Genomic DNA, 53,038 nt, shown 5'->3' on the forward strand with positions numbered 1-53,038 from the left:
GGAGCTCGGCCGCCATCAGCCGATCACCCTTGACTAAACCGAAGGCCCTCGCGGCCGAGCTGGCGCGCAGGACGCGGTCGTGTGCGTCCAGCACCACGGCCGAGGAGGGAAGTACGGCCAGCACCGAGGCCACGCCCTGTGGCAGGGCACCGGAGTCCGCGTCGTCAGAGGAGTCGCGGCCGCTCCTGCCCGCAACCTCGATCTGGTTGCGGTAGAACAGCACGGCGACGGCCCCGACGACGAAGCCGGCCAAAGCCGCGAAGCTCATGGCCATCTCACCCATGCGCATCCTTTCCTGCAGTCCTCCATTTCCGATGGTAGGTGCGCTTTTCCGGGTTACAGACCCCTCACCAGGGGATGAACGCCGCCTTTCCCGGAAAGTTCATCTCGCGGTCGGGGTTCGTTCATCGCGGCCCACGTACGGTAACGGCATGCGTGACGCTTACCACGAAGATCTTGATTCGCTCACCGACAAGCTGGTGGAGATGACCAGGCTTGTCCGTTCGGCCATCTCGCGCGCCACCACCGCGCTCCTGGACGCCGACCTGCCGCTCGCGGAAAGCGTCATCTCGCAGGACGAGGAGATCGACCGGATCTTCGCCGACGTCGAGGAGTCCATCTACGACCTGATGGCCCGCCAGCAGCCGGTCGCCGTCGACCTGCGTATGATCATCACCGCGCTGCGCATGGGCACCGACCTCGAGCGCATGGGCGACCTGGCCGAGCACGTCGCCAAGGTCGCCAGGCTGCGTCACCCCGATTCGGCGATCCCGCCGGAGATCCGCTCCACGATCCTGCAGATGGGCCAGATCGCCGAGAACCTCATCACGAAGGCCGGCTCCTGCGTGGCCTCGCGCGACGTGGAGGCGGCCAAGGAACTGGAGCACGACGACGACGCCATGGACCGCCTGCACCGCAGGCTGTTCAAGGAGATCCTGCACAAGGACTGGAAGTACGGCGTGGAACCGGCGATCGACATCACGCTGATCGGCCGCTACTACGAGCGTTACGCCGACCACGCGGTGCGGGTGGCCCGCGACGTGATCTACCTGGTGACGGGATCGCGCACCGCGTGAGCTGACCTCCCGACGGGCGGACGGCCATGCCGCGGCCCGCGCGGGCGCCGGTGACGAGGCCGGCCCCGCGCAGGGCCCCGACGTGCTCGGGGCCGGGCCGTCCCCCGCGGTGTGCTCACGCCCCAGGTGTCTCAGTCCCAGGTGTCGCCGTCGTGCGGGAGGGCGGCGTAGTCGGCCGGATCGTGGGAGAGGAAGACCCGCACGCCTGCCCGCGCGAGCGCCCGCACGCGCTGGTAGGTCAGCAGCTTCTGCTCGACGTTCCAGTCGCTGAGCTGTGGCACGTCCTGGTCGAGTGCCTCCTTCAGGTGCGCCGCGTCGCCCATGAAGCCGACCCTGCCCTGGTTGGCCAGGTCGAGGATCATCGCCTGGTGGCCGGGGGTGTGGCCGGCCATGCGCAACAGCCGTACCGTGCCGTCGAGGAAGATGTCGACGTCGCCGCGCAGCTCGAGGTAGTCGTAGCCGCGGCAGTGCAGGTAGTCGTTGACCGCGTACCCCCTGGCGGTCCAGCGGTCGGGCCACCAGGCGTGGCGCAGTTCGTCGTGCTGGACCACGTGCACGGCGTGCGGGAAGTAGCTCATCCCGCCGGCGTGGTCGAGGTGCAGGTGGGAGTAGAGGACGTGGGTCACGTCCGCCGGGCGGTGGCCGAGGCGCCGCAGTTGCGCGTCGACGGCGTCGTCGCGGGTGAAGCCCTCGGCGCCGTACTTCGCCCGCAGGCCGGGCCCCCAGTACGTCTCGGCGGCCTCGGGATCGGCCACGTGGTGGTTGATGCCGGTGTCGAACAGGATCAGCCCGTGCGTGGAGTGCTCGACGACGACCACGGTCGACGGCACGGTGATGGTGCCGCTCGCGCCGTACATGAGGCCTTCCTTCGGCATCGTGAAGGGGCCGGCGTTCACGGTCGTCAGGCGCAGTTTCGGTGCCATGAGGTGCCTCCCCGGGCAGCGCGGTTTCCGGCGGGTCGCCCGCCGGTCGGGCCCGCGCTGCCGGGCCGGCCCGCTCAGCGACCCTGGTTGGCCACGGCCTCGATCGCCGCCTTCGCCGCCTCGGGGTCGAGGTACTCGCCGCCGGGAACCAGCGGCCGGTAGTCGGCGTCGAGCTCGTAACGCAGCGGGATGCCCGTCGGGATGTTCAGGCCGGCGATCTTCTCGTCGGAGATGCCGTCGAGGTGCTTGACCAGCGCGCGCAGCGAGTTGCCGTGGGCGAAGACGATCACCGTGCGCCCCGCCGCGAGGTCGGGCACGATCGAGTCGTACCAGTACGGCAGCATGCGGTCGACGACGTCCTTCAGGCACTCCGTCGCCGGCATCAGCTCGGGGGGCAGCGCCGCGTAGCGGGGGTCGCCCTGCTGGGAGTACTCGTCGTCGGCGGCGATGGGCGGCGGCGGCACGTCGTAGGAGCGGCGCCAGAGCATGAACTGCTCGTCGCCGAACTCCTCGCGCGTCTGCGCCTTGTTCTTGCCCTGCAGCGCGCCGTAGTGGCGCTCGTTGAGCCGCCACGAGCGGATGACGGGCAGCCATGCCAGGTCGGCGGCCTCGAGTGCGAGGTTGGCGGTGCGGATCGCACGGTTGAGCACGCTGGTGTGCACCACGTCGGGCCTGATACCCGCCTCGACCAGCAGTTCGCCGCCCCTGCGGGCCTCCTCCTCACCCTTGGGTGACAGCGGGGCGTCCACCCAGCCGGTGAACAGTCCCTTGACGTTCCATTCGCTCTCACCGTGTCGCACAAGCACCAAAGTCGCCATGCGGACAAGCCTATCGAGCGGGCTTGCGTGCCACACCACACAGGAAATAGGGGCCCACGTCCTTGAAGGGAACGAGGTCGGGGTGGTCGGGGCGCCATTCGGGCAGGTTGACCACGCCTGGCTCGACCAGGTCGAGCCCGTCGAACAGCGCGGCGACCTCCGTCGAGTGCCGTGCGGTGAACTGGGCGGAGGCGCCCTGGTAGACCCGTTCGACCTCCGGGGCCGCTTCCGGCCGCAGATCGTGGCAGACGTGCGAGATCGCCAGGTAGCCGCCGGGCACGAGGGCGTCGGTCAGGGTGGCGACGATGGGGGCGGGGTCGTCCTTGACGAAATGGACGATCGCCAGCAGCAGCACCGCGACCGGCCGGGAGAAGTCCAGGTGGGTGGCGGCGTCGGCGAGGACGGCGGCGGGCGCCCGCAGGTCGCCCCGCACGATCCTGACCTGCGGGGTGTCCTCCAGGAGGGCGCGGGCGTGCACGAGCACCTGGGGATCGTTGTCGACGTAGACGACCCTGGCGCCGGGGCCGGCGATCTCGTGGACGTTGCTCTGCGTCGGCAGGCCGGTGCCGATGTCGAGGAACTGGGTGATCCCCTGCTCCCGCAGGAATCGGACGGCGCGGCCGAGAAAGGCGCGGTTCTCCCGGGCTCCGACGGGAATGTGCGGCACGATCTCCAGCACCTTCTCCGCGGCCGCGCGGTCGGCGGCGAAATTGTCCTTGCCGCCGAGAAAATAGTCGTACATTCGCGCGACATTCGGAATATTCGGATCAAAGCTCACAGGCTCGGCCACAAATCTTGATCGTACGATATTCAAGCATCATGATCACCCCTGGCGCGTGCCTCGCCCCACGCTTCTCCACGACGAACCTTGTGGGCCTGCTGGTCGCTCGGCCGGTGTTCGCGCTGGGCGCGACGGGCCGCGGTGCCGTTCGTGGTCTCGGGCGTGGCGGGACCGCGCGTGGCCGCCTTCGGCCTGGCGATCAGGACGCGGGTGGTGCCGAACTCGCGGGCGACCGCTCAGGATCGGCGAAACGAGCGAACGCCCGCAGGTTGGCCAGCGACTCGCCGCGCTTGGCCCGCCACTCCCACTCACGCCTGATCGAGGAGGCGAAGCCGAGCTCCAGCGCCCGGTCGAACCACTCGTCGGCGTAGGTGAGCACGCAGCCGAGCACCGTGTCGATCTCCTCGTCGCCGACTGCGGACAGCGGGATCCTGCCGACGAGGTAGACGTCGCCGACGGGGTCGACGGCGAAGTGCACGCCGTACATGGCGCCGTTCCTGCCGAGCAGCCACTTGTAGAACTCGGCGTGGTTCTCGTCGGGCCGGCGGCAGAAGAACGCCTCCACGTGGAGGGCGTGGTCGCCGACGATCAGCCAGGTCATCGTGGCCAGCTTGTGCTGTCCGGGCAGCTTCACCAGGAAGGCGCCCTCGCGCGGCTCCTCGAAGGAGACCTCGGCGGCCCTGAGCGCGGCTTCGACCACATCCCTCATACGGCAAGCCTAGACATCGCGTGCAGATGCGACACCGCGCCGCCGTAGACGTCCATGAGCCGCGCGGCCGTGGCCGACCAGCCGAAGGCGTTGGCGTGGTCCCTGGCTCCCCGCGACAACTCGTCGCGCCAGCGCGGCTCGGTGACGAACCTGCGCAGGACACCGGCCCAGTCGCCGGGGTCGTGGCCGTCGACGAGCACCCCCGACACCCCGTCGCGGACGGCGGTGCGCAGCCCGCCCACCGACGCGGCCGCCACGGGCGTGCCGCACGCCTGCGACTCCAGCGCGACCAGCCCGAACGACTCGCTGTAGGAGGGCACGACCGTCACGTCGGCCGCGCGGTACCAGTCGGCCAGCTCCTGCTGGGGCGCGGGCGGGACCAGCCGGACGACGTCGGAGATGCCCAGCTCGGCGGCCATCTCGGTGAGAAGCGACGGGCGCGCCAGGCCGTTGCCTGAAGGTCCGCCGACGGCGGCGACGACGAGCCTGCCGCGCAGCGACGGGTCCTCGATCAGCATCCTGGCCGCGGCGCGCAGCAGCACGTCGGGGGCCTTGAGCGGCTGGATCCGGCCGACGAACAGCAGCACGCGGGCATCCTGCGGCAGGCCGAGGCGGTGGCGCGCGGCGCCCTGGGAGGCGGGCTGGAAGACGGTCAGGTTGACGCCGGGGTTGACGACGGCGACGTGGTCGGACAGCGCGCCGTACAGGTCGATGAGCTCGCCCGCCTCGGCCTCGGTGTTGGCGACCAGGCGGTCGGCGACCTGCACGACCTGCTCCTCGCCCAGCACCCTGGCCTGCGGCTCGGGCTTGTCGTCCTCGGCCAGGAGCAGGTTCTTCACCTTGGCCATGGTGTGCATGGTGTGCACGAGGGGCACGCCCCACCGCTCCTTGGCCAGCCAGCCGACCTGGCCCGACAGCCAGTAGTGGGAGTGGATGAGGTCGTAGTGGCCGGGATCGTACATCGCCTCGGTGCGCAGCACGCCGGAGAGGAACGCGCACAGCTGGCCGGGCAGCTCGGCCCGGTCGAGCTCCTCGTAGGGACCCGCGGTGATGTGCCTGACGAGGACGCCTGGAGCCAGCTCGGCCACCGGCGGCAGATCACGCGCCGTCTGCCTGGTGAAGATCTCCACCTCGACGCCGAGCTGAGCGAGTCGCTTGGCCGTCTCGACGATGTAGACGTTCATCCCGCCGGCGTCGCCGGTGCCCGGCTGGTCCAGGGGGGACGTGTGCATGCTCACCGTCGCGACTCTGTTGACGCGTCGCCTCAACAGATATCACCTCCAGAGCGCATACAACGGGCGGAAACCTTCCGACATTCCCGCCGCGCGTCCGGCTTTCGCCGTGCTGGCAGGATGAGCCCATGACGAAGACGGCAGTGGTGACCGGTGCGAGCAGCGGCATCGGGGAGGCGACCGCGCGGCGGCTGGCCGCCGAGGGGTACGAGGTCGTGGCCGGCGCCCGGCGCCGGGACCGGCTCGACAAGCTGGCCGCGGAGGTCGGCGGCATCACGCCCGTGACGCTCGACGTCACCTCCCAGGAGTCGGTCGACGCGCTCGCGGCGACGCTGGAGCGGTGCGACGTGCTGGTCAACAACGCGGGCGGCGCGCTCGGCATGGAGACGGTGGCCGAGGGCCTGGTCGAGGACTGGCAGCGGATGTACGACACGAACGTGCTCGGGTCGCTGCGCGTGACGAAGGCGCTGCTGCCGAAGCTGATCGACTCCGGCGACGGCGTGCTGGTGATGCTGACCTCGACCGCGGGCCTGGTCTCCTACGAGGGCGGCGGCGGGTACGCCGCGGCCAAGCACGCCCAGACCGCCATGGTGGAGACGCTGCGGCTGGAGCTCGTCGCTCAGCCGGTCAGGGTGGTGGAGATCGCGCCGGGCATGGTGCGCAGCGCGGGCTTCGCAGTGACCCGCTTCCGCGGCGACGCCGAGGCGGCCGCGAAGGTCTACGAAGGCGTCGCCAACCCGCTGACCGCCGACGACGTGGCCGACGCCATCGCCTGGAGCGTCACCAGGCCCCCGCACTTCAACGTCGACAGGATGGTGATCCGCCCCCGCGCCCAGGCCGCCCAGCACAAGGTCCACCGGGTCCTCGACCGGTGAGAGGCGTGTCCCGAGGACCGGGAGGCGCGCGCGTGGTGGCGGTTCGGTGAGACCGGTCGGCAACGTCACCAGGGGGACGACGGGCGTCAACCGGCTCCGTCGCGCCGACAGGTGGCTGGCCGCCGTCCACGGCCGCCTGCTGCGCGGCGCCGACCGCCCCCTGGTCGTCGACCTGGGGTACGGCGCGTCGCACACCACGACGCTCGAGCTGTTCACCCGCCTGCGGCGGGTCTCCCCCACGGTGGAGGTCATCGGCCTCGAGATAGAGCCCGCCCGCGTGGCGCTGGCCAAGCCCTACGAGCGCGAAGGGCTGTCCTTCGCGCTGGGCGGCTTCGAGCTCCCTGTCCCCCGCCCGCCCACGGTGATCAGGGCCTTCAACGTGCTCAGGCAGTACGGCGAGGCGGAGGCCTGGCGCTACTGGGACGTCCTGACGTCGCGGCTGGCACCGGGCGGGATCCTCGTGGAGGGGACGTGCTCGGAGGTCGGGCACCGGGCGGTGTGGGTGTGCCTGTCGGCGGAGGGGCCGCGGACGCTGACCCTGTCGGCCCGGTTCAACGCCTTCGCCACCCCCTCGGACCTGGCCGACCGGCTGCCGAAGACCCTCATCCACCGCAACGTTCCCGGCCAGCCCGTTCACGCGTTCCTCCGCGACTTCGACAGGGCCTGGGCGATCGCCGCGCCGTACGGGGCGAACGGGCTGCGCCAGCGGTGGCTGAAGGCGGTCGAGCTCCTCGCGGACGGCTGGCCGGTCTGTCGCACGCCGCCGCTGGGCGGAACGGCGCGGTGGCGACTGGGTGAACTGTCGATCCCGTGGTCGGCGGTGAATCCGGTCGGCCGATAACCTTCCCCTCATGCCGCGTTTCGTGATTTCTCCGGAAATTTCGCCCGAGTTGTTCGACGACCTTCTCGAGTGCTGGGTCGACGTCACCAACGCGGGCGGCGCGGTCGGCTGGGTGCCGCCGGTGACGGCCGACGACATCAGGCCCACCGCCACCACGACGTTCGCCGCGTGCGCGGAGGGCGGCCCCGACACGCTGGTGGCCGGCTTCGACGACGACGGGCGGGTGGCCTGCTGGGCGGTCCTGGTCTCCACGGGCCACTCGCTGATGACGCACTGGCGCACCGTGATGCGGGTGATGGTGCATCCCAAGCACCAGGGCAAGGGCTACGGCGGCGAGCTCATGCGCGCCGTGGCCGAGGCGGGCACGCGGCTGGGCCTGGAGTCGCTCCGGCTGACCGCCAGGGGCGGGCTCGGCCTCGAGCACTTCTACGCCAGGCACGGCTACCGCGAGGTCGGCCGGGTGCCGCGCGCGATCAGGGTGGCCGACGGCGACGAGCGCGACGAGATCTACATGGTGACGTTCCTGCCGGAGAACGCGTGACGTCCCTCTCATCCTCGGGCCGGATCCCAGCTCGACAGCGTGTAGTACTACGCTGGTGAGTGTGAAGGGTCTTGGCGAGCTCGAACGCAGCATCATGGACATCCTCTGGGCGCAGAACGCCCCGCTGACCGCCCGCGAGGTGGGCAGGCTCATAGAGGATCGCGACCTGGCCCCCACCACCGTCATGACCGTGCTCGACCGGCTCACCCGCAAGGGGTTCCTCGAGCGGACGCGCGACGGCCGGGCATGGAGATACGAACCAGCCGAAACCCGTGACAGCTACGTCGCCGAGCTTATGCTGGAGGCGTTGGACATGACGGGCGACCGCTCGGCCGCCCTCACCAGGTTCGCCCAGGCCGTCTCGGGGTCCGAGGCGGAGATCCTGCGCAAGGCCCTCACGGAGCTGGAGGAAGAGTGATCACGGCGGCGGCGTTGGCAGCGCTCGCCGCGGCGTGCGCGATCGGCGCCTGGCGCTTCACCGCCGCCCGCTGGACCTCCCGCGCTCCCCGCCTCGCCATCGCCCTGTGGCAGTCGCTCGGCGTCGCCTGGGGTCTGGCCAGCACCGGGGCGCTGCTCGCCTTCGCCGTCATGCCGTACGACAGGGGTGTGATCCAGGGGCTGCTCGCCTTCGCCGCCGGTGAGCGGCCCGGCGTGCCGTGGGACCCGTTCCACGCGCTCGCCATGGTCGCGGGGCTGACCATGCTGGCCGTCCTGGTCGCCGTGCTGCTCGCAGCCGGCGTGCAGACGCTGCGCGCCAGGCGCCGCCACCGCATGCTGCTCGCGCTGATCGCCCGCGAGGAGCCGCGCATCCCTGGGGTGCGCATCCTCGACCATCCCGGCGCCGCCGCCTACTGCGTGCCGGGCCTGCGCTCGCACGTCGTGGTCAGCTCGGGCACGCTCGAGCTGCTGTCGGAGGACGAGCTGACCGCGGTGCTCGCCCACGAGTCGGCCCACGTCCGCGAGCGCCACGACCTGGTGCTGCTGCCGTTCGGGGCGCTGCGCAGGGCGCTGCCGTTCTCGAAGGTCGTGCGCGACGCGCAGGCCCAGGTGGAGCTGCTGGTCGAGATGGCCGCCGACGACCGGGCCCGCCGCTACTGCTCGCCGCGCCGCCTGGCCACCGCCCTGCTCCGTTTCGGTACGGCAGGCGCCATCCCGGCGCCCCACGGCATGCTCGGCGCCGCCCACTCCCAGGTGATGGCCAGGGTCGACCGGCTGATCAAGCCGGCTCCCGACCTGCCGCGCTCCGGGCGTTTCGGGCTGATCGCCCTGAGTGTGACGTTGGCCACCTCCGCCCCCTTCCTGTGGGCGTTGCCCTTCTGACCTCACTGTTCCCTGCTTGCAGGTGTTAGCCGATCCGTTTGCAATTGCAAGCACATCGGGGCAGACTGACGGTATGGCACTACCCAACGTCGGCTCGATCGGTGAGTACATCCGCGAGCAACGGCAGCAGGCGAAGATCTCGCTGCGCCAGCTCGCGGCGGCGGCAGGGGTCTCCAACCCCTACCTCAGCCAGATCGAGCGGGGCCTGCGCAAGCCGAGCGCCGAGATCCTGAACCAGATCGCCAAGGGGCTGCACATCTCGTCGCAGGCGCTCTACGTGCAGGCAGGGCTGATCGAGGACCGCGAGCCCCCGAGCGACGTGATCACCGCGATCAGGGCCGACAACCTCATCACCGAGCGGCAACGCCAGGTGCTGATCGACATCTACGAGTCGTTCCGCAAGGAGAACCGCGCCGGGGACGAGCAGACCTCCCAGAATGCTCGCCCCCAGCACGATTCCGCGACGGACGACGAGCAGCCGCTGCCAGAGGAATTCCTCGCCGCGCTCGCTCCATACGCGGCGGATTCATCCAGCTCCTCGAACAACGGCACCGTCACCCAGGAAACCAAGGAAGGTTAACCCATGACGCTCGCCACCGAGGTCAAGAAGCTCACCGACTCCAAGCCGTTCTACGCGGTCGCGGGTGCCGGCGACTACGCCGTCGAGAAGCTCCGCGAGCTGCCCGAGCGGCTGCAGAAGCTGGAGTCGCGCCGCTCCGACTTCACCAAGGACCTGCCGGAGCGGGCGCGCGAGGCCCGGCTCAAGGCCGAGGATTTCGCCCGCGAGTTCCCCGAGAAGGCCCGCGACTACGCCGACCAGCTGAGCGCCAGGGCCACCGAGGTCTACGAGGAGTTCGCCACGCGCGGCCGCAAGGTCGTCAGCAAGGTGAGCGGTGAGGCCGCGCTGGAGCTCGAGGAGGTCTCCGAGGCCGCCGAGCCGCCGGTCGCCACGCCGGTCAAGAAGACCACCCGCGCCCCCAAGGCCGCCCCGAAGGCCTGACCCCGCGTGTTCAGGACCCCCGCCCGTCCCCGGGCGGGGGTCCTCGCGTTCCCTGGGCCGGTCAGCATTCCCCGGACGTCCGGGCGCCTTGGGCGGCTTGCCGTACTGGAAACAGGTTTCAGGGTGAATGGACTAGGGTGGTTGGCGACATCGCGGCATTGGGCGGAGTGGACATGATCACCTTTGGCCTTGACCTCATCTTCGCGATTCTCGCGATCATCGCGTTCGGCATGTCGGTGTGGGCGCTCGTCCACGCGCTCCGCACCCCGACCAACGCCTTCATCGCGGCGGGCAAGCTCCAGAAGAAGTGGTGGCTGCTGATCCTCGGCCTCGGCACGCTGTTCTCCTTCGCCACGGCCTGGGGCTACTTCGGCGCCAGCGGGCTGGCCAGGCTCAACATCTTCGCGATCGCCTCGGTGATCGCCGCCGGCGTCTACCTCGCCGACGTCAAGCCCGCCGTCCAGGGCATGGGCAAGGGCGGCAGCAACGGCCCCTACGGTCCCTGGTAGAGCGGCGGGCGCCCGGCTCCCGGTCCACCGCTTCCACGAAGGTCGCATGTCCAGAGAACTGATCGGTGCCGAGATGCAGGCCTTCCAGTCCGCCGTCGACGACTTCGACGCGGCCGCCGCCCGCGCCCTGGGCGTCAACAGGACCGACATCCGCTGCCTGGAGATCCTGCTGCGGCACGGCGAGATCACCCCCGGCATCCTCGGTCCCGAGCTCGGGCTGACCACCGGCAGCGTCACCGCCATGCTCGACCGGCTGGAGAAGCTCGGCTACCTGACCCGCTCCCCCGATCCCGGCGACCGCCGCAGGGTGGTCGTCCGGCCCACCGAGAAGGTCGCGGCCATGGCCGAGGAGCTCTACGGCCCCTTCGCCGTCGAGGGCGAGACGATCCTGTCCCGGTACACCGACGAGCAGCTGGAGACGATCGCCCGCTTCCTGCGGGAGTCGCGCGAGCTCTACAAGCGGCACGTCACGAGGGCACGGGAGTGGCCCGCAGGGCGTTGACCAGCCACTGCGCCAGCCTGTCGTGCCCTTCGAGCGTGGGGTGCACGCCGTCGGGCAGCAGCACGTCGGCCCGGTCGCCGGAGATCCAGCGCTGCCGGAGCGGGTCTAGGAAGGTCACCTGTTCGCGGCCCGCCACGTCGGCGAGGGCGTCGCGGACCAGGTAGGCCTTGCGCGGGGCGCGGTCGATCCAGATGGGGCCGATCATGACGATCCTGGTGCGGGGCCAGACGGCCTTGACGGACCCCACGAGCCTGGCGGCGGCCCGCCGTACCGAGGAGGCGGCCCATCGGTGGTCGTTGTGGCCGCCCGAGATGATCAGCACGTCGGGGGCGGGCCGCCAGGCCAGCTCCGCCGTGAACGACTGCGCGAAGCTGCGGCCCACCCGGCCAGGATTGACGAAGCCGGTGCCGCCGGCGCCCGCGACCACCGGCTGCCAGCCCAGCCGCCGCGCCGCCTCGGTGGCGTAGGTCTCCCATGGGTGCACGGGCCCGGATCCGACGGTGAAGCTGTCGCCGACGACCATCATCACGGGTGTCGTCTCCTGCACGACGGGCACGCGCGCGGGTGGCTGCGAAGCCGCAGCACCATTGCACCCCGCAATAGCGGGACATATCCCGATTACCGTGGCGGCCGATGCGAGCAGACGACGACGCAGCAGGCCGCGCATGACCACCTCAGGGGTTCTAGGCTGCCGACATGACCTTCGATCTCCACGGGCGCACGCAACGGCTCGAACTCTCCGACCAGAACCTGCGCTCGTTCGAGGCGGTCGTCCTGGACTCGTCGCCAGAGGGGATCGTCTTGAGCAAGTCGGCATTCTATCCGGGCGGCGGCGGCCAGCCGGCCGATCAGGGAGTTCTTCTCTGGCGGGGGGTGGAAACCCGGATCGCCGGGGTACGCAAAGGCGACGATCTCTACCTGATCCCGGCAGAGGGCGATCCCGTCCCACCCGTCGGCACGGTCGTCGCCGGGGCCGTGGCGGACGAGCGGCGCTCGGCGCTCATGCGCACCCACTCCGGGCTCCACGTGCTGTGCGGGGTGGTCTTCCGCGACTACGGCGCGCTGGTCACCGGCGGCAACATGGAGGAGTTCTCCGCCCGGATGGACTTCAACCTGCCCGAGGTGCCACCGGGCTTCAAGGAGGCGGTCGAGGCCGCCTGCAACACCGAGATCGGCGCCGACCGGCGCATCGACGTGCGGGTGCTGCCGCGCGCGCAGGCGTTCGCGATCCCCGACATCATCCGCACGGCCACCAACCTGGTGCCCGAGCACGTGCAGGACGTCCGCATCGTCGACATCGTCGGCCTCGACACCCAGGCCGACGGCGGCACCCACGTCGCCTCCACCAAGCAGATCGGCCGGATCAAGGTGGCGAAGATCGAGAGCAAGGGCAGGGGCTTCCGCCGCCTGCGGATCACGATCTCCGACTGAGCCGGTCGGCCAGCTCGCCGAACCCGTTGCGCCTGGCCGCCCCCGCCGCGTCCAGCGGCTCCCAGTCGGGCAACCAGGCCGGGTCGGCGCCGCGGTGGAGGAGATACTCGGCGATGTCGCGCTGCCCTCCGTGGGCGGCGAACCAGAAGGCCAGGTCGAGATCGTACGGCTCGACCATCCGGTCGAGCAGCCCGAGCGCCGCCGCCTCGTGCGCCGCCACGGACGCGCCGCGTTCGACCAGGCGCCGCGCGGCCTTCCACTGCCCGAAGGCCACCGCGTCGGTGATCGGCGTGCCGTCCGCGATGACCGCGCCCGTGGCCTCGATGTCGGCGCCCGCGTCGAGCAGCGCGTCGAGGGCCTCGACGTCGTCGTTGCTGGCCGCCCAGTGCAGCGGCGTCTCGGTGTGCGGGCCGGCGAAGCGCGCGCCGACGTCGGCCCCGTGCGCGACGAGCAGCTCGATCGTGCGCCGGACGCCGGGGCGGTTGCCGGGCCAGTCGGTGGCCACGTGCAGCAGCGAACGCCTGGTCCCGTCGCGCCCTTCCAGCCACTCGCGGGCGAGCCCTTCATGGGCGGTCAGCAGGCGTTCCAGCTCGGCGGCCTCACCGGCGTGGATCGCCGCGACGACGGCGACGGCGATCGGGTCGTCAACGTCCATGCCGGCCATTCTCGATCATGACGGGTGTCCCGTCGAGCCCCGGCCCGGGCCGTCAGAGGGAGCGGAACTGGCGGGTCGAGGAGATCGCGCCCGACGTCGTGGTGGTGAAGGTCCGCATCGAGCCCGCGAACTTCGACAGGTCCCACTCCGCCGGCCCGTGGTACCAGTAGAGGTTGTCGGCCTCCTGCCCGTCGCCCGTGACCGAGGCGACCACCCGCGACCAGTGCTCGACCCCGTCGAAGATCACCGCGTACGGCAGGTAGCGGGAGAACAGCTCGACCCGGTGCTGCTCGGGCACGGCGCCGAGGTCGCCCGCCAGCAGGTACTGCCGGAACCCCAGCGTGTGGGCCAGCGCGGCCGACCCCTTGGCGGTCTTGGCCGGCATCGACTGCCCGCCCACCGCCAGGGCCGCCCCCGCGATGACGACCGCCAGCCCCAGCAGGCCGTAGGTGGTGAACCAGGCCAGCGCCACGGTCGCGGCCACGCCCAGGAAGCAGAGCACGAGGCCGATCGTGGTCCAGCGGGTGCGGACGGCGTCGGGACGGCGCGCGAACCAGCCCTGCTGTACGACGTCGGTGTAGAGGGCGTCGCGCACCTCACCGAGGTGGGCGTGGAAGGAGCCGGACAGCTGCGACAGCAGCACCACGTCACGCCCGTCGAAGATCGCGTCGTACAGCGCCTTCTCGTACGGCATGAGCGAGCCGACGGGCGCGTTCGGCAGCCTGACCAGCAGCCAGTCGGGCGCGTCGTAGGTCTGGCGGGGCTGCTCGTCGATGCGCAGGTAGCCGCGGACCGCGAGGTCGACGATGGTGGCCGTCACGTCGATCACGTCGGCCTGCTCGTCGATCAGCGTGCCGATCTGGCCGGGCCGTACGCCGTCGGGCGGGGTGAAGTGGCCGTCCTGGACGGCGGCGACCGCGCCCCCTTCGTGGCCGACGACGCGGGCGTCGCGGCCGCGCGTCCACCACAGCAGGCCCACCCCGCCCAGCAGCAGCACCAGCAGCCCGGCCAGGGCGCCCCCGGTGACCAGGTCGAGCGTGAACGCCGAGGCCAGCGTCCAGCGCCGCGCCAGGATCGGCTCGCCGCCGCTGGAGCCCTGGGGGAAGCCGACGACGACGGTCAGCGCCTGGCCGGCGTTGAGCCGCTGCTGCTCGAAGTCGGCGCGCGCCCCGGTGTGGTCCATGGAGGCGGACGTGCAGCCGATCGCCGAGGTCAGGTCGCCGGCGAAGCACGACAGGTTCTGGATCGAGGCCGGGCCGGTGACCTTGACCGTGGCCTTCTCCACCGGGACGTTCCAGCCGCCGACGGCGAACCAGCGCAGCTCCTCGTCGCCGCCGGCCTGGGTGACAGCGCCGGTCACGTCGTAGGAGACGGTGCCGTCGCCCTTCATGGTCAGCACGTCGCCCGCGAGCGTGCCGCCCTTGACGTTGGAGATCCGGTAGAGCCGGTCGAAGGAGTCGTCGTAGCGGGTGCGGCTCAGGAAGGTCCGCTTGACCTCGCCGCCCGCGCCGCTGATCTTCTCGCTCACGTGGAGCACGCCGCCCTTGCCGAGCTCGATCGTCACCTCGTCGGTGATCGCCCCCGACGGCGCCGTCATGGAGAGCGCGCCGAGCAGGAAAGCGGCCAAGGCGACCTTGATACCCGTCATGGCGGCCGATCGTAGCGGTTGGCACAGACGCTCTGAATGGGTACGCCCTGACCAGGGGGAATGCGATGGTTCGGGGTGTGAGGGCGATTCACGGCGCCGCGCGGCAGGCCTGTACGCGCGGGCCCGGACGGGGTTTCATCGTCGGTACGGCACGACCGCCCACGCCGGAGGTGTCCCGATGACACTCCCGCCCTACCAGCCGATGCTCGCCAAGGCCGGATCGCTGCCGGTCGCCGGCGACTGGGGCTACGAGATGAAGTGGGACGGGGTCAGGGCGGTGGCCTACGTCGAGGACAGGGCGGTCAGGCTGGTCTCGCGCAACGGCAAGGACGTCACCGTGGCCTACCCAGAACTGCGCATGCTGGGCGGCGCGGTGGGCGGCCACGACCTGGTCCTCGACGGGGAGATCGTCGCCTTCGACGCCGCGGGCCGCCCTTCGTTCGCCGCCTTGCAGCCGCGGATGCACCAGCGCCACCCGGCGAAGATCGCGGAGCTGGTCAGGTCGGTGCCCGTGACGTTCATGCTGTTCGACCTGCTGCACATCAACGCGGTCAGCGTGGTCGGCCTGCCGTACACGCAGCGCCGGGAGGTGCTGGAGGAGACGGTCACGCCGGGTGCGCGCTGGCAGGTGCCCGTGTGGTTCCACGGCGCCGGCCAGGACGCGGTGGCGGCCAGCAAGTCACTCGGACTCGAAGGCGTGGTGGCCAAGCGGCTCGGCTCGCCCTACCGGCCGGGGCAGCGCTCGGCCGACTGGACCAAGGTGAAGAACTTCGCCACGCTCGAGGTCGTCATCTGCGGCTGGAAGCCGGGTGAGGGCCGCCGGGCGGGGACCATCGGATCCCTGCTGCTCGGCGTGCACGACGCCGAGGGGCGGCTGGTCTTCGCCGGGCACGTGGGCACCGGCTTCACCGACCGCATGCTGGCCGATCTGGAGGCGCGGCTGCGGCCGCTGGAGCGGCCCGACCCGCCCGTGGCCGGGGTGCCGCCCGAGCACGCCCGGGGCGCGCACTGGGTGGAGGCGGCGCTGGTCGGGGAGGTCCGCTACGCGGAGTGGACGCCGGACGGGCGGGTGCGGCACCCCTCGTGGCGCGGCCTGCGCGAGGACAAGCGGCCGGAGGAGGTGCGGGTCCCCCAGGCCTCGTAGGAGGAGTTCGCGGGAGGCCGCGCGGGGTGGTTCACAGCCGGATCAGGCCGCGCTCGACCGCCGCCGTGACGGCCGCCGTGCGGGTGTCGACGCCGAGCTTGCCGTACACGTGGACCAGGTGGGTCTTGACGGTCGCCTCGGTGATGAACAGCGCCTTGGCGATCTCCTTGTTGCCCGCCCCCTTGGCCAGCAGCCCGAGGATCTCGATCTCCCTGGCGGTGAGGGCGGGCCCGGGGTCGCGCATGCGGCGCATCATCCGCGTCGCCACCTTCGGCGACAGGACGGTCTCCCCCCTGGCCGCCGCCTTGATGGCCTGGAACAGCTCGTCGGGCGGGCAGGCCTTGAGCACGTAGCCGGTCGCCCCGGCGTCGATGGCCCTGACGATGTCCGCCTCGGTCTCGTAGGTGGTCAGCACGAGTACCTGCGGGGCGTTGGGTAGCGCGCGGACCAGCCGCGTGGTCTCCACGCCGTCGGCTCCTTCGCCGAGCTGCAGGTCCATCAGCACGACGTCGGGCTGCCTGAGGGCGATCCCCCTGACCGCCTCCTGCGACGTGCCGGCCTCGCCGACGATCTCCATGTCGGGCTCGCCGCCGACCAGGGCCGCGATTCCCGCCCGCACCACGGGGTGGTCGTCCACCAGGAAGAGCTTCACAGCGGAATCCTCGCAGCCACGGCCGTGCCCTCGCCCGGCACGCTCTCGACGACCAGGGTGCCGCCCACCTCGGCCAGCCGGTCGCGCATGGCGCGCAGGCCGTACCCGCGCCCCGGCCCGGAGACGGCCTGGTCGAAGCCCACACCGTCGTCGAACACGTCGAGCGTCACCTCGCCCTCCAGGTAGGACAGCGTGACGACCACCCTGCTCGCGTGGGCGTGCTCGCGCGCGTTGGCCAGCGCTCCCTGCGCCACTCTGAGCAGGACGGCCTGCGTCTTGGGGTCGAGAGGATACTCGGCCCCCTCCTGGCGGAAGTCGTCGCTGATCGCCTTGAGCGCGTCGGGCAGCGACCGCGAGGCCAGTTCGGCGGGACCGAGGTCTCTGACGAGGCGCCGCGCCTCCTCCAGGTTGTCGCCCGCCAGGGCCATGGCCTGGCGCAGGTACCCGCGGGCACGGTCGGGGTCGGCCGTCCACGCCCGGTCGGCGGCCTGCAGCAGCATGCGCTGGCTGGTCAGGCCCTGGGCGATCGTGTCGTGGATCTCGCGGCTGAGCCGTTCCCTCTCCTCCAGGACGCCCGCGCGCCGCAGTTCCCAGAAGATGACCACGGTCATCGCGGCCACCGCGACGGGCGCGAGCACCTGGCTCGGATCGAACCGGTCGGCCAGGTAGATCTGGGAGACGATCACCGCGGCCGTCAGCACGGTGGCGGCCACGATCGCCAGCGGCGGCGACAGCAGCCGCAGGCACATGAAGAACAGCGGGATCGCGCACCACGAGAACGACGGCGCCATCTCGACCAGCACCAGCCAGAGCAGGAGCACGGCGGCGAGCCAGACCAGCCGGCCGCGCTGGCCGAGCGGCCGCCAGAACACCACGCCCGCGGCGTAGACGGCGCCGAGGACGGCGGCCAGGCTCACGTTCGTGATGCTCTCGCCGTTGAGCCCGTGCCTGACCAGCAGCCTGGAGGCCGAGGCGGCCAGCAGAAGGAAGAACCCGACGTGCATGGCCCTGTTCAGCCAGACGCGTTCCACCGCTCCTCCTGTCGTCACATCAGCCTTTCGGTTGACGTACGGCTCCGCCGTTTTCTTCCCCCGGTGCCGACCGTTCGCGGGATGAGCCGCCCTTTTCCGGGAGGCATGGTGGTGGTATGGACCCAGTCGTGTGGTTGAGCCGGCGAGCGGTGCTGGCCGCGGCGGCTGCCCTCGGGCTCGCGGCGTGCGGCGCGGAATCCCGACCACAATCCTCGCGTCCTTGCATGAAAGGATCAAATGTGCTCAACGGACAACTGCTCACCGCCGCCGCCACGGGTGACGCCGCCGCCGTCAGAGAGGCCGTCACCGAGGGGGCCGACCTGGAGGCGCGCGACAGCCAGCGGCGCACCGCCCTGCTGCTGGCAAGCGCCGCCGACCACGTGGAGGTCGCCGAGATCCTGGTCGCCGCGGGCGCCGACCCGAACGCCCTCGACGCTCAGCACGACACCCCGTGGCTGGTCACCGGCGTGACGGGCAGCGTGGCCATGATGCGGGCGCTGCTGCCCGCCAAGCCCGACCTGACGGTCAGGAACCGCTACGGCGGCGTCTCGCTCATCCCCGCGTGCGAGCGGGGGCACGTCGACTACGTGCGCGAGGTGCTCAAGACGGGCATCGACGTCAACCACGTCAACGACCTCGGGTGGACCGGACTGCTGGAGGCGGTCATCCTGGGCGACGGCGGGCCGCCGTACCAGGAGATCGTCAGGCTGCTGCTGGCCGCGGGCGCCGACCCCGAGCTGGCCGACCGCGACGGCGTGACCGCGTTGCGGCACGCCGAGAAGAAGGGGCAGCACGAGGTGGCGGAGCTCCTCCGGCAGGCCTGACCTCGGCAGCGGCGGCCGCTCAGGCGCGCAGCCGTACCTCTCCGACGGGACGCCCGCCGCCCAGCAGCGGCGGGACCGCCAGCGCGTCGAGCTCGGGCGCCTCGAGACCGAGGGCGCGCAGCGCGGCCACGGTGACCGGCACCCGCGCCCGCGACGTCCCGTCCTCGACCTTGACGGTGCCCGCGCGGCCGTCGGCGAAGGCGAAGGCGTCGAAACCCTCGGCGCCCGCCTTCACCATCAGCCCCGGTACGGCCCGCATCAGCGCCACCTCCGGCCGGGTGGTGCCCGAGGTCCACTCGGGATGGGCGATCACGGCCTCGTAGACGCGCCGCTCCGGCGAGCCGGGACCGCCCAGCGGGAAGGCCCTGAACGCCCTGGCCACGCCCACCATCGAGACGAAGAACAGCGGCGCGCCGCAGCCGTCCACGCCGGTCGCGGCGACGCGCTCGCCCGTCAGCTCCTCGACCGTCTCCCTGACGGCCCGCTGCAGCGGATGCGCGGGGTCCAGGTAGGTCTCCACCGGCCAGCCGTTGACGGCGCAGGTGGCGAGCATGGCGGCGTGCTTGCCCGAGCAGTTCATGTAGACGCGCGCCTTGCCGGTCACGCTCCTGTCCTCGGGGTGGTCCTCGGGGCAGAGAAGGGCGCTCTCGTCGAGCCCCGCGCCGGCGAGGATCTTCCTGACCCCGTCGACGTGGAACGGCTCGCCCGCATGGGAGGCACAGGCCAGCGCGAGCAGCTCGCCGTCCAGGTCGAGGCCGCGGCGCAGCATGCCGAGCGCCTGGAGCGGCTTCATCGAGGAGCGCGGCGAGGCCAGCGCGTCGACGGTGCCATGGACACGGACCGGGGTCCCGTCGGCGGCCACCGCCAGCATCCGGACCTGGTGCGTGGACTCCACGAACCCAGACCGGACAACCTCCACAACAAGCGACATTTCCCCTCCCTTTCGCGACGAGTGTAGCCGCGGCCCCGCCGGGCGCGCGGAGGGCCGCGCTCCTGGACGCCACGGCGGTGGGCCACAATGGGGTGTCATGCGAGCAGTCGTCCAGCGGGTCAGCCACGCCTCCGTCGTCGTCGAGGGCCGGACGGTCGGCGCGATCGACGAGCCCGGCCTGATGGTCCTGGTCGGCGCGACCCACACCGACACCCCCGCCGAAGCGCGCAAGCTGGCCGCCAAGCTGTGGGGCCTGCGCATCCTCGACGGTGAGAAGTCCTGCTCGGACGTCGGCGCCCCGCTGCTGGTCATCAGCCAGTTCACCCTGTACGGCGACACGCGCAAGGGCCGCCGCCCCACCTGGCAGGCCGCCGCGCCGGGACCGGTCGCCGAGCCGCTGGTCCAGGCGGTCGTCGACGAGCTGAGGGCGCTCGGCGCGCACGTGGAGACCGGCAGCTTCGGCGCCGACATGAAGGTCTCCCTCCTCAACGACGGCCCGATCACGCTGGTCATCGACCTGTGAGCAGGTAGGGCCAGCCTCACCTTTTTCCCGGATGGCTCGCCCATGTCCGGAAGGCGCCCCTCCCCCTACCGTTGATCGCATGACCATCTGGCAACGGATCCGCTCCTTATGGGGAGCGGCGACCTGGCTGCGCACCCTGCACGTGGCGATGGGCCTGCTGGCCGGGGCCCTCACGGCAGGCGTGATCATCGCCCTGGTCTTCGCGTCGGTGCTGCTGGTCTGGACCGTGGTCGTGCCGGTGATCGCCGTCGGCGTGCTGTTCTGGGCGCTGCCGTACCTCACCGCCCTGCAGCGGTCCCGCTTCTCCGCCTACCTGGACGTCACGATCGCGCCGGTGCCGCGGGCGTGGCCGCCCCGCAACCCGCTCACGTGGCTGGTCGGCCTGGCCAAGGCGCTCAGCACGTGGCGGCAGATCGCCTACCACCTGCTCTGCCCGCTGCTCAACGGCCTGGGCGCGACCGCCCTGCTCATCGCCTGGGGCGGCACCATCACCCTGGCCATCCTGTCGGCCCGCACCTTCGCCCTGGCGGCCTACTGGTGGCTCGGCGTGCTGTTCGCGGTGATCGCCGTCGGCCTGTTCGTCGCCGGACCCCTCGTGGCCAGGGCGTTCGCCTGGGTCGACATCATCGCGGGCAAGGCGCTGCTCGGCCCGAGCATCAGCGACGAGCTGGCACAGCGGGTGGAGACCCTGCGGGAGAGCCGCGCCGAGGTGATCGACGCGGCCGACGCCGAGCGCCGCCGCATCGAGCGCGACCTGCACGACGGCACCCAGCAGCGCCTCGTCTGGCTCGCCATGAACCTCGGCATGGCCCGCGCCACCCTCACCGACCTGCCGGAACCGGCCCGCCAGGTGATCGCCCAGGCCCACGAGGAGGCCAAGCAGGCGCTCAAGGAGCTGCGCGACCTCGTCCGCGGCCTGCACCCCGCCGTCCTCACCGACGAGGGCCTCGACGCGGCCCTGTCCGGCCTGGCCGCCCGCGCACCCCTCCCCGTACGGCTCAGCGTCGACGTCGCGGACCGGGCCTCGCCCACGATCGAGGCGGTGGCGTTCTTCGTCGTGTCGGAGGCGCTCACCAACATCGCCAAGCACGCCGAGGCGGCCAACGCCGCGATCACGGTCGTCCGCAGAGGTGATCGGTTGCGGGTGACCGTCCAGGACGACGGGAAGGGCGGGGCCGCGCCCGAGCGCGGCACCGGCCTGCGCGGCCTGGCGCAGCGGGTCGGCTCGGTGGACGGCCGGCTGCGCATCGACAGCCCGGCGGGCGGGCCGACGACGATCGAAGTGGAGCTTCCATGCGAGTAGTGCTGGCCGAGGACTCGGTGCTGCTGAGGGAGGGCCTGACCTGGGTGCTCGGCTCGGCGGGCATGCAGGTCGTGGCCGCGGTGGCCGACGCCGAGGAGTTGCTGCGCGCGGTCGAGCAGCACGCACCCGACCTGGTGATCACCGACGTGCGGATGCCGCCCTCGCACAGGGACGAGGGGCTGCGCGCGGCCCTCGTGCTGCGCCGCCAGCGGCCGGGGCAGCCGATCGTCGTGCTGTCGCAGTACGTCGAGGAGCGCTACGCCAGCCAGCTGCTGTCGACCGAGACGACCGGGGTCGGCTACCTGCTCAAGGACCGGGTCGCCGACGTCACCGAGTTCGTCGCCGCGCTGCGCAGGGTCGAGGCGGGCGGCACCGCGCTCGACCCCGAGGTGGTCGCCCAGCTTCTGCTGCGCGGCCGCAGCGACCCGCTCGACCAGCTCACCCGCAGGGAGCGCGAGGTGCTCGCGCTCATCGCGGAGGGCCGCTCCAACACCGGCATCGCCGAGGCGCTGGTCGTCTCGGAGGGCGCGGTCGGCAAGCACATCAACAACATCTTCGCCAAGCTCGGCCTGTCCGGCGCCGACGACAAGGACCACCGGCGGGTCCTGGCCGTCCTGCGCTTCCTCAAGGTCTGAAGGGGGCTCGCCCATGCGGAAGCCGTGGTCATCGAAGTCGGACGAAGGCTCGTCAACGCGCACGGTGTGGCTGGTCGTCGGCGGTCTGTTCGCCTTCGGCTCGATCGTCGGCGTCGGGACGGCGTTCGGCCTCAACATCCCCGCGCCCGACGCGTCGGCCGAGACCTCCCTGATCTCCACCCGCACCAGGGAGGTCACCGAGAACGTCTACGAGCTCACCACGCCGGAGGTGGTCCTCGACGCGTCGGGCGAGGTCGACGTCAAGGTCGTCCAGGGCAAGCACGGGGAGCTGGCGATCAGGCGGGAGTCCACGTGGAGCGTGGGCTCCCGCCACCAGGAGGAGTCGTGGAACGGCCGGTGGTTACGGGCCGTCTTCGTCTGCGAGACGCCGGGGTGCGGCGCCGTCTACACGCTCGCGGTCCCCGAGGGCACCACGGTGATGCTGAACGGCACGCCCCGCTCGCTCACCTGCCCGGCCGGGAAGTGCGTCCAGCTGTGACACCGTGCGCGCGTGCGGCCCGCCCGTGCCGGACCGGGAGGGCCGGGCACGGCGCGCCGTACCGGACAGGGCGGGCGGTCAGCGGATGCGGCGGCGGAGCGCCGGGTCGATCGACACGTTGCGGCCCGCGTCCGGCGGCACGACGACCTCCTGGCCGGCCGCGACGCCGCCGGCCAGCAGCGGCGCGTCGACCGGCACCGTCCGCTTGACCAGGGCCAGCGCGATCGGCCCCAGCTCGTGGTGGCGGGCCGAGGACCCGACGAAGCCCACGTCCTGCCCGTCGAGCACCACCGGCGCGCCGTGCGGCGGCAGGGTGTCGACGCTGCCGTCGAGGTGCAGGAACACCAGGCGGCGCGGCGGGTGCCCCAGGTTGTGGACGCGGGCGACCGTCTCCTGCCCGCGGTAGCAGCCCTTGGTCAGGTGGACGGCCGCGCCGATCCAGCCCACCTCGTGCGGGATCGTCTTGTGGTCGGTGTCGAGCCCGAGCCGCGGCCGGTGCCGCTCGATGCGCAGCGCCTCGTAGGCCCACAGCCCGGCCAGCGGCCTGCCCAGATGGTCGCCGAGCTCGGCGCGCGGAACGAGGACGTCCTCGTCGGCGGTCGACAGGACGGCCAGCTCGTCGGCGAGCGACACCTCGACCCTGAGCATGAACCGCATGCGGTCGAGATAGTCGATCAACGCGGCCGACGCGCCGGGCTCCACGTGGGCGAGCACGGCCGCGCCGTCGTCGACGAGCGTCAGGTGCTGCTCCACCCTTCCCTGCAGGTCGAGGAGCAGCGTCTGGGTCCACACGCCCGGCTGCAGGGTGTCGAGCTTCTGCGAGGTGAGGTCGTTGAGCCATTTCAGCCGGTCGGCACCGGCGATCCGCACGATCTCACGGTTGCTGCGGTCGACGACCGCCTCGCCCTTCAGCAGCGCGCGCTGCTCGGCGAACAGGTCACCGTAGTGGGCGGCCACGTCGGCGTCGGGGGCCTCGGCCGCGACGGCGCCGGGGAGATCCAGCAGAGGGCTACGCATGCCGTCAGGCTACCCGGCAGGTGCGGCACCGGCCGAAGACGGTCAGGTGCCGGATGTCGGTCTCGAACCCCATCTCGTGGTCGAGCCCCTTGACCAGGCCGTCGGTCAGCTCCAGGCGGACCTCGCTGACCTCGCCGCAGACCCTGCACACCAGGTGGAAGTGGTCGGCCTCGGTAGCCAGGTGGTAGGTCGGGGCGCCGTGGTTGAGATGGGTGTGGGTGACCATGCCGAGCTCTTCGAGCAGTTCGAGGGTGCGGTAGACGGTGGAGATGTTGACCCCGCGAGCCGTCTGCCGGACCTTCGCGCAGATCTCCTCGGGCGTGCCGTGCTCGAGCGCCTTGACCGCCTCGAGGACCAGCTGACGTTGCGGAGTCACGCGGTAGCCCTTGGCCCGGAGCTCCTCGTGCCATGCGGTCTCGGTCATGTCCCGAGTCTACGGCCGCCGGATAATCGCTTGCCCGTTACCGAAGCCGCCGCATAACTTGAAGGCACGCGGAAAGGAGGTGGTCCAAACAATGGTGATTCATAGTTGGGCTAGCGAGGTGGCTGTCCGCTAGCGACGCGGAACCATCCGGACCAGGTCTGGAGGTCTCGCGACGCGAAGGCGAATCCGAGGCAGCCACCGGGGCTCCGAGCAGCCGGACGGCAGGGTGCGGCCCTGCCTGTGGTCCATCCGGCCCGCCTGACCGCAGGCGGAGAAGGCTCGGGGCCCTTTCCCATGTCCGGGCCCGCGAGCCGTCGTCCTCCGCGAACGCGTCAGTGCTCGCCGCGCGGCTGGACGCCCATCCTGGCGCACGCCTCGTTGTAGAGCCTGACCACCGCGAGCCGTACCTGGGGGCGCTCGGTCAGCGTCTCACCCCACGGCACCCGCACCCGCTCGCCGCCGTCGATCGTGAACTCGATCGCCTCGGCGTCCACGTCACTGGTCGTCGCCGTCGTCGCCGCCGGACGCCCGCCGAGCGCCCGCACGATCAGCAGGCCGTCGGCGGCGTGGTCGTCGTTCATGTGCCGCTTGATCGCCTCGACGACGTCAGGGGTGAAAGGGCCGCTCATGCCACCTTCTTCAGCTCGGCCGACATGTGAGAGGTCAGCGCGACCCCCTCGGCGGCCATGTCGTAGGCCCACATGAGGTTGCCGTTGACCAGGCCGTAGAGGCGGTGCCCCGCGGTGTACTCCTTCGCGGTCGCGGTGCGGGCGACCACGTCGGTGCGCAGCTCGATCTTGTGGAACACGACCTCGCCGACGTAGATCTCGACGATGCCCGTCGGGTGGGAGAGCAGCACCTCCAGCTGGCGGTCGGGCTGCTGGAGCCAGTAGCCGGTCTCGGTGGCCAGCGGGCGCACCTTCCCGCCCGACTCGTCCAGCAGCCACGTACGGCTGACGTAGGTCAGGAACGGCTTGCCGTTGTGGCCGAACTCGATCTCCTGGCCGAAGTTGAAGCTCTCGATCGTCGGGTAGCCGCCGACTCCCGCGCCCTCCCACCTGCCGAGCAGCCAGGCGATGGGCTCGAGGTCGGGATGCACTTCAGGTTCTTCCATGTCTCGCAAGCCTAGGCCGTCCACGGGGTGTCCCGCCTGCGCCGGCGTACCGGGTGCGGACGTCCGGGGCGCTTCGGTCTAGGCTGACCCTCATGGCACGATCACTGGTCATCAAGGTCACCGCGGGAGCCGACGCCCCCGAGCGATGCAACCAGGCCTTCACGGTCGCGGCCGCCGCGCTGGCGAGCGGTGTCCCCGTCTCGCTGTGGCTGACGGGCGAGGCGTCCTGGTTCGCCCTTCCCGGCAGGGCCAAGGAGTTCAGCCTGCCGCACGCCGCCCCGCTGGAGGACCTGCTCGACGCCGTGCTCGCGGCGGGCCGCGTCACGGTCTGCACCCAGTGCGCGGCCAGGCGCGACATCACCGTCGACGATCTCATCGACGGCGTGCGGATCGCGGGAGCGCCCACGTTCGTCGAGGAGGCCGTGGCCGAGGGCGCGCAGGCCCTCGTCTACTGACCGCCGGCGCCCCCGCGCGCCGTCAGCGCGACATGACCGCGTCGAGCCGCTCCTTGCGCAGCCGGTCGTACCAGGTGTCGTCGATCGGCGCCAGCGAGCCGCCCGTCGCCCAGCCGAGCAGCAGGTCGGCCAGCGCCGGGTTGCGGGCCAGCGCCGGCCCGTGCAGGTAGGTGCCGACGACGTGCCCGGCGAAGCAGCCCTCGAACCCGTCGCCGTTGCCGGTGCCGGCCAGCGTCCGCGACAGCGGCTTGACGCCAGGGCCGAGGCGGGTGACGCCCATGTGGTTCTCGAACCCGGTCAGCGTCGGCAGGTTGAGCGAGGTGTCGACCTCGGCCACCAGCTCGCCCACCGCCCGTGCGGGGCCGCGGGTGCTGGCGATGTCGAGCAGCCCGATGCCGTCGACCGGCTGCCCCTCCTCGCCGCCGAACGTGCTGCCCATGATCTGGTAGCCGGCACAGACCGCCAGCATGGCCGCGCCGCGGGCGATCGCCCGGTGCAGGCCGCCGTCCTTGCGCAGCCGCTGGGCCGCGAGGATCTGCGGCCGGTCCTCGCCGCCGCCGATGAGGTAGATGTCGCCGCTCTCCGGGACCGGGTCGGACGAGCGGACGTGGATCGTCTCGACCGTCATGCCCCTCTTGCGGGCCCGCTGCTCGAGGACGAGCACGTTGCCCTGGTCACCGTACGTGCTGAGCAGGTCGGGGTAGATCCAGACCACGCGCAGGGCGCTGTCAGACGGCACGGCCGAACTCCGATCGGATCTGCTGGAAGGCGGTGTAGTTGGCGATCACGTCGAGCCGCCCCGGCGGCATCGCGTCGAACGCCTGGGCGAAGCTGTCGTACAGCTGGAACGGCACCTCGGCGACGTCGAGCCGGAGCGCCAGGTCGAGACGGCGCTCGCCGGTGACGTGGACGGGACGGCCGCGCAGGATGCGGTAGTCGACGTCCCACAGCCAGGAGGTGTCGCGTCCGTCGGGGCCCTGCGCGTTGACCGACAGGATGATCGGCAGCGAGGGGTCGGAGACGTCGAACGCCTCCAGCCAGCCCGCCGGGTTCTTCGACAGCAGCAGCCGCGCCGCCCTGCCGTCACGCTCGACCGTGGTGTAGCGGCCCGCGACCGAGGTGACCTCGCGCAGCCTGGGCAGCGCCGACTGCACGTGCAGCCCGAACGCCTCGGCCACCGCGAGCGCCATCGCGCCGTTGGAACGGTTGGCGAGACCGGGCAGCTGCAGGTCGAGCACCCAGCGGTGGCCGCGCGGGTCGATCACCGCGTCGTCGTCGAGCACCCAGTGAGGCTCGGGCCGGTGGAAGGTGCACTCCCGGCACGCCCAGTCGGCGCCCTTCCTGTCGAGCGGACCGCCGCACTCGGGGCAGCTCCAGGAGTCCTCCTTCCAGCGCTGGCCGCCGGCGACCCAGGTGACCTTGGCGGCCGTGGAGGCGCCCCAGGTGACCAGTGGGTCGTCGCAGTTGGCGATCACGTGGGTGGGCTTGCCCGACAGCGCCCTGCGCCACTTCTGGGCCAGCAGCCAGATCTCGGCCGCCCGGTCCATCTGGTCGCGGCTGAGGTTCATCAGGCACACGACGCCTGCCCCGGTGGTCTCGAGCACCTCGGGGAGGTACTTCTCGTCCACCTCGAGCACGCCGTACGGCGCCGACTTGTGGGCAGACAGCGCCGAGACGTGGCCGGCCGGCATGTTGGCGCCGAACGCGTTGGTGGCCACCTCGCCCAGCTCGGTCAGCGCCGAGGTGATGAGACGGGTGGTGGTCGTCTTGCCGTTGGTCGCGCTGACGAGCACGAGCTTGCGGTCCCTGGCCAGCTGTCTGAGCAGGTCGGGCTCGAGGACCAGGCCGACGCGCCCGCCGATCACGGACCCGTCACCACGCCCGGTGACCCTCGACAAGGTGGCGGCGGTGCGCCCCAGGGCACTCGCGAGCTGGGCCCGCAGCGGAAGCTGGGTCATGCTGACCGATCCTAGTCGAACCGCGTCCGCCGTCACCCTACGGACGGCGGACGCCTTCGTTCCCTGGACCGGGCGTCAGGCGGGCGGCTGCACGGGGGGACGTCAGGCGGGCGGCTGCTCGGGGAAGGCGATCTCCGCGGGCCCGTCGCCGTCGAAGGGCAGCACGAAGCGGCGCGGCCAGGACAGCACGCCCTCCAGCCACCCCGCGCCCATCGTCTGCCCCACGTGCCTGAGCCGCGCCGCAGGCTCCACCCCGACCGCGACCGTGCCGATGTCCCGCTGCAGCCCCGCGTTCTCGTCGTCGCCCAGGATGACCCGCCAGGCCAGCGCCCTGTTGTGGTCCATCTCCATCGACAGCGGATGGTGCCGCAGCGCCTTGGCCCGATGCCCGAGCAGCTCGCCCGCCGAAGGGCCGCCGAGCAGCGCGTACTCCATCGGCGGCGCGGGGGTGCGCAGGTCGGGTGCGGGCCTGCCGTACGGGAAGAGCCGGTCGACCTCGTGCAGCCACCGCACCTGCGGGATGACCCACGAGGGTCCGGGCCGCTCCCCTCCCGGCTCGACCGCGCCGAGCAGCCGGCCGGCGCTCTCGGCCGCCTTCTCGGTCAGCAGCGCGGGGTCGAACCAGCTGCGCAGCGACCAGGCCCGCCGGGTGACGGACCGCTCGACCAGCGTCGCCAGCAGGCACTCCCTGCGCCTGGCGGGCAGCTCGTTCCACGCCGCCGCCAGGTGGCGCGGCACCCCCGGCAGCGGCCGGTTGGTGACGTAGGCGAGCACGACGGTGTCGCTCCACAGGCGCAGCCACGCCCATTCGGGCGCGTCCGCCAGCAGGTCGGCCTCCCGCAGCTCGACCAGCGTGCACGCCTGACCGGTACGGCACTGCGCCCCGCACGCCGCCGACCTGCGGCCCCTGATGGGCGGCGGCGGCCCCGCGACGGTGTGCTCCCTGTCCTCGCCCAGCGGCACCTGGATGCGCAGCGGCCGGTCCATGCCGTCGGCGAAGACGGCGGCGACGCCCGGCCGCAGGGAGACGACCTGGCGCGACTGCTCGTCGTCGAGGTTCATCGCCGCCCCGACCAGGGCCCGGTCGTCGGCGGCGGGCAGCCGGTGGACGACCTTCAGCGCGGTGTTCTTGACCACGTCGGGGATGAGCTTGGTGGGGATCTGCTCGGCCACGACCAGCCCGGAACCGTAGGCCCTGATCTCGGCGAGCATGCCCGCCAGCAGCTCCACCGCGTGGGTGGCGGCCCGCCCCGTGCCCCGGTCGCGCAGCAACCGGTGCGCCTCCTCGATCACGATCACGTGCCGGAGACCGCCGGCCTTCTCGTGCCGGGCGCGCATGCGCAGGTGCTCGACGATCCTGATGATCAGCGTGCCCATGAGGAACGCCTTGTCCTCGTCGTTGGCCACGTCCTCGATGGCGAGCACGACGTTGCGCCGCAGGAGCCCGCCGATGTCGGCGGGATGCCCGCCCTCGAAGAAGCGCCCGGCCGAACCCACCCGCAGCGAGCGCAGCCGCAGCGAGATGAAGCCCTCGACGTCGGCCTGGACCTCCCGCCCGTAGCCGATCTCCTGGATGACGTCCATGGCGTGCTGCTGGAGCTGTTCGAGCGTCGGGACCGAGGGCGGCACCTTCGAGCCCGGCACCGCGCCGCCGGTGACGACGTCCCAGCCGTTGGCCTCGTAGACGCGCTGCAGGGCCATGGACATGATCTGCGGGAACGGCTCCTCGGCGTCGAAGGCGGCCATGAACAGGGCCCTGACCATGTCGATGTGCGCCTGAACCGGGTAGCCCGGCTCGGGTTCGAGCGGGTTGACGCTGAACGGCACGGCGTCGGGAGCCGACGGGTTGATCACCGTGACGGGCTCGGCCACACGTCCGGCCATGGCGGCGTACTCGGACTTGGCCGGTTCGATGGCCAGCCAGGGGATCTTCACCGCGCTCAGCCGTTCGAGCAGGTGCCGCACGGTCTGCGACTTGCCCGAGCCCGTCGCGCCGGTGACGAACGCGTGCCGGTTGAGCGTGGCGAGCGGCACCCCGAACGAGCCCACCGCCCGGTCCTGCCCGTCGAGGACGGCGCCCAGGTCGAGCTCGCCGGTGGCCTCGGAGGTCACGTCGAAGTACCCGGCGTCCAGCACGCGCACGCCGGGCACCTCGCGCCTGGGCAGCCCGGCGAGCGCCGCCAGCGTCCCCGCCGTCGCCGCGAACGGCACGGCCGCGCCGTCGCCGGTGTCCTGCGTGGTCGCCGCGAGCGCCTCCCGCAGCGCGCAGGCGGCGGGCAGGGCGCTGCGCAGCCGGTAGGGGTGGTGGCCCAGCTCCACCGAGCCGACCAGCACGGGGGCGATCTGCCGCAGGTCGTCGGGGGTGGCCGCGCCGGCCAGCACCCTGACGTTCCACAACCCCGCCTCGCGGAAGGCGTCGAGCTCCTGCATGCGGCGCTCGGCCCGCTCCACGTCGAACCTGGAGCGCTCGGAGGCCTCGCCGTACTGCCTGAGCACGTTGAGCTGGGTACGCAGGTGCGCGACCTCGGTGTCGAGCAGGCCGGTCGGCTCGGCGACCACCAGCCAGGCGAACGGCCTGGCCATCAGCGTGACCAGCGTCGACTCGAACAGCGTCGGCTCGGCGGGGCCTGCCTCCCGCCGGTTGTGCAGCGGCGGCGCCTGGCGTCCAGGGCACGGCACCCACACCAGGTCGCCGAGATCGGCCAGATAGTCCTCGGCCAGGCGCTCACCGCGCGCCCCTCCGGGGAACAGCAGCGGCTCGACGGAGGCGCGCGGCGACAGCGGGCCCGCGTTGGTGACCAGTTCGAGGGGGGCACCGCCGCCGCGCGACACCCAGCCGATCACGAAGGGCCGGTCCTGCTGCGCGGCCGAGAGCACGGCGGGCAGCACGGCGACGAAGTCGGACTCCGCCGAGGAGACCCGGGCGGGTGCGGCGATGGACTGGATGCGATACCACGGACCACTCAGCACGTCGTTACCTCCTGGGCTGAGAAACGTGTGCGTGGAACCGTTGCGGGTTCCTTGGGACGACAGAGAAGGAGGAGGGTCTACGGCACACGTTTCCCTTGAGAAAGTCCGCCGATGATCAAGAGGTCACCCGGCACTTGACCATCCCCTTACCCCTTCTTCCGCCAGTCGAGGCGTGGCGGCGGCGGGCCCAGGTTGGGCGGCGGCTCGTCGGGCGTGGCGGCCTCGCCCATGTCGAGCACCGCGTCACGGGCCTCCTCGAGCTCGGCGAGCGTCGTCCTGGGGAAGGTGAGGATGGCCGGGTTCGCGTCGGCCAGCCGTACGCGGCGGCCGTCGGCGGTGGCGTCGGTGACGATCACGGACGTGGTGGGCAGCTGCTGCAGCTGGTGCGGTTCGACGAGGAACTCGCGCGAGCGCTGCAGGACGCGCTCGGTCTCGCCGATCTTGTCGGCGGTCCTGCCCCACTCGGTGGACTCGGTGATGTCCTCCTTCAGATCCGTACGGCTCTCGCCCCGCTCCTCGACCCCCTCCTCCACCTGGTCGATCGTGGAGGTGTAGCGGGCACCGTCGAGACCGGCCACCGACGCGCTGATCGTCTCGGTGAGCTGGGCCAGCTCCAGGCGGTGCTCGGTGCCGACGTGCTCGCTGGCCACCCGGGCGTCCTCGGCGTTGCCCAGGCGCATGAACGCCACGGCCGCGTGCCCTCGGCCCAGCCGTTCCCGCACGGTCGGCGTCAACGACCGGTAGGTCAGCACCAGCCCGGTCCGCGACGTCTCGCAGGCGTCCATGAGGCGGTCGAGCACGTCGCCGCGCAGCTTGTCGGCGCCCGCGACGATGATCGTGTGGTACCAGGGGCGGTCGGAGGCGGGCGACTGGCGCAGGATGTGGGTGAGCGCGGTGGCCACGTAGGTGCCTAACACGCGGTTGCCGAACACCCCCGCCTGCCGGTCCATGCTCACCACCCGCAGGCGGGCCGGCGGGAGCCGTACCGCCTCGGTGCCGAGGGTCTCGAGCTTGCGCAGCTGCGACTCCAGCGCCCACGCCCGCTCGATGACCACCCTGTCGCTGACGCCGCGCCCGAACATCGTGCCGATGCGCTCCAGCTGCTCGGCGGTGATCAGCCCGTACTTGAGGTCGTCGCGCGGGTCGCCCACCTGGGCCAGCGCCCGCAGCGCGGCCGTCACCTGGGCGATCGTGGCGTGCTCGCCGAGCACGTCGAGCACCCGCTCGAGGATCGCGTTGTCGAAGCTGAGGTCGCGCGTCGTGCGGTGCTCCTCGCTGACGCTCACCACGTGGGCCAGCACGTCGGCGAACGCCTCGGGTTTGAGCGTCGCCCCCAGGTCGAGCTTGGGCAGGTCGACGGGCAGCACCCACACCAGCGGGTCGTCGCCGCCCCTGCGGGCCAGCTCGATCAGGTCCTTGGCGATCGCCCCCTCGGACAGGTCGAGAACGGTCAGGTGCCCGCCGCTGTAGAGGCGCGTCGCGCCCAGCAGCGTCACCAGCGCCGACCAGCCGGGCAGCGTGCCGCCCGCCACGTCGACGCGGTCGATCTCGTCGGGTACGGCGACGCCGTACCAGGTCAGCTGCCTGTCGTGGCGGTCCTTCAGCTCCTGCCAGTCGCGGTAGCGCTCGGCGTGCTCCTCCTGGGCCCTGAACAGCTCCTTGTCACGTTCCTGCCGGAGCCGGTCGTCCCTGGCCTGCCGCTCGCGCACCCGGTAGCGGACCGCCCGGTCGCCCTGGAGGACGGCGTAGCTGCAGATGCCCGCGACGCCGCCGGTCGCCACCAGCCCGATGATCGCGAACGACCAGCCCAGCGCCCCCGCTAAGGCCGCGACCAGGATGACGACGGCCAGGACGGCCATGAACGTCCGGAAGATCTTCACGGGCCGGTTGAGCAGGTCCTCCTGCATCCGTTCCCTGCGTACGAGCTCGGGGTCGGGCGTGGACTCCCGCGGCGGCTCCTCGGCGGGCGAGGGACGCTTGGGCGGCTCTCCCGGGTCTGGGTGCAGCAGCATGTACTGCCAGCCCAGGTAGATGCGATCCGCCTGCAACTGCGCCTGCTCGGGATGCACGTCCGCCACGTGACCCTCCGGCCGCCCTATCTCGTTAGTAGTGCCCCAGCCTACGAGTTCGGCCGCCGGTTCCGGCACGGTTCCCGGCAATTCAACCAGCAGATGGGAGTATTGCGGCGGATGGTGCAAGCGTGACCTATTACCATCGTTGCCCATGACGGAACCCTCCCCCGAGGACGACCGGCCACGACGCCCGATCCTGGTGCCCGCGGTGGGGTTGGTCCTGGCCACCGGACTGGGCATCACCGCCCTTCTCGGCGGGCTGAACGAGGCTCCCGACCCCAACCCGCCCGCCCTCAAGCCGGCCACCGACATCGACCAGGGCCAGTTCAAGACCAGGTTCGTGGAGAGCAGGGTCACCGTCGTCCAGCCCGACGTCTCCTTCGAGGACCCCAAGCGCTTCCTCGAAGTGGAGGCGACGGTGACCAACGAAGGCGACGAGACCGCCCTCGCGGGGTCGTCCTTCACGTCGACGCTGCTGAAGATCACACCGGAGATCAAGCCGAAGTACGGCGTCATCACGCTCGTGCCCACCCAGAGCGGGCCGAGCGAGCAGCTCCAGCCGGGAGTCCCGACGAAGGTGCTGGTCCGCTACGAGCTGGAGCCGGGCGCGAAGGTGCCCGACAAGATCACGCTCGACGTCGGCACACGGCACTACGCGACAGGCGAGTACACACCTGCCTACGGCTGGATGCCGGAGACAGAGGAGAAGGGCGACAAGCAGGTGCCCGTCGTCCTGGGCCGGATCACGCTCCCCGTGCGGCCGGAGGGCTCATGACCGCCGTCGACCAGCACAGCTCCGTGCCGGCGCGCCAGTCCCGCCGCGCCGCCCGCCGGGGCGGCGGCTCCAAGGTGCTCAACGCCGTCGTCGGGCTCGCGCTGGCGGGCGGTGCGATCGGCCTCCAGACCCTCATGCCGACCTACGAGGACCTCGGCGCCCCCCTCACCTACACCGGCGCCGTCAAGGACGACGTCGACGCCGGCCGCTTCTCGGCCAGGGTCGAGGCCGTCTCCTCCGCCCGCGCGATCGAGGTGGGCGAGAAGAAGATCGAGGCAGGCAAGGACCAGGTCTTCCTCGTCGTGCAGGCGGCCGCCACGGCGCCGAAGGAGCCGCTGCACCTCAACCCCGCCGAGCTGCTCACGGCCGAGGACAAGCGCTTCACGGCCACCGACCGGATCGAGAAGACCAAGTCGCTGGCCTACCCGTGGATCCAGCCCGGCTGGTGGACGCCGGGCGTCTTCGTCTTCGAGGTGCCCGCTGCGGCCCTGCCCGGCGCCAGGGTGGTGTTCTCCATTCCGGACGGCGGCCTCTACGGCGAGCCGCACCTGCCGGAGGCCGAGGTGGACCTCGGTCTGGACGACGCGGCGGCCCAGCGGCTCTTCACCGCGCCCAAGGACGTCTACCCGCTGGGGGACAAGCGATGACCGACTGGTTCTCCCCCGCCTCGGGGCGGCAGCAACCCCAGCAGCCCCAACCCGGTCAGCAACCCCAGCCGCAGCAGCCCCAGCCCCCGCAGCCCCAGCCGCTGTCACGGCCGCGGCGTCGGCAGGCGCGGCCGCAGCAGTATCCCCAGCCGCAGCAGCACCGGCCCGTCCACCCCGATCATCAGGTGTGGCCGCCGGTTCCGCCTTCCCGCGAGCCCGCGGGAAGCTCGACGCAGCCGCTGCCCGCCGTGCCGAGCGCCGGCCCGGTGCCGCATCGGCAGCCCCAGCCGCCCGCCCAGCCCGGCGCTTTCCCGGCAGGCCCTCCGTCGGATCCACCGGCGGACCCGGCGGCCACCGGCACGGGAGAGGCACAGCCGCCCAGGCGCCCCCGCCTGCTGTTGCAGGGTGTGGGCGCGGTCGTCGCGCTCGCCGTGGCCATCGGCGCCCCGACCGTCGACCGCTACCTGTTCTTCAAGAACGGCCAGCCCGACGACCAGGTGCACCCGGTCGCGGCCGGGCAGGAGATCACCTTCGAGCACGTCAGGTGGAAGGTGGACTACGACACGATGGCGGCACCCGCCGGCAGCAGGCACAACACGCCGGACAAGCAGTGGCTCAGGATCGCCGTCACCCGGACGGCCGTCGACAAGGACGGCGCGCAGCTGACGGGGAAGCCGGACGTGCTGCTCAAGGACCGCGCGGGCCGCGCGTGGCGGCTGGAAGACCTGCCGCCCGACAGGACACCGGCGGACCACGTCGTGGGTGAGAGCTACGTGACCACCAAGGTCGCCGTCGTGCCGTCCGCCGTGGCCAAGGAGGTGGAGCTGGAGCTGCGCCCCAGCTCCTACCGGTCGGACACGCCGGTCGAGGACCTCATGAAGCCGACCGAGGACGACAACCGCGACGTCCTGCGGTTCAGACGTTGACGGCCTGACCGCTGAGCCTGGCCCTGGTGGCCGCGATGTCGAACGTCGCGGCCAGCAGGCACATCGTCAGCGTGGTCACCAGCAGATCCTTCACGAACTCGATCGGTTCGCTGATGACGAGCCACCAGTACGGTGTCTCCGAACCGATGAGCGTGCGCACGCCCCTGTCCGCGTAGTCGGCGCCCAGGCGCAGCGCCACGTACAGCACGCACATGAGGCCGAACAGCGCGGCGCCGCCCTTGATGACCAGCCGGAAGGTGTTGACCAGCGGGACCCAGCGCTCCATGAAGCTGCCGGTCACGCGGTTGAACGACTGCTGGGTCATGTCGTGGGACTGCTCCAGCCGGTCGACGCCCGTTTCGAGACGGCGGATGCCGCGCACCGCCGAGCGGGTGTCCTCGCTGAAGGCGCCGAAGACGAGGATCGCGACGGTGAGCCAGGTGAGCGGCACGATCAGGGCGTCGACCAGGTAGGGCGTGATCTCGCCGACCGTGCCCCAGAAGGCCTCCCAGCCGGGCACGTTCTCCTTGGCCTGCTTCCAGAGCTCGCCGGACTCCGCGACGACCTGCCGGTGTCCCACCCAGTCGGAGCGCAACGCCGCGAGGGTCAGCGTCGCGTTCAGGCCGAAGAAGAACAGCGCGAACTCCGACATGGCCGACGCCACGCCCGCGGACCTGCCCTCGCCCCGCTCCACCATGCGGTTGAAGAACCAGCGCAGGCCCATCGCCACGACCATGGCGCCCAGCGAGACACGCCAGTCGAGATCGATGAGACCGGTCCCGGCGGTGGTCTCGGCCTTCTTGCCCTCGGCCGTCGCGGTCAAGATCGGGTCATAGAAGTTGTCGTCGAGGTTGTGCAGCCAGTCGAGGCCGCTGAAGTCGAGCGCGTCACGCCTGACGAAGTTCCACGTCAGGTAGATGGCGGCGAAGGCCGGCGCGATGCGGTCGAGTGCGGCGAAGAACCGCTCGGGCTCGTCGCCGCGCGCCGCCGTCTCCCACAGCGCCCCGCGCAGGCTGTACAGCATGCCCGCGGTCGTCACCATGGCCAGCATGACGACGAGCGTCATCACCGCGATGGTCGCGACCAGGCGGGCCTGGCGGTAGTCGCCGTGGGAGATCTCGGTGCCGAGGTAGAGCAGGCCGAACCGGGCGGCCTCCCCCACCGAGAACCACATGATCAAGGGCAGCGCGCACCTGCCCGCGAGGCGAAGCGCGTGCAGGGGCAGCGAGAACGGCGACGGCATCCGCTGGGCCGGCGTGGGCGCAGGTCGGGGTGGTGCCGCCACACCAGACGATCCTGACATCTGGTGAATCGTAGCGTCACAGGGTTAACACCGGGAATGCGATGCATGTAGTTGAGTGTTCAATCACACCATGAACGAGATCGAGCGCTACCGCTTCGCCGAGCGCCTGCTGGGGATGCGAGACCCCCTGGGCGCCCTCATGATGCTGGAGCCGCTGCTCGACGAGCACGGCGACGACCACGGCCTGCAGTTGCTGACCGCCCGCGCCTACTACCACTCCGCCCAGCTGCGCAGGGCGGAGCAGGCCCTCGACGGGCTGCTGGAGCGCGACCCCAGCGACCACTACGCCCGTTTCCTCCTCGGCAGGACGCTGGAGCGCGCCAGCCGGCTCGAGGAGGCGCTGCCGCACCTGCGCATGGCCGCGGCCATGCACGCCGACCCCGACTACCTGGAGTCGGTCGGCAGGGTGGAGCGCAAGCTGGCGGCCTGAGGCCGCCGGAACAGCAGCAGGTGCATGAGCCCGCCCGCCACCAGGCCCCAGAAGGCCGAGCCGACACCCAGCCAGCTCACGCCCGAGGCGGTGACCGCGAAGGTGACGACCGCGCCCTCCCTGCCGTGGGCCTCGGTGAAGGCGGAGGAGAGCGCGGAGCCGAGCGCACCGAACAGAGCGAGCCCGGCCACCGCGGTCACCAGGACGGGCGGTGACAGCAGGACCAGGGCGGCGGCCGCGCTGGACAGCAGGCCGAGGCCGATCATGGAGGCGCCGGCGGTGACCGAGGCGATCCACCGGCGGGCGGGGTCGGGCGCCGCCTCGGGCGAGGCGGCCAGCGCGGCGGTGATGGCGGCCAGGTTGACGGCGTGCCCACCGAAGGGCGCGCCGAGCGCCGAGGCCGCCCCCGTCGCCAGCAGCACGCCGCGCAGCGGCGGGCGGTAGCCGTACCCGGAAAGGACGGCCATGCCGGGGATGTTCTGGGCGGCCATCGTGACCAGGAACAGCGGCACGCCGATGCCCGCCACCGCCGAGACGCTGAAGACGGGCGCGGTGAACTCGACCACGGGCACCAGGCTGAGCTGTCCGGGAGGGTTGGTGACCGCGATGACCGCCACCGCGGCGGCCAGCGCCCCCGGCACCGCCCAGGTGCGGGCGAAGCGGTAGAGCAGCGCCCAGACCAGGATCACCGGCCCGGCGAGGTACGGCACGTCGAGCATGGCCTGCACCGGCGCGAGGCACAGCTTGAGCAGCACCCCCGCGAGCATGGCAGCGGCGATCGGACCGGGGATCGCCGCGATGGCGCGACCCAGCCACGGCACCAGCCCCGCCGCCATGACGAGCAGCCCGCAGACGACGAACGCGCCCACCGCCTCGGCGAACGATCCGCCCGCGGTCAGCAGGAGCGCGGCGCCGGGAGTGGACCACGCGATGGTGATGGGCATCCGGTGCCGCAGGCCCAGCGCGATCGACACGACGCCGACGGCGACGCACAGGGCCATCAGCCCTGAGGCGGCCTGCCGTTCGTCGGCTCCGACGGCGCGTAATCCGGCGAGGACGACGGTGAAGGAGCTGGCGAAGCCGACCAGCGCGGTCACCACTCCGGCGACGATGGGTTGCGTCCGTTCCATATACGGAACACTACAGGGGTCGGGCAAGATGGCCTCATGACAGCCGTGAGCGGCGACCCGCGCGAGGTCGGCAGGAAGGTGCGGCGGCTCCGGCAGGAGCGCGGGATCTCGCTGTCGGAGCTGGCCAGAAGGGCCGGCGTGGGCAAGGCCACGCTGTCCGGCCTGGAGACGGGCGTCCGCAATCCCACCCTCGACACGCTGTGGGCCGTCACGGCCCAGCTCGGCGTGCCCATCGCGGCCGTCCTCGACGACGCCCCCGCCACCCCGGTCCAGGTGCGCGGCACGGCGGTCGAGGCCACGTTGCTGCAGGTGTTCGACGACGCGGGCGTGACCTACGAGCTGTACCGGATGCGGGTGCCGCCGGGCGCCACCCAGACCTCACCCGCCCACCACGAAGGCGTGAGCGAGCACATCACCGTCTTCTCCGGCACGCTCAGCGCGGGCCCCCTGGACGCGCCGCTGGTGGCGGGCCCCGGCGGCTACCTGAGCTGGCGGTCCAACGTCCCGCACGGCTACGCGGCCGTGGGCACCGAGCCGGTCCACGCCTCCCTGCTCATCCGCTACCCGGCCACCGGCTGACCCCACTCGGCCACCGCCCTACCGGCTGACCGCCGCGAGCCCGCCGCTCGGCTACCCGGCCACCAGCTGACCGTCGCGCACCAACCAGAGACCTCCGTCGGCGCGGGCGCCGCGCAGCCCCTCCGTGGCCTCCGGCCCCGCCACGCCGGGCAGATCGGGTACGGCCAGCCCCGCGAAGGCGATGGTCCTGCTCGGCCGCCACACGCCCGTCGCCACCAGCCGCCTGCCCATGCCCTTCCAGCCCTCCGGCTCGTCGGCCACCACCCACAGGTCGGGATGGCCCGCCACCAGCCGGCAGGCCGGACGCAGCCACGACGCCGCCTCCTCAGGCCACGAGACCACCGCCCCGATGTGCCCGCCCACCGCCTCCCACGCCGCCACGAACGCGCGTGCCCGGTCCGCGCAGGCCGCCGAACGTCCGTGGCCCACGTTGACCAGCAGCGGATGCTGCTGGCTCACCAGCCGCAACACCGCGGTCAGCTCCGCCTGCGCGCCGCCGCCTCCCGCCGGCGCCGCCGCGCCGCGCACGTGCGCGCGCCGCCACTCCGTGAACGCGTTCACGCCGCCACCCCCGGCCGGCAGGTCCGGCACGCGCGATAGCCCTCCGCCTCCGCCTGCGCCACGCTGCGGAAGCCGTGCCGGTGCCGCGGCGTGATGCGCCGGGCGTTGTGGCAGGTGGGGAAGCACACGATGCCCGTGGTGTCGCTGGCCAGGTAGAAGACGTTCTCCCCGGCCAGCGTGCGCAGCCCGTCGAGGTCGACGCCCTCCTCCCGCAGCAGCCGCTCCTTGGCGGCGCCGCCGAAGACGTAGTCGCCGGTCACGCCGTCCGACCTGATCACCCGGTGGCACGGCACCAGCAGCGGCACCGGGTTGCGGGCGAGCGCGGTGCCGACCGCGCGCACGGCGCCCGGACTGCCGATCTGGCGGGCGATCCACCCGTAGGGCCGCACCTCCCCTCGCGGGATGCGCTGGGCGGTGGTCAGCACGGCCCGCTGGAAGTCGCTCAGCTCCCGCAGGTCGAGCCGGACCCCCGTGGCCTTCCCCGTGCGCAGGGCGGGCAGCAGGCCGGCGGGCGGGCGGTCGCCCGGCAGCAGCGGCCTGCCGAAGCGGGCCCTGAACTCCGCGGCGAAGCCGTCCCCCTCGTCGGGGTCCTCGTGCCGGCGCAGGAAGGCGATTCCGTGGTCGGTGCTGGCGACCGACACCTCGCCGAGCGGGCTGGACACGCGCACCCAGCGGGCGGCGATCCGGTCGAGCAGCCCGGCGGGCGCGTCGGTGGACAGTGCGGCGAGCCCGGCGAGCAACGGATCCTGGTTCATCTGGCCATCTCCCTCAGACGCTTGAGCCCCCGCGACACGTGCGACTTGACGGTGCCCTGCGGGAGGCCGAGCACCGTGGCCACCTCGCTGACGGGCAGATCCACCACATGCCTGAGCACCACGGCGGCCCGCTGGTCCTCCGGCAGCCGGCGCAGCAGGTCGGCGAGCTCGCCGCCGGTCTCCCGCCGCTCTGCCGCCGCCTCCACGTCCTCGCCGGTGTCCGCCGTGTCCACCGGCTCCTCCAGCAGGTCGGGCGGCGGCTGGCGAACCCTGGAGCGGACGCAGTTGCGCCACACGTTCATGAGGATCGTCATCAGCCACGGACGCGGCTGCAGCGCTGCGATGCGCGCGCGATCATAGCCCGCCACCGCCCGGTACGCGCGGAGGAACGCCTCCGCGGTCAGGTCCTCGGCGTCGGCCCAGCGTCCGCTCAGCCGCAGGGCCGTGGAGAACACCAGACCCCGGTAGGTCTCGTACAGCTCGGCGAAGCCTCCGTCGAGGTCGTCGACCAGCGCCTTCCTGACCGGGTCCAGGCAGTCGAGTTGGTTCACGTCCTCTATAACACCGACGCGCCCGAGTCCGTTGCGGGAAGACGAGAAGGGGCCGCGTCCCGTGGGACGCGACCCCTTCTGATGTGTCGGATCGGTCAGACCGCAACGGCGAGCTGGGCGACCTCGCCGAGCTTGGCCTGGACGGCCACGTCGCGGGTGATGCCGCCACCGGCGATGATGCGGACGGTCCAGTCACCCGGAGCGGCGAAGAAGCGGAAGACGCCCTCGTCGGACACCACGACCTCGCCGGTGAACTCACCCGAGTGGTCGAGCAGGCGCGCGTAGGCGGTGCCGGCGCCGGTCACCACGCCCTGGATGACGGCCTGGGTCGACAGGTCGATCCCGGCCGGCAGCGCAATGGTCTGCTCCGGAGCGCCGCATCCCTGAGTCGAAACAGTCATTAGCGGGCCTCCCCCAGCTCGATCGGCACGCCCACGAGCGAGCCGTACTCGGTCCACGAACCGTCGTAGTTCTTCACGTTGGCCTGGTCGAGGATCTCGTGCAGCACGAACCACGTGTGCGCCGAGCGCTCCCCGATCCGGCAGTAGGCGATGGTGTCCTTGCCGAAGTCGACACCCGCGCCCGCGTAGAGGTTCTTCAACTCCTCGTCGGACTTGAACGTGCCGTCGTCGTTGGCCGCCTTCGACCACGGGATGTTGCGCGCCGTCGGCACGTGCCCCGCCCGCTGCGCCTGCTCCTGCGGAAGGTGCGCCGGGGCCAGCAGCTTGCCGGTGAACTCATCGGGCGAGCGCACGTCGACCAGGTTGAGCTTGCCGATGGCCGCCACCACGTCGTCGCGGAAGGCGCGGATCGCCGCGTCCTGCTCCTGCGCCACGTAGCCGGTCTTCGCCCGCTGGGGAGCGTCGGTCACCAGCTCGCGCGAGTCCAGCTCCCACTTCTTGCGGCCGCCGTCCAGCAGCTTGACGTTGGAGTGACCGTAGAGCTTGAAGTACCAGTACGCGTACGACGCGAACCAGTTGTTGTTACCCCCGTAGAGCACCACGAGGTCGTCGTTCGAGATGCCGCGCTCCGACAGCAGCGCCTCGAAGCCGGCCTTGTCGACGAAGTCACGGCGGACGGGGTCCTGCAGGTCGGCCTTCCAGTCGATCTTGACGGCGTTACGGATGTGGCCCTTGTCGTAGGCGCTGGTGTCCTCGTCGACCTCGACGATCACGACACCCGGGGTGTCGAGGTTGGCCTCGACCCAGTCAGCATCCACCAGGGCGGCGGAGCGGCTCATGTGTGAACCTCCATTGTGGCGGCGGGCAGTAGACGGCGAATCATCAGGTACATCTCGCAGCCGAGGCAGAGACCGAAGGCTGCGTTGAGGAAGGCGGCGAGGAGAGCCGCCGCCGTCGCCCCGAGGGCGATCGGCGTGATCCCGGTGACGAATCCGACCAGCCCCGCGACCGCGAAGGTCAGGCCGACCGCCTGCGCGAACCGCGGCGGGCGGGCGTCCTCCGTCGTCGACGGAGGACTCCTGAAGAGCATCTTGTACGGCGAGCGACCGGCCACACCGAACGCGAACACCACCGCCTGGACGGCCAGCAGCCAGCCGCTTCCCGTCAGCAGGACGAGAGCGAGGACGATTGTGGTGACAGCCGCGCCGAGACGCAGCACTCGAGGGTCGGCACGCATCGAGGGATGCTCCTGAAGGGTCGGAAGGGGGCGGATCAGATGTCCGCGCGAGACCGTCCTCAGGCAGCGCGACAGAGCGCGGTGGTCACGCGGCAGAAATCAACCGCGCGCCGCTTCGTCAGCAGCTCTGTCGTGGGGTTCATGGCGATGACACTACCTGTCGTCTCGCCGTCTGTCACATCTCGTCCGGCTCCTGAGACACGATCGTGCCCAGGACCGCGATGACGTCCGCCTTCCTGGGCTGGCCTGAGGCCCTCTTCACTACGTTGCCCGCCCCGTCGAGCACCAGGACGGTCGGCGTGCGCATGATGTCGAGCCGGCGCACGAGGTCGAGCCGTGACTCGGCGTCGATCTCCACGTGCCTGACCCCCGGCACCAGGCCGCTCACGTCGGCCAGCACCCGGCGCGTCGCCCGGCACGGCTGGCAGAACGCCGTGGAGAACTGCACCAGGGTCGCGCGCTCGCCCAGCTCGGCGCCGAGCGCGTCGGCCGTGAGCGTCCGGCCCGCGTCGCGCATGCGTCCGTCGCGGCGCAGCTTCACCACCCCGATCACCGTGCCCAGCGCCAGCGTCGCCAACGCCACCCACCAGCCTGCCATCGCCTGGTGCAACCGGCGCCGGGCCGGGATTCTTCCCTACTTGGCGTCGACCGTGACCAGGACCCGGTCGGCGGCGTCCCTGATCTCGAAGGCGCGGATGGCCGCCAGCGGCGTGCGGCTCGCCACGTGGTAGACCTCCGAGCCCTCCTCGTAGCGGTTCGCCGTGACCTTCCACGACCCGGTGACCTCGCGCCCACCGCTCTTGCGCACCACGACCAGCGTGCACTCGGTGTCCGCGGGAACGCCGCTGACCTGCACCTGGAGGGGCATGCCCGGCGTCACGGTGACCGTGGCGCTGACCCCGTTCCTGCTCCCCTGGAAGGCCGTCCCCTGGGACTTGAGCGCGGCCGACGGGGACTCCGAGGGCGCGGCTCTGGTGTCGGCCCGCGGGAGGTCCTGGGCGATCATGGGCTGCTCGGGGGTGTTCGCCTTGGGCGCCTTCGTGGCCTCCCCGGCGTGCTCGGGCGCGGCGCCCTGCCCCATGTCGGCCTGCGTGGTCGCGGGCGCCGCCGCCGTGGACTGCGACGCGCGCTGCTGGATCCCGGTCCAGACCGTGCCACCCACCGCGAGCACCGCGACCGAGGCCGCGACGGCCAGCAACAGCCGGGTCCGCCGGTGCCGCTTCACCCGGTCGTTCAGCAGCCGGTCGAGCACCTCACGAGGAGGGCTCGCGACCAGCACCACGTCCTGCTCCGACACCTTCGCCAGGAACGAGGAGACCCCCTCGAGCTCCATCAGCTCGTCGGTGCACCCCTCGCACGAGGCCAGGTGGACCTCGACCTCCAGCGCCTCCTCGGGGTCGAGCGCCCCGAGCGTGTAGGCGCCGAGCGACAGCCGTACCTCCTCGCACGTCACGGCGCCAGCCCCCGCTCTTCCAGGGCGAGCTTCAGCGCCCGCAGCGCGTAGTAGGTCCGCGACTTCACGGTGCCGGCCGGGATGCCCAGCGTCTCCGCCGCCTCCTTCACCGATCGCCCCCGATAGTAGACCTCCAGCAGCACGTCACGGTGCTCCGGCCGCAGCGCGGCCAGCGCCTCCGCCACCGCCCACGACTCGACGGCCTTCTCGAGCTCGTCGTCGGCGGGGATGACGGCGAGCGCCTCGTCCCCTGTCTCCTGGGGTCTGGCCTTTCTCGCGCGGTGCTGGTCGACGACGAGGTTGCGAGCCACTGTGAACAGCCACGCCCTGATCGGACGCCCCGAGACCGCCTCAGGATGCCGCCATGCCCGCAGCAGCGTCTCCTGCACGACATCCTCCGCTCGGCCAGGGTCCCCGGTCAGTCGCAGTACGTAACCGTAGAGCGGCCCCGCGTGCTCGTCGAAGAGGGTTCTCACGAGTTCCTCGTCGGCTGTGCCTGCTGGGCTCACCCCCTCATCACGTACGGCGCGCCGTACCGGTTCGAAGTCAGCCACGGAGAGGTACGTCACTTGCCTCGGCGGTGATCTCCAGCCCGGCGGGGACGGTCTTCACGCCCGTCACCTTCACGTCGAACGGGAGCTTGGCCTTGAGCGGGATCGTGTAGCTCAGCAGGCCGGCGGCCTTGGCCGGCATGCCGTTGACCTTCTCGGCCGTCACCCTGATGCCGCCGTCGACGAGCTCGACCCGCATGTCGGCGGTGAACTTCACCTTCGTCACGCCGAGGTTGACCTGGCCGGAGGCGGTCAGGGTGTCACCCGTGCCGCCGATCTTCACCCCGCGTGGCGCGAACCTGTCGACGGTGGACCTGGACAGGGTGCCGCGCACGCTCACCCGGCCCGCGACGATCTGCGCCTTGTTCTGGATGACGTCGGCGAGCGGGGCCCGGACGTCGTAGGCGGCGCCGCTCAGGTTCTCCACCTTGACACTGTTGTACGTCAGTGTGCCCAGGTCGAAGCGAACCTCCTGATAGCGGCCCGCGATCGCCTGGGTGAGGAACGGGATCCCCTCGATCGTGACGGTCGGGGTGCCCGACAGGTCGGAGGCGGCCGCGATCCTGTTGGCGATGTCGCGCTGCACGCCGGAAACCGCCACCCGGTCCACGGCCACGAGCAGGACGATCAGCACGATCAGCAGGATGATCAGCTTGCGCATCGGGCTCCTTCGGGGGGGTGCCTGGGCGCTACCTTATCCTCCGGCGAAGGGAGGAAGGATCTCCACAACGGCCCCTTCGGGCAGGATCACCGAGGAATGCTCGCGTTTGCCGACAGGGTCGCCGTTCACCAGGAATGACGAGCGGCGCACCACTCTGGCGAGTTCGTCCCGATCCGCTGTGATTCTTGTCATGAGCCGATCCAGCGTGTCGGCCTCGAAAACCTCCTCCGCCACACCGGCCGCTTCCTTCGCCGCGGCCCAATAGCGAACTTTTCCGGTGGCCATGGCTACCTCACAATCAATTCCGTTCCATTGTGCGGGTTCGTTAACGAAGATGTTTCATACGAACGCCTGCTCACCAGGTGGACACCACCAGGTCGCGGCAATCACGTGGGTTATCCTCACCTACGAAGGGATCCGGGCGACGCAGCCCCCGGGTCCCACATGTGTTTGTACGGCACGACACACGCACGACGAACACGCAGGCCCTACCAGAGGAGTCGAAATGAGCAACCTGCTCCTGCTGACCAACGCCCTGGAACCCTCCGCCGAGGTGCTGCCTGCACTGGGCCTGCTGCTCCACTCCGTCCGTGTCGCGCCCGCCGAGGCCTCCGCCCTCATCGACGCGCCACCGGCCGACGCCGTGCTCGTCGACGCCAGACGCGAACTCGTCCACGCGAAGAGCCTGTGCCGGCTGATCCGCACCACGGGCGTCGACTGCCCGCTTCTCGTGATCGTCACCGAGGGCGGCCTGGCGGCGATGACCGCCGAGTGGGGCGTCGACGACGTCCTGCTCGACAGCGCCGGCCCGGCCGAGGTGGAGGCCCGGCTGCGCCTGGCCACCGGGCGGCTGTCCCTGGCGGCGGCCGACGAGGTCCCCGACGAGATCCGCAGCGGCGACCTGGCCATCGACGAGGCGACCTACACCGCCAGGCTGCGGGGGCGCGCCCTCGACCTCACCTTCAAGGAGTTCGAGCTGCTGAAGTACCTCGCCCAGCACCCGGGCCGGGTCTTCACCAGGGCCCAGCTGCTGCAGGAGGTGTGGGGCTACGACTACTTCGGCGGCACCAGGACCGTCGACGTGCACGTGCGGCGGCTGCGGGCGAAGCTGGGGCCCGAGTACGAGTCGCTGATCGGAACGGTGCGGAACGTCGGCTACCGCTTCGTACCCGACCGCGGCAGCGCCGACGCCGACAGCCCGGCCCACGTCTAGCCGGCCCTCCCCCTCGTCAGCCGGCCCTCCCCCTCGTTCGGATCCCCCGGCGTTCGGATCCGCCGGCGTTCAGACCCTCCGGCGTTCAGACCCCGGCCGAGAGGGGCGCTCTCGAGTGTCTCCAGGCGGATGCCCGTGCCGGTGTACACGGCCTGCGCGATCTCGGCGGCGGCGAACTCCGCGACCCCGACCCGCACGCCGGACCGCTCGTCGCACCAGGCGGCGATCCGCTCGGGCGCCGTCACCGGGCTCGCGAAGTGAGCCAGGCTGACGTACCAGATGTCGCGCGTCCAGTCCTCGAAGGCGCCCCACGTCCCGAGTTCGCGCGCGAACCTCCGCTGCAGCGTGACGAGCGTGTCGTCGAGGGGCGTGCCCCAGACCAGGACCCCGCCGTGGTGCGGGATCACCCCTCGCAGCTCCAGCCGGACGGCCGGCAGGCCCTCGGCCGCCGCCGCCAGGGCCGCGCCGTAGACCCGCCGCTCGGCGACCTCCCGCCGGTACGGCTCCAGCGAGCGCAGCGTGACGTGCAGCGCGTCGCCGCCGTGGACCCAGTGGCCGGGCCCCACCGCGGCGGCGAGCTCTGCCGCCAGGCCGGCCAGCCGGTCGAGGGCCGGAGCCGAGGGCCTGAGCACGGCCGCGGCGCCCCACCGGGGCGAGCCCTCCACCGGAGGCCGGTCGAACGTGGTCTTTCCGCCGAGGAGCGCCGCCCGGCCGCCGGCCGCGAACGCGGAGAAGGGCGGCATCAGTAGCGCGGGTCCGTTTCGAGGAGACCCATGATGATCATGTCGGCGTCGCCCGGCTCCATGGCGCGCAGGCGGACAAGGGTTCCGGTCAGCATGCGTGTACCCGATCAGATCGGGGCCAGGGCCCGCAACCGGATAGTCGGCGCGGGCCCTGGACGGTCGAGTGTCAGTCCACGACCGTGATGCGGTTGGTCGCGGGCGGGGCGACGGGGCTGTGGCCGCCCAGGTACGCGACGAAGGCGTCGATGTCCAGCGGACCGCTCCACAGGTCGGTGCCGTTCTTGAACTCGGCGAAGGCGTCACCGCCGCCGACGAGGAAGTTGTTCACCGCCACGCGGATCGACTGGGTGTCGGTCACCGCGACGCCGTCGATCTTCATGTTCGACACCTTCGAGCCCCACGGGGCGCTCTTGCTGTAGGTGTAGGTGAAGTTCGCCGACGGCTGGAGGATCCTGGTGAACGGCTGGTTGTTCGGCCCGCCGACGAACTGCTGCTCCAGCACCGTCTTGAGCTGGGCGCCGGTCAGCGTGATCACCTGGGTGAGGTTGTTGAACGGCTGGACGGCGAACGCCTCGCCGTACGTCACCACACCGTCGCCCTCGTTCGCGGGCGAGCCGGCGTAGGTGAGCGGCATGCGCACGCCACCCGGGTTCATGAACGCGATCTGCGCGTTGCCGCCCGTCCTGGTCGCCTCGAGCTGGCTGTCGGCGATCAGGTCGCCGAGCGGCGTCTCGCCGGAGGGGGCGGCACCGGTGCCGACGTCGGCGCTGATCCTGCCGACCGGCTTGTTCGCGATGGCCTCGCTGCGGGCTCTCCACTTGGTGACCGTGTCGCCGACCGGCTGGTCCGGGGTGACGTCACGGGTGACGACGTGGTTGCCCGCCACGACAGAGGACCGTACGACGTCACCCGAGCGCCGGTCGACCTTGAAGTCGATCTGCGTGAGCACGCGGCCGAAGGACGAGCCCTGCGTGTAGACGCGCGGCTGCCCCGCGGGGTCGGTCGCCTTGCAGATGTAGGCCTGGTGGGAGTGGCCGCTGACGACCACGTCGACCTGCGGGTCCAGGCCGGAGGCGATGCGCGAGCCGGCGCCGGGGGTGACCGAGCAGGCGCTCGGGTCCTGGTTCGGGGTGATCTGGTCACCCTCGTGGACCAGCACGACCTGCGCCTTGACGCCGGCGCGGGCCAGCATCCTGGACACCTTGTTGGCCGCGGCGACCTCCTCGGTGAACTTCAGGCCCTGGATGCCGCCGGAGGAGACGATGGTCGGGGTCGTGGCCGTCACCAGGCCGATGAAGCCCACCTTGACGCCGTTGACCCTCTTGATGAAGTACGGCGGGAGCGCGTACCTGCCGCTGCGCTCCTTCACCACGTTCGCGGCGAGGAAGTCGAAGTCGGTGCCGGCCCACGGGCTGTCGGGGTGGCAGCCGTCGACGGGGTGGCACCCGCCGTTCATCAGGCGCTTCAGCTCGGTGTAGCCCTCGTCGAACTCGTGGTTGCCCGCCGAGGAGGCCGCGAGCCCCATCTGGCCGAGCACCTCGAGGGTCGGCTCGTCGTGGTAGGCGGCCGAGATCAGCGGAGAGGCGCCGATCAGATCGCCGGCCGCCACCAGCAGGGTGTTGGCGTCCGCGCGCTGCTTGACGTGCGCGGCCAGGAAGGCGGCTCCACCGGCGATCGAGTACTTGCCGCCCACGATCCCGGTCAGCTTGCCGTCGACGTCGACGAGCGGGCCGTTGGGGTCGAGGATGCGGCTGCTGGACCCGCTCGGCGGCTCCAGGTTGCCGTGGAGATCGTTGATCGTCAGCAGGCGGACGGGAACCGTCCGCTCGGGCCTGGCCGCTTCGGCGGGCCCGGCGACGAGCGCTAACCCGCCCAGGCCGACGGCACCCGCGACAGCGAGCGGGAGGAAGGAGCGAGAGATCATGCCTGCAGACGTTACGGCGGCAAACTATGCAACAGACGTCTGAAAGGTAACGATTCGTCGGGCCACCACATGGCGTTATTTGCCAGTCAGCCGCCTAGAGTTCGATCCATGACTGTGCGCGTGGTCGAGCGGGGACGTCTCGATGACCAGGAAATCGCCGACGTGCTGGGTGTCGTTGAGGCGGCCACGGAAGCCGACGGGGTCCGCCCGCTCAACGAGCACGTGATGCTCCACCTGCGCTACGGCGGTGACGAGCGGGCCCGCTCCCTGCTGCTCTACGACGGCGACGCGCCGGCCGGCTACGCGCACGTGGACCCGACCGACGAGGTCGCGGGGCCGAGCGGTGAACTGGTCGTCCACCCGGCCTTCCGCCGCAGGGGGCACGGCAGGACGTTGCTGCGGGCCGTACTGGAGGTGGCGGGCGGGCGGTTGCGGCTGTGGGCCCACGGCGACCACACCGGCGCGGCGGCCCTGGCGGCCTCGCTCGGCTTCGAGCGGATGCGGTCGCTGTGGCAGATGCGCCGCTCCCTGTTCGCGCCGCTGCCGGCCGCGCCGCTGCCCGACGGGGTACGGCTGCGCACGTTCGTGCCCGGCGAGGACGAGGAGGCGTGGCTCAAGGTGAACGCCGCCTCGTTCGCCCAGCACCCGGAGCAGGGCGCGTGGACGCTTGACGACGTCCTGCGGCGCGAGGCCGAACCCTGGTTCGACCCGTCCGGATTTTTCCTAGCTTTTCGTGATTCGCGGCTGGTGGGCTTCCACTGGACGAAGATCCACGGATCCTCCTCCGAGGAGCACGGCCACGAACCGCTCGGCGAGGTCTACGTCGTCGGCGTCGACCCGTCCCAGCAGGGCACCGGCCTGGGCCGGGCGCTCACCCTCGCCGGCCTGCGCCACCTGCGCTCGCGCGGCCTCGCCCAGGCGATGCTGTACGTGGACGAGGCCAACACGGCGGCCATCCGGCTGTACGAGTCCCTCGGGTTCAACCGCTGGGACATCGACGTGATGTACGCGGCGACGCGATGAGCGCCGCCCCATGCGACGAGCGGCCGCCCGGCTTGACGAGGGTCACTCGACTCGGCGGGAAGCGCTCGACGCGGTGAGCGGCCCCTCGACGTGACGAGGAGCGCTCGACGCGCCGAGGGCTGCTCGACGCGATGAGGGCTGCTCGATCGGGGCTACTCGGTCAGGGCTACTCGATCAGGGCGTGAAGAGCGAAGTACGACAGCGCCGCCACCAGCGCAGCCGCCGGAATCGTCAGGATCCACGCGGTCACGATGTTGCCCGCCACCCCCCACCGCACGGCCGACAGCCGCTTGGTGGCGCCCACGCCCATGATCGCGCTGGTGATCGTGTGCGTGGTCGAGATGGGAGCGCCGAAACCGATCGCCGCGACGTACAGAACCGTGGCGGCGGCGGACTCGGCGGCGAAACCCTGCGGCGGGTCGAGGGCGATGATCCTGCGGCCCAGCGTGCGCATGATGCGCCAGCCACCGGCGTACGTCCCCAGCGAGATCGCGCCGGCCGCCGACAGGATCACCCACTGCGGGATCGGGTCGGTGGGCGCGGCGTAACCGCCGACGACCAGCGCCAGGAAGATCACACCCATCGTCTTCTGCGCGTCCTGCAGACCGTGGCCCAGCGCCATCGCGGCGGCCGAGACGGTCTGCGCGTAACGGAAGCCTCTGTTGGTGCGAGCGGGTTGCGCGTTCCGGAAGATCCAGTAGATTGCGATCATGATCGCTGCGGCGAGCGAGAACCCGACCAGGGGCGACAGGATCATCGGGATGACGACCTTGTCCACGACGCCGTCCCAGTGCACCACACTGGCCGCCGCCAGCGCGGACCCCACCAGGCCGCCGATGAGCGCGTGACTGGAGGAGGAGGGCAGACCGAAGTACCAGGTCACGAGGTTCCAGGTGATCGCGCCGATGAGCCCCGCGGCCACGACGACCAGGCCGTGAGTGCCCTCCGGCGCGTCGATGATGCCCTTGCCGACGGTCTGCGCCACCTGGGTGCCCAGGTGGGCGCCGATGAAGTTCATCGCCGCGGCCAGGAAGAGCGCCGCGCGCGGAGTGAGCGCGCGCGTTGACACCGACGTCGCGATGGCGTTCGCCGCGTCGTGGAAACCGTTGGTGTAGTCGAACACCAACGCCACGACCACCACGCCGATGACGAGGACGAGCGTGAGGTCCACTTAGCTTTCCTTGACCGCGATCGACTCGACGGTGTTGGCCACGTGCTCGAACGCGTCCGCGGCCTCCTCCAGGCGGTCGATGACCTCCTTCATCTTCATGACGGTGAGAGCGTCGTACTCACCGCTGAAGAGCTTGGCCAGCAGCTTCCTGTAGACCTGGTCGCCCTGGTTCTCCAGGCGGTTGACCTCGATCCAGTACTCGTTCAGGTTCTTCATCGAGCGCAGGCGCGGCATGGCCTCCGCGGTCAACTCCGCGGCCCGCTCCAACACCTCCACCTGGCGGACGACGTCCTTCGGCAGATGGTCGATCTTGTAAAGGACGATGAGGTCGGAAGCCTCTTCCATGGCGTCCATCACGTCATCCAGGTTCGAGGCGAGACGGTAGATGTCCTCGCGGTCGAAAGGCGTGATGAAACTCTCATTCAGCCGGTTCATGATCGCATGAGTGCGTTCGTCACCGGCGTGCTCGCAGGCGCGCATCTTCTCGGCCAGCGCTTCCCTGTCCGAGCCGTCGCTGATGATCTCCACCAGCAAACGCGATGCCGTGACCAGGTTGTTCGCGGAGTCGGCGAACAGGTCGTAGTAGCTGTCCTCACGAGGCGTGAGACGCAGGCGCACGTCGTTCTCCACATGTGCGGGGATGGTCCGCAGAGAAGGGTACGGGTTACCAGCGGAAATGCGAACTTCATGGTGCGCACACCTACTCTTCCCCTTCTCGCTACCCGCCGTATGAACTGTGACACCGGGGTCGGGGGTAGTTTGAAGACCATTTTGTCCGTGGCCGCTTTGACAGGGGTTGACGGCTTGGCAGGGGTATGGGCCGCCGGTTGCGGAGTGATGAGGGATGATTGGTGCGGCGGGTGTGACGGCCTGGACATGAGCGACCACGCCACGGGGACGAACCCGGATACGCCGCGCAGGCGGACAGCCAATCCCGCCATCCAGATCTGACCTCTCGACCTCGGGCCGGCACCTGTCCCTTCTCCGGATCCGACCCCGGCCTCTCCTGCCGACGACGCCCGCCCCGGCTTCCTGCCGGGGCCTGACCCGGCTTCCCTGTTCGACGCCCGCCCCCGCATCCCTTGCCGGCGCCAGCCCGACTTCCCGCCGATGCCGGCCGGACCCGATGGCAGATTCGGTCACGCCCGGGCCTCGCCTGGCGCACCGGAGACTGACCTGTCGCACGACGAGCCGATGCCTCGCTCATCACGCTGGGCCCTCATGGGCTTCCCCGGCCCTGGCGGATCGACGTCTGGCCCCGGCCGCGCCGTACCCTCAGCCGACCCCCGGCACGGGGAACTGACCCGACGGCTGCCCTGCCACAGGGGACCTGCCCTCTCGCGGTGAACGCCCGCCGCACACGGCCACCCCCACCACCGGCCCCACGAACGACATCGCCGGCCGTCCGGCCATGAGCAGCCGACCCGGCGCCGACGGCCCGGAGATGATCAACCGCGCCCGTGGATGACCGTCCGCCCTCATGGATAACCATCAGCCCTCGTGGATGACCGTCCGGCCCCGCAGATGTCCTGACTCCCAGCCAGACAGCCGCCCGGGCCCTCAGACAGCCGTCAGGCCCCTCGGATGACCGTCCGGGCCCGCGGGACGACCCCGGGCCCTCGGATGACCGTCCAGGCCCGCGGATGGCCGTCCGGGCCCTCGCAGGACAGCCGTCCGGACCTCAGATTGCCGTCCGGACCCTCAGACAGCCGTCCGGTGGAAGTTCCTGAACGACCGCGAGGGCGTAGGCCCACGCTGCCCCTGGTAGCGGGAGCCGTACTTCTCCGACCCGTAGGGATGCTCCGCCGGAGAGCTCAACCGGAACATGCACAGCTGTCCGATCTTCATCCCCGGCCACAGCTTGATCGGCAACGTGGCGACATTGGACAGCTCCAACGTCACGTGCCCCGAGAACCCCGGATCGATGAACCCCGCCGTCGAGTGCGTCAGCAACCCCAGCCGGCCCAGCGAGCTCTTGCCCTCCAACCGGCTCGCCAGGTCGTCGGGCAGCGTGATCACCTCGTACGTGCTGGCCAGCACGAACTCCCCCGGGTGCAGGATGAAGGGCTCGTCCCCCTCGGGCTCCACCATCCGGGTCAGATCAGGCTGCTCCACAGCGGGATCGATGTGCGGGTACCGGTGGTTCTCGAACACCCTGAAGTACCGGTCGAGCCGTACGTCGATGCTGGACGGTTGGATCATGTCCTTGTCGAACGGGTCCAGCTTGACACGCCCGGACTCGATTTCGGCAAGGATGTCTCTGTCAGAAAGCAGCACGCTGAGCAACTTACCGTGTGCTACGGGAGACTCAGCGCCTGCGGGATTGCTGAAGTGGGCCAGATTTCCGCTACAGTGGTGGGCGCGGCTCCGGCCGATGCGGGTGTAGTTCAATGGCAGAACATCAGCTTCCCAAGCTGACAGCGCGGGTTCGATTCCCGTCACCCGCTCCAAGGTTCTCAGGCCTTACTGCATGGCCTTCCGCTTGGAGCGCTTGACGCGCGTTGATGCTCCAGACAGCGTCTCCCTGGGTTCCACCCTCTTCGGCCCCAGACAGTCCTACGATTGCCACTGCATGGCTGGCCGCCGTAGAT

Annotated in this window: 63 protein-coding genes and 1 tRNA gene (1 of these 64 running past the window's edge); 26 read left to right on the plus strand and 38 right to left on the minus strand. The window is 71.3% G+C overall.

The features are described 5' to 3' along the window. Window positions 1-274 carry the beginning of a sensor histidine kinase gene (locus ACWDLG_RS00570; RefSeq protein WP_449916154.1) on the minus strand. The gene continues 899 nt to the left of window position 1, outside the view, so only the first 274 of its 1,173 coding nucleotides appear in the window; the start codon lies at window positions 272-274; the stop codon falls past the left edge of the window. A gap of 157 nt (window positions 275-431) precedes the next feature. On the opposite strand from ACWDLG_RS00570, the gene phoU reads away from it, so the two are divergent. After that, the gene (gene phoU, locus ACWDLG_RS00575; RefSeq protein WP_449914405.1) at window positions 432-1,076 is read left to right on the plus strand and encodes a phosphate signaling complex protein PhoU; all 645 of its coding nucleotides are present in this window, start codon (window positions 432-434) and stop codon (window positions 1,074-1,076) included. Between the two features lie 131 nt (window positions 1,077-1,207). Here the strand turns inward: phoU and ACWDLG_RS00580 are convergent, their stop codons facing one another. From ACWDLG_RS00580 to mshA, 5 genes are all read right to left on the minus strand, one after another. Next, entirely contained in the window at window positions 1,208-1,999 is a 792-nt protein-coding gene (locus tag ACWDLG_RS00580) for an N-acyl homoserine lactonase family protein (protein WP_449914407.1), read from the minus strand. A gap of 74 nt (window positions 2,000-2,073) precedes the next feature. Further along, window positions 2,074-2,817 carry a phosphoglyceromutase gene (locus ACWDLG_RS00585; protein ID WP_449914408.1) on the minus strand — a complete coding sequence of 248 codons (744 nt, stop codon included), beginning with the start codon at window positions 2,815-2,817 and terminating at the stop codon, window positions 2,074-2,076. Between the two features lie 10 nt (window positions 2,818-2,827). Continuing rightward, window positions 2,828-3,607: an SAM-dependent methyltransferase gene (locus tag ACWDLG_RS00590; RefSeq protein ID WP_449914411.1), complete on the minus strand. Its 780-nt coding sequence runs from the start codon at window positions 3,605-3,607 to the stop codon at window positions 2,828-2,830. A gap of 190 nt (window positions 3,608-3,797) precedes the next feature. Then, on the minus strand, window positions 3,798-4,307 hold the full coding sequence (locus tag ACWDLG_RS00595; RefSeq protein WP_354914038.1) for a type III secretion system chaperone family protein: 510 nt from the start codon (window positions 4,305-4,307) through the stop codon (window positions 3,798-3,800). Beyond that, window positions 4,304-5,545 carry a D-inositol-3-phosphate glycosyltransferase gene (gene mshA, locus ACWDLG_RS00600; protein ID WP_449914413.1) on the minus strand — a complete coding sequence of 414 codons (1,242 nt, stop codon included), beginning with the start codon at window positions 5,543-5,545 and terminating at the stop codon, window positions 4,304-4,306. The genes ACWDLG_RS00595 and mshA overlap by 4 nt, the downstream gene beginning before the upstream one ends. Before the next feature lie 122 nt (window positions 5,546-5,667). On the opposite strand from mshA, the gene ACWDLG_RS00605 reads away from it, so the two are divergent. The 9 genes from ACWDLG_RS00605 to ACWDLG_RS00645 all read left to right on the plus strand — a co-directional run bounded on the left by ACWDLG_RS00605 (window position 5,668) and on the right by ACWDLG_RS00645 (window position 11,127). After that, window positions 5,668-6,414 carry an SDR family NAD(P)-dependent oxidoreductase gene (locus ACWDLG_RS00605; protein WP_449914416.1) on the plus strand — a complete coding sequence of 249 codons (747 nt, stop codon included), beginning with the start codon at window positions 5,668-5,670 and terminating at the stop codon, window positions 6,412-6,414. 46 nt (window positions 6,415-6,460) lie between these two features. Then, window positions 6,461-7,255 (plus strand): class I SAM-dependent methyltransferase, encoded by a 795-nt coding sequence (locus ACWDLG_RS00610; protein ID WP_449914417.1) that lies wholly within the window; start codon window positions 6,461-6,463, stop codon window positions 7,253-7,255. A 10-nt stretch (window positions 7,256-7,265) separates the two neighbouring features. Next, window positions 7,266-7,796 carry an N-acetyltransferase family protein gene (locus ACWDLG_RS00615; RefSeq protein ID WP_449914420.1) on the plus strand — a complete coding sequence of 177 codons (531 nt, stop codon included), beginning with the start codon at window positions 7,266-7,268 and terminating at the stop codon, window positions 7,794-7,796. Window positions 7,797-7,857: 61 nt separating this feature from the next. Then, window positions 7,858-8,214, plus strand: a complete 357-nt coding sequence (locus ACWDLG_RS00620) for a BlaI/MecI/CopY family transcriptional regulator (RefSeq protein ID WP_354914046.1) — start codon at window positions 7,858-7,860, stop codon at window positions 8,212-8,214. Further along, window positions 8,211-9,116, plus strand: a complete 906-nt coding sequence (locus tag ACWDLG_RS00625; protein WP_449914423.1) for a M56 family metallopeptidase — start codon at window positions 8,211-8,213, stop codon at window positions 9,114-9,116. Before ACWDLG_RS00620 ends, ACWDLG_RS00625 begins: the two co-directional genes overlap by 4 nt. Window positions 9,117-9,189: 73 nt before the next feature. Further along, entirely contained in the window at window positions 9,190-9,696 is a 507-nt protein-coding gene (locus ACWDLG_RS00630; RefSeq protein WP_354914049.1) for a helix-turn-helix domain-containing protein, read from the plus strand. A gap of 3 nt (window positions 9,697-9,699) precedes the next feature. Then, on the plus strand, window positions 9,700-10,116 hold the full coding sequence (locus ACWDLG_RS00635; RefSeq protein WP_354914051.1) for a hypothetical protein: 417 nt from the start codon (window positions 9,700-9,702) through the stop codon (window positions 10,114-10,116). 173 nt (window positions 10,117-10,289) lie between these two features. Then, complete coding sequence (locus ACWDLG_RS00640) at window positions 10,290-10,625, plus strand: DUF2516 family protein (RefSeq protein WP_354914053.1); 336 nt, start codon at window positions 10,290-10,292, stop codon at window positions 10,623-10,625. Between the two features lie 46 nt (window positions 10,626-10,671). Further along, window positions 10,672-11,127, plus strand: coding sequence for a MarR family winged helix-turn-helix transcriptional regulator (locus ACWDLG_RS00645; protein ID WP_449914424.1), 456 nt, complete (start codon window positions 10,672-10,674; stop codon window positions 11,125-11,127). Here ACWDLG_RS00645 and ACWDLG_RS00650 read toward each other — a convergent pair. Next, entirely contained in the window at window positions 11,093-11,653 is a 561-nt protein-coding gene (locus ACWDLG_RS00650; RefSeq protein WP_449916156.1) for an SGNH/GDSL hydrolase family protein, read from the minus strand. The genes ACWDLG_RS00645 and ACWDLG_RS00650 overlap by 35 nt on opposite strands. 170 nt (window positions 11,654-11,823) lie before the next feature. Here ACWDLG_RS00650 and ACWDLG_RS00655 point away from each other — a divergent pair, with 170 nt between their 5' ends. Then, the gene (locus ACWDLG_RS00655) at window positions 11,824-12,558 is read left to right on the plus strand and encodes an alanyl-tRNA editing protein (RefSeq protein WP_449914427.1); all 735 of its coding nucleotides are present in this window, start codon (window positions 11,824-11,826) and stop codon (window positions 12,556-12,558) included. Here the strand turns inward: ACWDLG_RS00655 and ACWDLG_RS00660 are convergent. Next, window positions 12,542-13,213, minus strand: a complete 672-nt coding sequence (locus ACWDLG_RS00660) for an ankyrin repeat domain-containing protein (RefSeq protein ID WP_449914429.1) — start codon at window positions 13,211-13,213, stop codon at window positions 12,542-12,544. The genes ACWDLG_RS00655 and ACWDLG_RS00660 overlap by 17 nt on opposite strands. 52 nt (window positions 13,214-13,265) lie before the next feature. Beyond that, window positions 13,266-14,861, minus strand: a complete 1,596-nt coding sequence (locus tag ACWDLG_RS00665; protein ID WP_449914430.1) for a DUF2207 domain-containing protein — start codon at window positions 14,859-14,861, stop codon at window positions 13,266-13,268. Window positions 14,862-15,039: 178 nt separating this feature from the next. Here ACWDLG_RS00665 and ligD point away from each other — a divergent pair, with 178 nt between their 5' ends. Next, window positions 15,040-16,005 carry a non-homologous end-joining DNA ligase gene (ligD, locus tag ACWDLG_RS00670; RefSeq protein WP_449914432.1) on the plus strand — a complete coding sequence of 322 codons (966 nt, stop codon included), beginning with the start codon at window positions 15,040-15,042 and terminating at the stop codon, window positions 16,003-16,005. Between the two features lie 31 nt (window positions 16,006-16,036). On the opposite strand, the gene ACWDLG_RS00675 is transcribed toward ligD, so the two are convergent. Next, window positions 16,037-16,657, minus strand: coding sequence for a response regulator transcription factor (locus ACWDLG_RS00675; protein WP_354914065.1), 621 nt, complete (start codon window positions 16,655-16,657; stop codon window positions 16,037-16,039). Next, window positions 16,654-17,688, minus strand: a complete 1,035-nt coding sequence (locus tag ACWDLG_RS00680; RefSeq protein ID WP_449914434.1) for a sensor histidine kinase — start codon at window positions 17,686-17,688, stop codon at window positions 16,654-16,656. The genes ACWDLG_RS00675 and ACWDLG_RS00680 overlap by 4 nt, the downstream gene beginning before the upstream one ends. Window positions 17,689-17,927: 239 nt before the next feature. Here ACWDLG_RS00680 and ACWDLG_RS00685 point away from each other — a divergent pair, with 239 nt between their 5' ends. Beyond that, window positions 17,928-18,512, plus strand: coding sequence for an ankyrin repeat domain-containing protein (locus ACWDLG_RS00685; RefSeq protein WP_354914069.1), 585 nt, complete (start codon window positions 17,928-17,930; stop codon window positions 18,510-18,512). A 19-nt stretch (window positions 18,513-18,531) separates the two neighbouring features. Here ACWDLG_RS00685 and ACWDLG_RS00690 read toward each other — a convergent pair whose 3' ends face one another. Further along, on the minus strand, window positions 18,532-19,443 hold the full coding sequence (locus ACWDLG_RS00690; RefSeq protein WP_449914436.1) for an asparaginase: 912 nt from the start codon (window positions 19,441-19,443) through the stop codon (window positions 18,532-18,534). Between the two features lie 97 nt (window positions 19,444-19,540). Here ACWDLG_RS00690 and dtd point away from each other — a divergent pair, with 97 nt between their 5' ends. The 4 genes from dtd (at window position 19,541) to ACWDLG_RS00710 (ending at window position 22,403) form a co-directional block, all read left to right on the plus strand. After that, complete coding sequence (gene dtd, locus ACWDLG_RS00695) at window positions 19,541-19,966, plus strand: D-aminoacyl-tRNA deacylase (RefSeq protein WP_449914437.1); 426 nt, start codon at window positions 19,541-19,543, stop codon at window positions 19,964-19,966. A gap of 79 nt (window positions 19,967-20,045) precedes the next feature. Continuing rightward, window positions 20,046-21,269: a histidine kinase gene (locus tag ACWDLG_RS00700; RefSeq protein WP_449914439.1), complete on the plus strand. Its 1,224-nt coding sequence runs from the start codon at window positions 20,046-20,048 to the stop codon at window positions 21,267-21,269. Further along, window positions 21,260-21,904, plus strand: coding sequence for a response regulator transcription factor (locus ACWDLG_RS00705; RefSeq protein ID WP_354914077.1), 645 nt, complete (start codon window positions 21,260-21,262; stop codon window positions 21,902-21,904). Before ACWDLG_RS00700 ends, ACWDLG_RS00705 begins: the two co-directional genes overlap by 10 nt. A 13-nt stretch (window positions 21,905-21,917) precedes the next feature. Then, a complete protein-coding gene (locus tag ACWDLG_RS00710) occupies window positions 21,918-22,403 on the plus strand; it encodes a hypothetical protein (protein WP_449914443.1) in 486 nt (161 codons plus the stop codon). A 78-nt stretch (window positions 22,404-22,481) separates the two neighbouring features. On the opposite strand, the gene ygfZ is transcribed toward ACWDLG_RS00710, so the two are convergent. The 4 genes from ygfZ to ACWDLG_RS00730 form a co-directional block, all read right to left on the minus strand. Next, window positions 22,482-23,420, minus strand: coding sequence for a CAF17-like 4Fe-4S cluster assembly/insertion protein YgfZ (ygfZ, locus tag ACWDLG_RS00715; protein ID WP_449914446.1), 939 nt, complete (start codon window positions 23,418-23,420; stop codon window positions 22,482-22,484). Between the two features lie 4 nt (window positions 23,421-23,424). Then, on the minus strand, window positions 23,425-23,844 hold the full coding sequence (locus ACWDLG_RS00720) for a Fur family transcriptional regulator (protein ID WP_449914448.1): 420 nt from the start codon (window positions 23,842-23,844) through the stop codon (window positions 23,425-23,427). A 332-nt stretch (window positions 23,845-24,176) separates the two neighbouring features. After that, the gene (locus ACWDLG_RS00725; protein WP_449914449.1) at window positions 24,177-24,473 is read right to left on the minus strand and encodes a DUF2470 domain-containing protein; all 297 of its coding nucleotides are present in this window, start codon (window positions 24,471-24,473) and stop codon (window positions 24,177-24,179) included. Then, the gene (locus ACWDLG_RS00730; RefSeq protein ID WP_449914452.1) at window positions 24,470-24,958 is read right to left on the minus strand and encodes an FABP family protein; all 489 of its coding nucleotides are present in this window, start codon (window positions 24,956-24,958) and stop codon (window positions 24,470-24,472) included. The genes ACWDLG_RS00725 and ACWDLG_RS00730 overlap by 4 nt, the downstream gene beginning before the upstream one ends. A 92-nt stretch (window positions 24,959-25,050) precedes the next feature. Between ACWDLG_RS00730 and ACWDLG_RS00735 the strand changes: the two genes are divergently transcribed. After that, window positions 25,051-25,413 carry a DsrE family protein gene (locus tag ACWDLG_RS00735; protein WP_449914454.1) on the plus strand — a complete coding sequence of 121 codons (363 nt, stop codon included), beginning with the start codon at window positions 25,051-25,053 and terminating at the stop codon, window positions 25,411-25,413. A gap of 22 nt (window positions 25,414-25,435) precedes the next feature. Here the strand turns inward: ACWDLG_RS00735 and ACWDLG_RS00740 are convergent, their stop codons facing one another. The 4 genes from ACWDLG_RS00740 to ACWDLG_RS00755 all read right to left on the minus strand — a co-directional run bounded on the left by ACWDLG_RS00740 (window position 25,436) and on the right by ACWDLG_RS00755 (window position 32,419). Further along, window positions 25,436-26,152 carry a type 1 glutamine amidotransferase gene (locus tag ACWDLG_RS00740; protein ID WP_449914456.1) on the minus strand — a complete coding sequence of 239 codons (717 nt, stop codon included), beginning with the start codon at window positions 26,150-26,152 and terminating at the stop codon, window positions 25,436-25,438. Further along, window positions 26,142-27,371: a MurT ligase domain-containing protein gene (locus tag ACWDLG_RS00745; protein ID WP_449914459.1), complete on the minus strand. Its 1,230-nt coding sequence runs from the start codon at window positions 27,369-27,371 to the stop codon at window positions 26,142-26,144. The genes ACWDLG_RS00740 and ACWDLG_RS00745 overlap by 11 nt, the downstream gene beginning before the upstream one ends. Before the next feature lie 102 nt (window positions 27,372-27,473). Beyond that, window positions 27,474-30,341, minus strand: a complete 2,868-nt coding sequence (locus ACWDLG_RS00750; RefSeq protein WP_449914462.1) for an ATP-binding protein — start codon at window positions 30,339-30,341, stop codon at window positions 27,474-27,476. 146 nt (window positions 30,342-30,487) lie between these two features. After that, window positions 30,488-32,419: a hypothetical protein gene (locus ACWDLG_RS00755; RefSeq protein ID WP_449914465.1), complete on the minus strand. Its 1,932-nt coding sequence runs from the start codon at window positions 32,417-32,419 to the stop codon at window positions 30,488-30,490. 145 nt (window positions 32,420-32,564) lie between these two features. Between ACWDLG_RS00755 and ACWDLG_RS00760 the strand changes: the two genes are divergently transcribed. From ACWDLG_RS00760 to ACWDLG_RS00770, 3 genes are read left to right on the plus strand one after another with little or no spacing between them, the layout of a single operon-like run. Next, entirely contained in the window at window positions 32,565-33,188 is a 624-nt protein-coding gene (locus tag ACWDLG_RS00760) for a hypothetical protein (RefSeq protein WP_449914468.1), read from the plus strand. Beyond that, on the plus strand, window positions 33,185-33,835 hold the full coding sequence (locus ACWDLG_RS00765; protein WP_449914471.1) for a hypothetical protein: 651 nt from the start codon (window positions 33,185-33,187) through the stop codon (window positions 33,833-33,835). The genes ACWDLG_RS00760 and ACWDLG_RS00765 overlap by 4 nt, the downstream gene beginning before the upstream one ends. Beyond that, on the plus strand, window positions 33,832-34,761 hold the full coding sequence (locus tag ACWDLG_RS00770) for a hypothetical protein (protein WP_449914473.1): 930 nt from the start codon (window positions 33,832-33,834) through the stop codon (window positions 34,759-34,761). Before ACWDLG_RS00765 ends, ACWDLG_RS00770 begins: the two co-directional genes overlap by 4 nt. On the opposite strand, the gene ACWDLG_RS00775 is transcribed toward ACWDLG_RS00770, so the two are convergent. Next, on the minus strand, window positions 34,751-36,064 hold the full coding sequence (locus tag ACWDLG_RS00775; RefSeq protein ID WP_449914476.1) for a hypothetical protein: 1,314 nt from the start codon (window positions 36,062-36,064) through the stop codon (window positions 34,751-34,753). The genes ACWDLG_RS00770 and ACWDLG_RS00775 overlap by 11 nt on opposite strands. Window positions 36,065-36,134: 70 nt before the next feature. Here ACWDLG_RS00775 and ACWDLG_RS00780 point away from each other — a divergent pair, with 70 nt between their 5' ends. Beyond that, complete coding sequence (locus ACWDLG_RS00780; RefSeq protein ID WP_354914104.1) at window positions 36,135-36,494, plus strand: tetratricopeptide repeat protein; 360 nt, start codon at window positions 36,135-36,137, stop codon at window positions 36,492-36,494. Here ACWDLG_RS00780 and ACWDLG_RS00785 read toward each other — a convergent pair. Beyond that, window positions 36,449-37,624 (minus strand): benzoate/H(+) symporter BenE family transporter, encoded by a 1,176-nt coding sequence (locus ACWDLG_RS00785; RefSeq protein WP_449914480.1) that lies wholly within the window; start codon window positions 37,622-37,624, stop codon window positions 36,449-36,451. The two genes, ACWDLG_RS00780 and ACWDLG_RS00785, sit on opposite strands and share 46 nt — an antisense overlap. Window positions 37,625-37,660: 36 nt before the next feature. On the opposite strand from ACWDLG_RS00785, the gene ACWDLG_RS00790 reads away from it, so the two are divergent. Continuing rightward, entirely contained in the window at window positions 37,661-38,203 is a 543-nt protein-coding gene (locus ACWDLG_RS00790) for a helix-turn-helix domain-containing protein (protein WP_449914483.1), read from the plus strand. A 51-nt stretch (window positions 38,204-38,254) separates the two neighbouring features. On the opposite strand, the gene ACWDLG_RS00795 is transcribed toward ACWDLG_RS00790, so the two are convergent. The 11 genes from ACWDLG_RS00795 to ACWDLG_RS00845 all read right to left on the minus strand — a co-directional run bounded on the left by ACWDLG_RS00795 (window position 38,255) and on the right by ACWDLG_RS00845 (window position 44,658). Then, complete coding sequence (locus tag ACWDLG_RS00795; protein WP_449914486.1) at window positions 38,255-38,764, minus strand: hypothetical protein; 510 nt, start codon at window positions 38,762-38,764, stop codon at window positions 38,255-38,257. Then, on the minus strand, window positions 38,761-39,519 hold the full coding sequence (locus ACWDLG_RS00800; RefSeq protein WP_449914488.1) for a methylated-DNA--[protein]-cysteine S-methyltransferase: 759 nt from the start codon (window positions 39,517-39,519) through the stop codon (window positions 38,761-38,763). Before ACWDLG_RS00800 ends, ACWDLG_RS00795 begins: the two co-directional genes overlap by 4 nt. Beyond that, window positions 39,516-40,070: an RNA polymerase sigma factor gene (locus ACWDLG_RS00805; RefSeq protein WP_354914112.1), complete on the minus strand. Its 555-nt coding sequence runs from the start codon at window positions 40,068-40,070 to the stop codon at window positions 39,516-39,518. Before ACWDLG_RS00805 ends, ACWDLG_RS00800 begins: the two co-directional genes overlap by 4 nt. Before the next feature lie 95 nt (window positions 40,071-40,165). After that, window positions 40,166-40,471 (minus strand): DUF1416 domain-containing protein, encoded by a 306-nt coding sequence (locus tag ACWDLG_RS00810; protein WP_449914491.1) that lies wholly within the window; start codon window positions 40,469-40,471, stop codon window positions 40,166-40,168. Then, a complete protein-coding gene (locus tag ACWDLG_RS00815; RefSeq protein ID WP_449914494.1) occupies window positions 40,471-41,310 on the minus strand; it encodes a sulfurtransferase in 840 nt (279 codons plus the stop codon). Before ACWDLG_RS00815 ends, ACWDLG_RS00810 begins: the two co-directional genes overlap by 1 nt. After that, window positions 41,307-41,708 (minus strand): DUF4395 domain-containing protein, encoded by a 402-nt coding sequence (locus tag ACWDLG_RS00820; RefSeq protein ID WP_449914496.1) that lies wholly within the window; start codon window positions 41,706-41,708, stop codon window positions 41,307-41,309. Before ACWDLG_RS00820 ends, ACWDLG_RS00815 begins: the two co-directional genes overlap by 4 nt. Window positions 41,709-41,883: 175 nt before the next feature. Next, window positions 41,884-42,306, minus strand: coding sequence for a thioredoxin family protein (locus tag ACWDLG_RS00825; protein ID WP_449914499.1), 423 nt, complete (start codon window positions 42,304-42,306; stop codon window positions 41,884-41,886). Window positions 42,307-42,342: 36 nt separating this feature from the next. Beyond that, on the minus strand, window positions 42,343-43,161 hold the full coding sequence (locus tag ACWDLG_RS00830; protein WP_449914502.1) for an anti-sigma factor family protein: 819 nt from the start codon (window positions 43,159-43,161) through the stop codon (window positions 42,343-42,345). Further along, window positions 43,158-43,670, minus strand: a complete 513-nt coding sequence (locus ACWDLG_RS00835; RefSeq protein WP_354914188.1) for a sigma-70 family RNA polymerase sigma factor — start codon at window positions 43,668-43,670, stop codon at window positions 43,158-43,160. The genes ACWDLG_RS00830 and ACWDLG_RS00835 overlap by 4 nt, the downstream gene beginning before the upstream one ends. Before the next feature lie 37 nt (window positions 43,671-43,707). Further along, complete coding sequence (locus tag ACWDLG_RS00840) at window positions 43,708-44,373, minus strand: LmeA family phospholipid-binding protein (protein WP_449914504.1); 666 nt, start codon at window positions 44,371-44,373, stop codon at window positions 43,708-43,710. A 33-nt stretch (window positions 44,374-44,406) separates the two neighbouring features. Continuing rightward, window positions 44,407-44,658, minus strand: a complete 252-nt coding sequence (locus ACWDLG_RS00845) for a MoaD/ThiS family protein (protein ID WP_449914506.1) — start codon at window positions 44,656-44,658, stop codon at window positions 44,407-44,409. Window positions 44,659-44,878: 220 nt separating this feature from the next. On the opposite strand from ACWDLG_RS00845, the gene ACWDLG_RS00850 reads away from it, so the two are divergent. After that, window positions 44,879-45,586, plus strand: a complete 708-nt coding sequence (locus ACWDLG_RS00850; RefSeq protein WP_449914509.1) for a response regulator transcription factor — start codon at window positions 44,879-44,881, stop codon at window positions 45,584-45,586. Here ACWDLG_RS00850 and ACWDLG_RS00855 read toward each other — a convergent pair. Then, window positions 45,583-46,329 (minus strand): hypothetical protein, encoded by a 747-nt coding sequence (locus ACWDLG_RS00855; protein ID WP_449914512.1) that lies wholly within the window; start codon window positions 46,327-46,329, stop codon window positions 45,583-45,585. The genes ACWDLG_RS00850 and ACWDLG_RS00855 overlap by 4 nt on opposite strands. A 166-nt stretch (window positions 46,330-46,495) precedes the next feature. Next, window positions 46,496-48,253, minus strand: a complete 1,758-nt coding sequence (locus ACWDLG_RS00860; RefSeq protein WP_449914514.1) for a bifunctional metallophosphatase/5'-nucleotidase — start codon at window positions 48,251-48,253, stop codon at window positions 46,496-46,498. A 108-nt stretch (window positions 48,254-48,361) separates the two neighbouring features. Between ACWDLG_RS00860 and mshD the strand changes: the two genes are divergently transcribed. Then, window positions 48,362-49,276 carry a mycothiol synthase gene (mshD, locus tag ACWDLG_RS00865; protein ID WP_449914515.1) on the plus strand — a complete coding sequence of 305 codons (915 nt, stop codon included), beginning with the start codon at window positions 48,362-48,364 and terminating at the stop codon, window positions 49,274-49,276. Window positions 49,277-49,442: 166 nt separating this feature from the next. Here the strand turns inward: mshD and ACWDLG_RS00870 are convergent, their stop codons facing one another. The 3 genes from ACWDLG_RS00870 to dcd all read right to left on the minus strand — a co-directional run bounded on the left by ACWDLG_RS00870 (window position 49,443) and on the right by dcd (window position 52,724). Beyond that, window positions 49,443-50,447, minus strand: coding sequence for an anion permease (locus tag ACWDLG_RS00870; RefSeq protein ID WP_449914518.1), 1,005 nt, complete (start codon window positions 50,445-50,447; stop codon window positions 49,443-49,445). Continuing rightward, window positions 50,448-51,065, minus strand: coding sequence for a DUF47 domain-containing protein (locus ACWDLG_RS00875; RefSeq protein ID WP_354914137.1), 618 nt, complete (start codon window positions 51,063-51,065; stop codon window positions 50,448-50,450). Window positions 51,066-52,148: 1,083 nt separating this feature from the next. After that, window positions 52,149-52,724: a dCTP deaminase gene (gene dcd, locus ACWDLG_RS00880; protein WP_354914139.1), complete on the minus strand. Its 576-nt coding sequence runs from the start codon at window positions 52,722-52,724 to the stop codon at window positions 52,149-52,151. 99 nt (window positions 52,725-52,823) lie between these two features. Between dcd and ACWDLG_RS00885 the strand changes: the two genes are divergently transcribed. Continuing rightward, a tRNA-Gly gene (locus tag ACWDLG_RS00885) sits at window positions 52,824-52,897 on the plus strand. The last annotated feature ends 141 nt before the right edge of the window (window positions 52,898-53,038 follow it).

Source organism: Nonomuraea sp. NPDC003727, from assembly GCF_053586935.1.

Excerpts from the sequence above, each read along its gene's own strand:
- ACWDLG_RS00630 (WP_354914049.1), top strand. The coding sequence starts at position 9,190 with ATGGCACTACCCAACGTCGGCTCGATCGGTGAGTACATCCGCGAGCAA.
- ACWDLG_RS00850 (WP_449914509.1), top strand. The coding sequence starts at position 44,879 with ATGAGCAACCTGCTCCTGCTGACCAACGCCCTGGAACCCTCCGCCGAG.
- ACWDLG_RS00820 (WP_449914496.1), bottom strand. The coding sequence starts at position 41,708 with ATGCGTGCCGACCCTCGAGTGCTGCGTCTCGGCGCGGCTGTCACCACA.
- ACWDLG_RS00765 (WP_449914471.1), top strand. The coding sequence starts at position 33,185 with ATGACCGCCGTCGACCAGCACAGCTCCGTGCCGGCGCGCCAGTCCCGC.
- ACWDLG_RS00615 (WP_449914420.1), top strand. The coding sequence starts at position 7,266 with ATGCCGCGTTTCGTGATTTCTCCGGAAATTTCGCCCGAGTTGTTCGAC.
- ACWDLG_RS00840 (WP_449914504.1), bottom strand. The coding sequence starts at position 44,373 with ATGCGCAAGCTGATCATCCTGCTGATCGTGCTGATCGTCCTGCTCGTG.
- ACWDLG_RS00655 (WP_449914427.1), top strand. The coding sequence starts at position 11,824 with ATGACCTTCGATCTCCACGGGCGCACGCAACGGCTCGAACTCTCCGAC.
- ACWDLG_RS00730 (WP_449914452.1), bottom strand. The coding sequence starts at position 24,958 with ATGGAAGAACCTGAAGTGCATCCCGACCTCGAGCCCATCGCCTGGCTG.
- ygfZ (WP_449914446.1), bottom strand. The coding sequence starts at position 23,420 with ATGCGTAGCCCTCTGCTGGATCTCCCCGGCGCCGTCGCGGCCGAGGCC.
- ACWDLG_RS00810 (WP_449914491.1), bottom strand. The coding sequence starts at position 40,471 with ATGACTGTTTCGACTCAGGGATGCGGCGCTCCGGAGCAGACCATTGCG.
- ACWDLG_RS00595 (WP_354914038.1), bottom strand. The coding sequence starts at position 4,307 with ATGAGGGATGTGGTCGAAGCCGCGCTCAGGGCCGCCGAGGTCTCCTTC.
- ACWDLG_RS00660 (WP_449914429.1), bottom strand. The coding sequence starts at position 13,213 with ATGGACGTTGACGACCCGATCGCCGTCGCCGTCGTCGCGGCGATCCAC.
- ACWDLG_RS00815 (WP_449914494.1), bottom strand. The coding sequence starts at position 41,310 with ATGAGCCGCTCCGCCGCCCTGGTGGATGCTGACTGGGTCGAGGCCAAC.
- ACWDLG_RS00710 (WP_449914443.1), top strand. The coding sequence starts at position 21,918 with ATGCGGAAGCCGTGGTCATCGAAGTCGGACGAAGGCTCGTCAACGCGC.
- ACWDLG_RS00785 (WP_449914480.1), bottom strand. The coding sequence starts at position 37,624 with ATGGAACGGACGCAACCCATCGTCGCCGGAGTGGTGACCGCGCTGGTC.
- dtd (WP_449914437.1), top strand. The coding sequence starts at position 19,541 with ATGCGAGCAGTCGTCCAGCGGGTCAGCCACGCCTCCGTCGTCGTCGAG.
- ACWDLG_RS00690 (WP_449914436.1), bottom strand. The coding sequence starts at position 19,443 with ATGTCGCTTGTTGTGGAGGTTGTCCGGTCTGGGTTCGTGGAGTCCACG.
- ACWDLG_RS00825 (WP_449914499.1), bottom strand. The coding sequence starts at position 42,306 with ATGGCAGGCTGGTGGGTGGCGTTGGCGACGCTGGCGCTGGGCACGGTG.
- ACWDLG_RS00605 (WP_449914416.1), top strand. The coding sequence starts at position 5,668 with ATGACGAAGACGGCAGTGGTGACCGGTGCGAGCAGCGGCATCGGGGAG.
- ACWDLG_RS00650 (WP_449916156.1), bottom strand. The coding sequence starts at position 11,653 with ATGATGGTCGTCGGCGACAGCTTCACCGTCGGATCCGGGCCCGTGCAC.
- ACWDLG_RS00640 (WP_354914053.1), top strand. The coding sequence starts at position 10,290 with ATGATCACCTTTGGCCTTGACCTCATCTTCGCGATTCTCGCGATCATC.
- ACWDLG_RS00705 (WP_354914077.1), top strand. The coding sequence starts at position 21,260 with ATGCGAGTAGTGCTGGCCGAGGACTCGGTGCTGCTGAGGGAGGGCCTG.
- ACWDLG_RS00725 (WP_449914449.1), bottom strand. The coding sequence starts at position 24,473 with ATGAGCGGCCCTTTCACCCCTGACGTCGTCGAGGCGATCAAGCGGCAC.
- ACWDLG_RS00775 (WP_449914476.1), bottom strand. The coding sequence starts at position 36,064 with ATGTCAGGATCGTCTGGTGTGGCGGCACCACCCCGACCTGCGCCCACG.
- mshD (WP_449914515.1), top strand. The coding sequence starts at position 48,362 with ATGACTGTGCGCGTGGTCGAGCGGGGACGTCTCGATGACCAGGAAATC.
- ACWDLG_RS00585 (WP_449914408.1), bottom strand. The coding sequence starts at position 2,817 with ATGGCGACTTTGGTGCTTGTGCGACACGGTGAGAGCGAATGGAACGTC.
- ACWDLG_RS00790 (WP_449914483.1), top strand. The coding sequence starts at position 37,661 with ATGACAGCCGTGAGCGGCGACCCGCGCGAGGTCGGCAGGAAGGTGCGG.
- ACWDLG_RS00745 (WP_449914459.1), bottom strand. The coding sequence starts at position 27,371 with ATGACCCAGCTTCCGCTGCGGGCCCAGCTCGCGAGTGCCCTGGGGCGC.
- ACWDLG_RS00800 (WP_449914488.1), bottom strand. The coding sequence starts at position 39,519 with ATGAACCAGGATCCGTTGCTCGCCGGGCTCGCCGCACTGTCCACCGAC.
- ACWDLG_RS00665 (WP_449914430.1), bottom strand. The coding sequence starts at position 14,861 with ATGACGGGTATCAAGGTCGCCTTGGCCGCTTTCCTGCTCGGCGCGCTC.
- ACWDLG_RS00860 (WP_449914514.1), bottom strand. The coding sequence starts at position 48,253 with ATGATCTCTCGCTCCTTCCTCCCGCTCGCTGTCGCGGGTGCCGTCGGC.
- ACWDLG_RS00645 (WP_449914424.1), top strand. The coding sequence starts at position 10,672 with ATGTCCAGAGAACTGATCGGTGCCGAGATGCAGGCCTTCCAGTCCGCC.
- ligD (WP_449914432.1), top strand. The coding sequence starts at position 15,040 with ATGACACTCCCGCCCTACCAGCCGATGCTCGCCAAGGCCGGATCGCTG.
- ACWDLG_RS00770 (WP_449914473.1), top strand. The coding sequence starts at position 33,832 with ATGACCGACTGGTTCTCCCCCGCCTCGGGGCGGCAGCAACCCCAGCAG.
- ACWDLG_RS00580 (WP_449914407.1), bottom strand. The coding sequence starts at position 1,999 with ATGGCACCGAAACTGCGCCTGACGACCGTGAACGCCGGCCCCTTCACG.
- ACWDLG_RS00635 (WP_354914051.1), top strand. The coding sequence starts at position 9,700 with ATGACGCTCGCCACCGAGGTCAAGAAGCTCACCGACTCCAAGCCGTTC.
- ACWDLG_RS00760 (WP_449914468.1), top strand. The coding sequence starts at position 32,565 with ATGACGGAACCCTCCCCCGAGGACGACCGGCCACGACGCCCGATCCTG.
- ACWDLG_RS00855 (WP_449914512.1), bottom strand. The coding sequence starts at position 46,329 with ATGCCGCCCTTCTCCGCGTTCGCGGCCGGCGGCCGGGCGGCGCTCCTC.
- ACWDLG_RS00720 (WP_449914448.1), bottom strand. The coding sequence starts at position 23,844 with ATGACCGAGACCGCATGGCACGAGGAGCTCCGGGCCAAGGGCTACCGC.
- ACWDLG_RS00845 (WP_449914506.1), bottom strand. The coding sequence starts at position 44,658 with ATGGCCACCGGAAAAGTTCGCTATTGGGCCGCGGCGAAGGAAGCGGCC.
- phoU (WP_449914405.1), top strand. The coding sequence starts at position 432 with ATGCGTGACGCTTACCACGAAGATCTTGATTCGCTCACCGACAAGCTG.
- ACWDLG_RS00735 (WP_449914454.1), top strand. The coding sequence starts at position 25,051 with ATGGCACGATCACTGGTCATCAAGGTCACCGCGGGAGCCGACGCCCCC.
- ACWDLG_RS00780 (WP_354914104.1), top strand. The coding sequence starts at position 36,135 with ATGAACGAGATCGAGCGCTACCGCTTCGCCGAGCGCCTGCTGGGGATG.
- ACWDLG_RS00700 (WP_449914439.1), top strand. The coding sequence starts at position 20,046 with ATGACCATCTGGCAACGGATCCGCTCCTTATGGGGAGCGGCGACCTGG.